Here is a 57,671-nt window from a genome sequence, read left to right as displayed (position 1 = left end):
TGTGACCACGGGGACTTGTTGCCGGCGCAGTTGAGTCACTACTGTCACAGGAGTCCCATTAGTCACACGGACCACATGCATGCTGTGGTTCTGCCCGAAGGGGTTCGCAGTGCCCAATGTTCGCCCGAGCCGTGCCAGGAAGCGGAGTCTGACCTTCGCAGCGCTGGGTCTGACGCCGGCGCTGCTGATCGGCGGTGTCGTCACCGCCACGACCGGTGTGTTCTCGTCCGACGGCGTCACGCTGGCGGCGGACTCACCGATCACCCTCGACGGCCACGGCCACGGCCACGGCCGCGGCCTCGGACAGTGGGGTGCGTACGGCTACGCGAAGCAGGGCTGGTCCGCCGACCGGATCCTGCGGCACTACTACGGCAACACCACCGCGGGGAAGGTGAGCACCCCCGACGTCACCGTCTCGCTCAGCGAGAAGAAGTCGGTCAGTGTTCATGCGGCTGCCGGAATGCGAGTCGGCACGGAGAAGGTCGCTCCCGGACAGGCGGTCAGCCTGTCCGGGAACACGGCCACCATCACCAACGGATGCGGCGGCGCCGTGGTCAAGACCGTGCAGGCGTCGCTCGTCGAACCGATCGCGCCCGGCACCAACCGACCGGACGGCGAACTGCTCACGTTCTGCAACGGCGGCGAGAAGTACCGCGGGGCGATCGGCATCGGACCCGGCGGCGTCATCAACAAGCTGCACGTCGACGACTACGTCAAGGGCGTCATCCCCAAGGAGTCCATGCCGTCGTGGGCCGACAGCGGCGGGTTCGAGGCACTCAAGGCACAGGCCGTCGCGGCCCGGTCGTACGTCGTCGCCGGCCTCGCGTCGGGCCGCAAGATGGACAACACCCAGCAGTCGCAGATGTACCACGGCGCCTCGGGTGAGGACCCGCGCACCAGCCGCGCCGCCGACGCGACCGCCGGCGCGATCCGACTGCTCAACGGCAAGCCCGCGCTCACCGAGTTCTCCGCGTCCACCGGCGGCTACACCGCGGGCGGACTGTTCCCCGCCGTCAAGGACGCCGGCGACGCCATCTCACCGACCCACAACTGGTCGGCCACCGTCAGTGCCGGCAGCATCGCCTCGGCCTTCGGCGTCGGCGCCCTCAAGAGCTTCGAGGTCATCGAGGCCAACGGTCTCGGCGAAGGCGGCGGCCGGGTCGTCAAGGTCCGTGTCAGCGGCACCGGCGGCACCGTCGAGGCGACCGGTGATCAGGCGCGCACCAAACTGCAGCTGAAGTCCGACTGGTTCTCGGTGAAGGGCCAGAAGACGATGCCGAAGATCGTCAAACCGCAGGTGGGCCCCGAAGCCCCGGGCGGCCCCGGCGACCTCCTCGACCTGAGCCCGCTCAACGCGATCCTCAACAAGATCGTCCCGGGCGCGGGCGTGGTCGGTCTGCCCGATGTGATCGGCCAGGTGACCCCCGTCATCGAGCAGATCATCGCCGAGGGCACCAAGGCGCTGACCGCCAAGCGCGTCTCGCGGGAGCGCAGTGACAACAGCAACGGCTCCACCGGCACCGTCAGCAGGGATCGCAGCGCCAACTCGCAGGGATCGACGGGCACCGTCGCGAAACCCGAGATGATCACCGACGGCAAGGGGATGCCCGGACTGGTCCAGGTGATCGAGAACGGGATGCTCTACTACAGCCCGCTCACCGGCGCGCACGCCCTGTTCGGCGAGGCACTCACCGACTTCCTCGCGGGCGGCGGAGTGGCCGAGCTCGGGTTCCCGACGCGCGACGCCGGTCGGTAGCGAGCGCCGCGCGGCGGGCGCACTGCGGAAATACTCAGGTTCTGTCCGATAGGCTGGGCAGCCGTGACGAACAACAGCACCTTCGACCTGATCGTGGTCGGTTCGGGCTTCTACGGCCTGACCGTCGCGGAGCGAGCGGCAACTGAGCTCGGCAAGCGAGTGCTCGTCGTCGAGCGCCGGAACCACATCGGCGGCAACGCGTACTCGGAGGCCGAGCCCGAGACGGGCATCGAGGTCCACAAGTACGGCGCCCACCTGTTCCACACCTCCAACGAGCGGGTGTGGGAGTACGTCAACCGGTTCACGTCGTTCACCGGGTACCAGCACCGGGTGTTCGCCATGCATGACGGTCAGGCCTACCAGTTCCCGATGGGCCTGGGGCTGGTGTCCCAGTTCTTCGGCCGCTACTTCACCCCCGACGAGGCGCGCGCGCTGATCGCCGAGCAGGCGTCCGAGGTCGAGACCAGCGAGGCCGCGAACTTCGAGGAGAAGGCGATCAGCCTCGTCGGACGCCCGCTGTACGAGGCGTTCATCAAGCACTACACCGCCAAGCAGTGGGAGACCGATCCCAAGAACCTCCCGGCGGGCAACATCACGCGGCTCCCGGTGCGGTACACGTTCGACAACCGCTACTTCAACGACACCCACGAGGGACTGCCGACGGACGGCTACACGGCCTGGCTGGAGAACATGGCGGCCGACGATCGGATCGAGGTCCGGCTCGACACCGACTGGTTCGACGTCCGCGACGAGATCCGCGCCGCCAATCCCGACGCACCGGTGGTCTACACCGGACCGCTCGACCGCTACTTCGGCTACTCGGCGGGGCGTCTCGGTTGGCGGACGCTCGACTTCGAGCTCGAGGTGCTGCCGACCGGCGACTTCCAGGGGACGTCGGTGATGAACTACAACGACGCCGACGTGCCGTACACCCGCATCCACGAGTTCCGGCACTTCCACCCCGAACGCAGACAGTATCCGGCCGACAAGACCGTGATCATGCGCGAGTACGGACGATTCGCCAAGGACGACGACGAACCGTACTACCCGATCAACACGCCCGAGGATCGCACGATGCTCGCCGCGTACCGCGATCTGGCGAAGGCGGAGACCGCGGACGCCAAGGTGCTCTTCGGCGGCCGCCTGGGCACCTACCAGTACCTGGACATGCACATGGCCATCGCCAGCGCGCTGACGATGTTCGACAACACGCTGGCGCCGCACCTGCGAGACGGTGCGCCGCTGGCCGGGGAGGGCGCCTGATGACGGCGGTGTCACACGCAGCGACGGACGTCGACGAGAGCCGGGCGGTGAGCCTGCTGCAGCGGGTGATCTTCCCGCGCGCCGGCGAGCCGCTCGACGTGCGCTCCCTCTACCTCGTCGAGTCGGCGAGCAACGCGCTGCGCGCGCATTCGGCGGACCGCACGAGCGTCGACCTCGCGGGCAACTCCGAGGTGAGCTTCGCCACCTACTTCAACGCCTTCCCCGCCGCCTACTGGCGACGGTGGTCGGTCCTGAACTCCGTGGTGCTGCGTGTGGAACTCCGCGGCAGCGCCCGGGTGGACCTGTACCGCTCGAAGATCGACGGCTCGCGGATCGCGATCGGCGGCGACCTGGTGACGCCCGACGCCGACGGCGTCGGCGTGTTCGAGTTCGTCACCGACCTGGGGCCGTTCGAGGACGGCGGCTGGATCTGGTTCGACGTCACGTCCGACACCGACACCCGGATCGTCTCGGCCGGCTGGTACGCCACCGAGCGGCCCGACGCATCGCGTGAGGGACGGGTGACGGTCGGCATCCCCACGTTCAACCGGCCCGACGACGCCGTCGCGGCGTTGGCCGCACTGACCTCCGATCCGCTGGTCGACGGTGTGATCGACGCCGTTCTGATGCCCGATCAGGGGACGCGGAAGGTGGTCGACCAGGACGGGTACACGGCGGCCGCGGACCGGCTCGGTGACCGCCTGCACATCTTCGACCAGGGCAATCTCGGCGGGTCGGGCGGATACGCGCGCATCATGTACGAGGCGCTGCGCCTCACCGACAGCCCGTATGTGCTCTACATGGACGACGACATCATGATCGAGCCCGACTCGATTCTGCGTGCTCTGGCGCTGTCACGGTTCGCGAAGTCGCCGATGCTCGTCGGCGGTCAGATGCTGAACCTGCAGGACCGCAGTCACCTGCACTGCATGGGCGAGGTGATCGACCGGCACAGGTTCATGTGGACCGCGGCACCGTTCGTCGAATACGACCACGACTTCTCGAAGCATCCCCTGAGCGACCGGGACAACTCCAAGAACCTCCACCGGCGCATCGACGTCGAAGGCAACGGCTGGTGGATGTGCATGATCCCGCGCGAGGTCGCCGAGACCATCGGTCTGCCGATGCCCCTGTTCATCAAGTGGGACGACTGGGAGTTCGCGCTGCGCGCCGACCGCGCCGGATACCCGACCGCGACCGTTCCGGGCATCGCGATCTGGCACATGGCGTGGAGCGACAAGGACGACGCCATCGACTGGCAGGCGTACTTCCACCTGCGCAACCGTCTCGTGGTCGCGTCCATCTACACCGACGGGTCCATCGACGGCATCCTCACGTCGATGGCCAAGGCCACGGCCAAGCACCTGCTGTGCCTGGAGTACTCGACGGTGGCGATTCAGAACGAGGCCATCCGCGACTTCCTCGCCGGACCCGAGCACATCCGCTCCATCCTGCCGACGGCCCTCGGCAAGGTCGCACAGCTGCGCAGGGAGTATCCGGATGCGGTGGTCCTGCCGTCGGCGACCGAGCTCCCCGGCACGACCGGTGAGGCGACGGCGCTCGGCGTCAACGAGCCGCGGGGCCCCCTCGCGAAGGTCAAGGCGCTGGCCGCCGCGGTCGTCAACAACGCCCGCCCCGCCGATCCGCGTCACCACAGCGTTCCGCAGGCCAATTACCCGCCGATCGAGGCGCGCTGGTTCTCGCTGGGACGGGTCGACGGCGTCACCGTGACCACAGCCGACGGCCGCGGCGTGGTGTACCGGAAGCGCGACCGCGACGTCATGACCGGGCTGGCGCGGGAGTCGGCGGCACTGCTCAAGGAATTGCGCGCTCGGTTCGCCGACAAGCGTGTCGAGTACCGGGATGCGCACGGTGAACTGGTGAGCACAGAGAGCTGGGCTGATGTCTTCGGAATCGACTGAACCGGTGGCCGCCGTCGGCGAGGACGCGATCCTCGTCGCGGTCCAGGACGCGTTGGCCGACCGGCCGGGCGTCCTGTCGACCGCGCGCGGTCTGTCGCACGTCGGGGAGCACTCCCTGGGCTGGCTCGTCCTGGCGGGTGCGGGGGCGCTCGCCGCGCACCGCCGAGGCGATCGGGTCGCCCGAACCCGGTATGTGGAGGCGGGTGCGGGGGCGTTCGTCGCCCACGCGGCGTCGGTGGTGATCAAACGGATCGTCCGCCGCCGGCGACCGAGCCATCCGGACATCCGGGTGTCGGTCGGGACCCCGAGCAGGCTCAGTTTCCCGTCGAGCCACGCGACGTCGACGACGGCCGCGGCGCTCCTGCTGGGCCGGGCCGCGGGGACGCCGTCGGCCCGGATCGGGCTGCCCGTCGCGCTCGTGCCGCCGATGCTGCTTTCGCGTCTGGTCCTCGGCGTCCATTACCCTTCCGATGTAGCCGCGGGCGCCCTGGTCGGAGCACTGACCGCCGGTGCCGTCGTCGCCGTCGACGCGCGAGCCGCCCGCAACTGATGACTTTTTCAAGTGAGTGAGGAACGCACCGATGAGCGAGGAGCCGATCGAGCACGACGTCGCCGGTCCGCCTAAGAGTCTGGCTGCGGGCCTGATCAAGGCGCTCCGTCCGCGGCAGTGGGTCAAGAACGTCCTGGTGCTGGCCGCACCGCTGGCCGCGGGCACCGACGTGCTCCGCGACGGCGACAAGATGGCCGGTGTCGGCATCGCGTTCATCGCGTTCTGCCTCGTCGCGTCGTCGATCTACCTGATCAACGACGCGCTCGACGTGGAGGCCGACCGCGCGCATCCGACGAAGCGCTTCCGGCCGATCGCCGCGGGGGTGGTGCCGCGGAATCTGGCGTTCGTGCTGGCGGCGGTGCTGGCCGTGGCGTCCCTGGGGATCGCGTATCTCGCGAACTGGCAGACCACCGTTGCGATCGGCGTGTACCTGGCGGTGCAGCTCGGTTACTGCTTCGGACTCAAGCACCAGGCGGTCGTCGACATCTGCATCGTGTCGTCCGGCTTCCTGCTGCGCGCGATCGCCGGCGGCGTGGCCGCCGAGATCACGCTCTCGAAGTGGTTCCTGCTGGTGATGGCGTTCGGTTCGCTGTTCATGGCGGCGGGCAAGCGGTACGCCGAACTGCAGCTCGCCGAACGGACCGGAGCGAAGATCCGCAAGTCGCTGCAGTACTACACCACCACGTACCTGCGGTTCGTGTGGACGCTGTCGGCGACGGCGGTCGTCCTCTGCTACGGACTGTGGGCGTTCGACGAGATCCACTCGCAGAACGTCTACTACGCGATCTCGATGGTGCCGTTCACGGTCGCGATCCTGCGATACGCGGTCGACGTCGACGGCGGCCAGGCGGGTGAGCCGGAGGACATCGCGCTCGGCGACCGGGTGCTGCAGTTCCTGGCATTGGCATGGGTGGTGCTCGTGGGTGTCGCGGTCTATGTCCCGCTCTCCTGACACCGAGACGGGTCGCGATCCCGCGGGCCCGGGTACGCCGACCGCGCCGGACCGCCGTCGGTTGATCGCTCCGGTCGCCAGCGGGGCGATCGGAGCGTTGGCCGTCACCGTGCTGTTCGCCATCGGGGCGTGGCAGCGGCGGTGGATCGCCGACGACGGCCTCATCGTGCTGCGGACGATCCGCAACCTGCTCGCCGGGAACGGGCCGGTGTTCAACGCGGGTGAACGGGTGGAGGCGAACACGTCCACCGCCTGGACCTACCTGCTGTGGTTCTGGAGCTGGGTGACCGGCGCCGACCAGACCGAGTACGTCGCGCTGTGGGTGGCGTTGATCCTGTCGGTGGCCTCGATCCCGTTGGCGATGTACGGCACGGCGCGCCTGTACGGCAGGCAGATCGTGGGCCCCGGCATCACGCTGCTGTTGCCGCTGGGCGCGATCGTCTACATCGCGATCCCGCCGGCCCGCGACTTCGCGACGTCGGGGCTCGAGAACGGGCTCGTCCTGTTCTGGATCGCCGGACTGTGGTGCATGTTCCTCGCCTGGGGACGCCGGCGGCCCCACAAGGATCCAACCCAGAAGGATCCAACCCAGAAGGATCCGGCCCACAAGGATCCAGCCCAGGACGATGCCGACGGCCGGGGCGGTGCCGGGGTCGGTTCCGGTCGCCGCGAGACGCTCGCGTTCTATGCGTTGGTCTTCGTCGCCGGTCTGGCGCCGTTGATCCGGCCGGAGATCACGATCCTCGGCGGCCTGGTGCTGCTGGTGCTGTTCTGCTCGCCCATCGGGTGGCGCCGTCGGGTCGCGATGGTGGCCGTGGCCGGCGCCCTGCCGGTCGGCTACCAGATCTTCCGAATGGGTTATTACGCGGTGCTGGTGCCCAATCCGGCCATCGCGAAGGACGCCAGCGGCTCCAAGTGGAGTCAGGGGGCCGCATATCTCGACAATCTCTACACGCCGTACACGCTGTTGCTGCCGACGATCGTCGTGATCGTCGCGGGGATCCTGCTCGCGGCGGTGACCGTCGTCGGTCGGCGGCGGGCCGCGGGGGAGCGCGCGGGCGCCGATCGGAAGGGGTCGGCCGGAGACGAGTGGCCCGAGATCCTCGATCCGGAGCCGGCCGCGGCCGGCGGTGCGGTGGCGGCGGTGACGTCGGGGTGGCGGCGTTTCTCGGCGCGCCTGCAGTCGACCGACACCGTGGTGGTGACCGTCGTGGTGGCCGGGCTCGTCCTGGGCCTCTACTGGCTGCGTCAGGGCGGCGACTTCATGCACGGCCGCGTCCTGCTGGCGCCGATCTTCATCCTCCTCCTGCCGGTGATGGCGATCCCGGTGCGGATCCCGTCGACGTTGCGCGACGCGCGCCGCCGCCGACAGCTCGCCGCGAGCATCGCCCTGGTGGGCGGCTGGGTGACCGTCGTGTGGTGGGGTGTGGCCGCGCACGACACCGTGCTGCCGAACGCCGGAATGGACATCGGCCGTGACGGGATCGTCGACGAGCGGCGGTTCTACGTGACCAACATGGGCAACGAGAACCCGGTGACCGCCGAGGACTACCGCGACTACCCGCGGATGCGGGCCATGGTGGAGGCGATCGCCGACCGCCAGGGCCAGGGCGGGATCCTGCTGCCGTCGGCCAACTACGACGAGTGGTACGTCTCGCCGTTGCCGAAGAAGATGCCGCCGGGCGCCCCGCGTGAGACCACCGTGTACTTCCTCAACCTGGGGATGACGAGTATGAACGCGCCGCTCGACGTGCGCGTGGTGGATCAGATGGGGTTGGCGTATCCGCTCGCGGCGCATACGGCGCGGCTCACCGACGGGCGGATCGGCCATGACAAGAACCTGCCGAGTTTCTGGGTGGTCGCCGAGAGCGGCGGTTCCAACGCCGTCCCGGGGTTCATCGACCGTGACGAGCTGACGATGGCACGGGTGGCGCTGACGTGCCCGGCCACGCAGGACCGGTTCGCGTCGTACAAGGGCACGTGGACGTTCGCGCGGTTCCGCCACAATCTGCGGCAGTCGTTCGGCTTCAACAGCTACCGCATCTCGCGGGTGCCGGAGTACGAGATCGCTCGCTGCGGTCTGCCGATGCCGGCGGGTCTCGGCGAGAAGTGATCGCTTCCTGAGCGCGTGACGGGTGGAACTGAGACCGGGCTGAGTGTCGCGTATCTCTCGTTCCCTTGTGGTGCGTTATATCGAAACGGTAACGTCCCTGATCGGTCGAACGATAGACAGGGCGTGCTCTGGAGTGGGAATCCGCGGAGACCTACCTCGGCAGCCCCGGAATGGCCGACACCGACACGTGTGACCATGGTCACATGTTTTGGAGGGGTCCGGCGAGTCGAATAGGCTCGCCGTATCCGGTTGCCGAAGTGGCGCGTGTGGCGTTGCTGAGAGCGGACGTGAAGAACGCAGAGGCGAGCGCACTACCCGGTGCGCACAGCCTGAACCTGACGAGGGAGTAAGCAGTCAATGCGCGTAGCTAAGAGCAAGCCGCATGCCGGTCACCGCCGGTTCACGGCGGTCCTCATCGCGGTGCTCACCGCGATGGGACTGGTTGGTACCGCTGTCGGCGCCGGAACGGCCGAGGCCGCCGCGTACAAGGATTACTGGATCGACGCCTGCGGCATGCCCACCAACGGGGCCTTCGGCAACAAGTCCATGGCGCCCGGCAAGGTGAAGGTGCAGACCTGGAAGCGCGCGGGCAACCGCCGCACCGTGATCCTGCTCGACGGCATGCGTGCACGCTATGACCGCAGCGGCTGGGACATCGAGACCAACGCTCGCCGCCTGGCCGATCAGGGCGTCAACGTCGTCATGCCGGTCGGCGGCCCCGCCAGCTGGTACACCGACTGGGACGCCCCCTCGAACTTCAACGGTCAGAAGAAGCGCTACAAGTGGGGCTGCGTCATCGACAAGCGCGTCGTCCCGATGCTGAAGCGCAACGGCTTCAAGTCGAAGGGCGGCAAGTACGCCATCATGGGTCTGTCGATGGGCGGCGGCGCCGCTCTGACCCACGCCGCTCAGCGTCGCGACCTGTACTACGCGGCGGGCTCGCTCTCGGGCTACCTGTTCCTGTCGGCTCCGGGCATGCGCACCGCGCTGCGGCTCTCGATGCTCGACGTCTCGCCGCAGCCGTGGAACATCGACGCCATGTGGGGTCCCCCGTGGAGCCCGCGTTGGACCCAGAACGATCCGTTCATGCTGATCAACCGGATGCGCGGACTCAAGGTGTACGTCGGTGCGGGCAACGGCCTGTTCGGTCGGTACAACTACCCGCAGAACGTGGTGGACGATCTGTTCAAGGGCACCCCGCTGGAGCTCCTGGCCTTCACGCAGGCCAAGGCCTTCGAGGCCGCCGCCTTCGTCCAGGGTCAGCCGCTCATGACCCACTACGCCAACGGCACCCACGCGTGGGGCTACTGGCAGGACATGCTGTGGAACGCCAAGCGTCGCGGATTCTTCAACTGATCCGTCCGACGGGCTGACGAGCTTCTCGAGTTCGAGAAACTTTAGTCACACAATTCACACGCGTCACAGCGTGGCGCGCACAAAACAGGGCGCTTCCCGTGTACAAAACACGGGAAGCGCCCTGTTTTCGCGTTGGACGGGGCCGGGCGAGGTTCGCGACGCGACCGTAGTGACTTGTGGAGGAGCACGCAGTGAAGATCTGGACCAAGACGGTGCGGGCAGGGGCCAGGACCACCTGCCGCGGCGCGGCGAGCATCGCCGTCGCCGCATCGCTGGTCGCCGCGGGAGCGGGACCCGCGCTGGCTGACCCGCCGAAGCCGCCGGCCACCGCGGGACCGAACAAGCCGGCGCCCCCCACGTCGAAGACCAAGCCGACACCCAAGAAGCCGTCGCCGACCACCAAGAAGGTGCCGACCAAGACGGCGCCGGGCGTCGTCACCAAGACCCAGTGGTTCACCGACCGCCGGGTGGCCGTGTGGGTGCATTCGCCGGCGATGAAGACCGACATCCAGGTGCAGATGCTGCTGGCGCGCGACTGGTACGCCAAACCCGACGCCAAGTTCCCGCAACTCACCATGCTCGACGGACTGCGCGCCCAGGACGATCAGAACGGCTGGCTGATCAACACCGACATCGAGAAGTTCTATCAGGACAAGAACGTCAACGTGATCCTGCCGGTCGGCGGCGAGTCGAGCTTCTACACCGACTGGCGCAAACCCGATCGCGGGAAGAACTACCAGTGGGAGACGTTCCTCATCCACGAGCTGCCGACCGTCCTGGAGAAGCAGTGGCGATCGACCGACGTCCGCGGCGTGGAAGGGCTCTCGATGGGCGGCTCGGCCGCCATGATGCTGGCCGCCCGCAACCCGGGCTTCTACAAGTTCGCCGCATCCTTCTCCGGCATCCTGCAGCTGTCCACCTACGGCATGCCGCAGGCGATCCAGTTCGCCCTCCGGGACGGCGGCGGATACGACTCGGCCAACATGTTCGGCCCGCCGACCGATCCGGCGTGGAAGGAGCACGATCCGTACGTCCTGGCCAAGAAACTGCGCGGCACGAGCCTCTACATCTCGTCGGGCAACGGCGTCGTCGGCCCCCACGACAAGCCGTCCGACATCCCGATGCTGGCGACCAACTACTCCGGTGTGGGCCTGGAGGTCCTCTCCCGCGTCACCAGCCAGCAGTTCGCCGCCAAACTGAACAAGCTGGGGATCAACGGCCAGGCCGTGTACCGGCCGTCGGGCACCCACACGTGGCCGTACTGGGAGTTCGAGATGCACCAGGCGTGGCCGCAGGCCGCGGGCGCACTCGGACTGGCGGGCGACAAGGTGGCCTGCAAGGTCGGGCCGGCCTTCGCCAAGGCGCCCCAGCTCAAGTCGCTCGGCGGCTGCCTCACCGGTGAGTACGCGGTCCCGGGCGGTCGTGCCCAGGACTTCCGGAACGGACGCATCATCACCGGCCCCAAGGGGCCGAAGGTGGTCGGCGGGGCCATCGGCGGGGCCTACGTGCCCGCCGCCGATCGCCTCGGCCTGCCCACGAGTGACGAGAAGACCGGCCGCGACGGCGTCAAGTACAACACCTTCGAGCGGGGCAAGATCGTCTTCACCCCGCGCGACGGAGCGCGCGTCGAGTAGTCGACGAATCCGTGCCCGAGGACCGCGTCGAACGCTGCGCCGGGTCACCGGACGGTGACCCGGCGCACCTCCGGGCGTCTGCAACGATCCGTTGTCTGAACATCGTCTGAGGAATTGCCATGTCTTCACTGGAGTCGACCTCTCGAGTGCGGGAAACTGCCGGTCGCGCCGGTACGCTCGACGACATGACTGCCAAACACCTCCGGGTCTCCCGCCTCCGGGTCGCGGCCGTGGCGGGCGCCTTCGCCGTGGCCGCCGGTGTGCTCACCGCGTGCAACGATTCGTCGACGGCCAGCGCGCCGATCGGCGGTGAGTCGATGACCACCACCACGGTGCCGGCCGGAGACACCAGCTCCTCGGAGGAGGCCGAGGCGTCGGCCGACGCCTCGGCCGGCGCGTCCCGCGCGTCGAAGTCGCGTCCGGCCACCGCACCCGACTCGTCGACGTCGGTGGTCAAGAAGTTCCCCGGCGGCGCGCCGCCGCCCGAGGGCGTCAAACTCTCGGCCAAGGAGAAGAAGTACCTCGCGGCGTTGAAGCGCCAGAAGGTCGAGTTCATGGGCGACAGCGACAACAACGTCGCCCTCACCATGGGCCGGTACGTCTGTCAGTCGGAGGCCAACAAGGTCGACCCGATGCTGATGAAGGCATACGTCCGCGCATCCATCGGACCGGTCGCCAAGAGTGAGGCCGACGCCAACAGCAAGTCCGACAAGATCATCTCGGCCGCCGAGAAGCACCTGTGCTGAAACGCCGCCGACTCAGGTGGCTGCTGCTCGCTGTCCTCGCGCTCTTCCTCGTCGCCTACCTGATCTACCAGTGGCTCTCGCCCCCGCCGCCCGTCAAGGGGCCGCCCGGGGGGCCGTCGACGAGTGCGCCGCCGCGCCCGAACGCCCAACCGGCAGACTGCCCCGACGTCCTCGCCCTGGTCATCCCGGGGACCTGGGAGTCGAAGGCGGGCGACGATCCGCACCATCCGACCGCCAACCCGAAGTCCCTGCTCCTGCGGGTGTCGTCGCAGCTCCAGAATCGGTTCGACGACTCGCGGGTCGACGTCTACACCGTCCCGTACAAGGCGGCATTCCGTAATCCGACCGACCTGCGCGACCGCCAGGCCGATTACAACGATTCGCGCGCGCAGGGGTTCAAACGCGCCGCAGACAAGGTGACCAAGACTCACGACCACTGCCCCCTGACCCGCTACGTGTTCATGGGCTTCTCGCAGGGTGCGGTCATCGCGGGTGACCTCGCGAGCGACATCGGCAACGGCCGCGGCCCCCTCGACGCCCGCGACCAGGACCTCGTGATCGGCGTCGGACTCATCGCCGACGGCCGCCGCCAGGTCGGCGACGGCGCGCACTATGTGGCGCCGAGCCCGCCCGGAGTCGGCGCCGAGGTCGCCCTCGGCGGCTTCGGAAGCCTCGTCCCGGGCATCACGATGACCGGTGCGCGTGACGGCGGCTTCGGAACGCTCGCCGACCGCACGTACTCGATCTGCGCGCCCGGCGACCTGATCTGCGACTCGCCGACCATCGCCGATCCGCTCAAGGCGATCGGCTCGCTGGCCAACGCCGCCAACAACCCCGTCCACGCCATGTACGCGACCAAGCGGTACTGGAAGTCGAAGAACTCGCAGACCGCCACCGCATGGCTGCTGGGGTGGTCGACCCGGCTGATCAAGAAGGTGGAACCGGTCCCGCACACCTGACGCGCCCGCGCCCGAACGGTCGGGCTTGGGGAACACCCCCGGCTGCGATAGCCTTCTCGGGTTGAGGCCTTGACCGCGAGGCCGTGAACCGAGTAGGAGAAACGCTTCGTGACGACTGGCCAAGATTCGTCGACACCGGGGGGACTTCGGAAGTTCCGCTTCGGTGCAGGCGGCGAAGGCAATAAGGACGAGGGCGGCGCGCGCAAGTTCGTCAAGCTCGCCCAAGCCGCCGAAGAGTACGGGTACGACACCTTCGCGATCCCGGATCACCTCGGAAACCAGGTGGGCCCGCTGGCCGCACTCGGTGCGCTGTCGCAGGCCACCAGCACGATCCGGCTCGCGACCTCGGTGCTGGCGAACGGATTCCGCCACCCGGCGATCCTCGCCAAGGAGGCCACCACCATCGACGTCCTGTCGAAGGGGCGCCTCGAACTCGGCATCGGCTCGGGGTGGATGAAGGACGAGTTCGACAAGGCGGGCATCGAGTTCGGCACGCCCGGGGAGCGCATCCGTCGGCTCGACGAGTCGTTGACGATCCTCGACCTGCTGATGCGCGGAGAGACGGTCGACTTCGACGGCGAGTTCTACCGGATCACGGGACTCGAGGGGTCGCCGCGACCGCGGCAGGGGCCCCGCCCGCCGATCGCCGTGGGCGGCGGCGGCCCGAAGATGCTCGCGTTGGCCGCGAAGCACGCCGACATCATCTCGGTGGCCACCGGGTCGACGCGCGACGGCCGGCTGCGGCTGTCGGACATGACGATCGAGAAGACCGCGGAGCGTGTCGACCGGATTCGCCAGGCGGCAGGCGAGCGTTTCGACCAGATCGAGCTGAACTGGACGATCGCGACGATCGTCATCACCGATGATCGCGTCGCGACGGCCGAGATGGCGCTCAAGGCGCTCGAGAGCGGTTACCCGCCCAACATCGCACGCGATGTGGAGTTGACGGTGGACGACATTCTGGCGTCTCCGTACCTGGCGTTCGGCACCTTCGAGGAGATCGCCGAACAGATCCGCGAGGTCCGTCGACGGACCACCATGAGTTACGTCGGGGTGTTCCCGACCCAGATGGACGCGTTCGCGCCCGTCATCCCGCTGTTGCGGGGAGAGTAAACTGATCGAGGCTTTCGTACGTTCCAGGGGGTAGGCACGCGTGTGTCGGGGTAAGGCGCGTACCGCGAAGTGACGCAGAACCGCGCAATGACGTGCGGAAACAGGAGTTAATGGATGCTGAACACGGAGTTAGAGCAGTTCCTCGACGAGAACGGGAACCTCCACTTCACCGAGGACGCGACCCTGGTCGACTACGTCGAGCGGAATGTGCGCGAGCAGGCGGACGAACTGGCCTACCGGTACCTCGACTTCAGCCGAGAGCGTGACGGTGAGGCGATCGACCTCACCTGGGCGCAGTTCGGCAAGCGGCTGCGCGCCGTCGCCGCGCGCCTCCAGCAGGTGACGCAGCCCGGTGACCGGGTGGCGATCCTGGCTCCGCAGTCGTTGGAGTACGTGATCGGCTTCTTCGCCTCGCTGTATGCGAGCAACATCGCGGTGCCGCTGTTCAGTCCGGACGAGCCGGGGCACACCGACCGGCTCGTCGCGGTCCTCGCGGACTGCCGGCCGTCGGCCATCCTCACCTCCACGAAGTCGGCCGAGGCGGTGCGCGACTTCTTCGCCGACCGCCCCGCCAAGGAACGGCCCCGCGTGATCGCGGTCGACGCGGTCCCCGACTCGGTGGGCAGCTCGTGGGTGCCGCCCGTCGCCAGCCGCAACAACCTCGAATCGGTGGCCTACCTCCAGTACACGTCGGGCTCCACCCGTGTGCCCGCGGGCGTCGAGATCACCTATCAGGCGGTGGCCGCCAACGTGCTGCAGATCTACGACTGCATCGAGATCGACCGCAACGCGCGCGGTGTCACCTGGCTGCCGATGTTCCACGACATGGGTCTGCTCACCGTGATCCTGCCGGCGCTGGGCGGCCGGTACGTCACGATCATGAGCCCGATGGCGTTCGTCCGCCGCCCGGGTCGCTGGATCCGGGAGCTCGCGGCCGACGCCGACCACTCGCCGACCTTCGCCGCCGCCCCGAACTTCGCCTATGAGCATGCGGCGCTCCGCGGGCTGCCCAAGGACGGGGAGCACCTCGACCTGTCGAACGTCATCGGACTCATCAACGGCTCCGAGCCGGTCACCGTGAGTTCGATGCGCAAGTTCAACGAGGCGTTCGCGCCCTACGGGCTCTCGGAGAAGGCCATCAAGCCGTGCTACGGCATGGCCGAGGCCACGCTGTTCGTCTCGGCGACCCAGCGCGACAACTCCGCCAAGATCAGCCACGTCGACCGTGACGAGCTGAACGCGGGCCGTTTCGTCGAGGTCCCCGAGGACGCCGAGGGTGCCGTCGCGCAGGTCTCGTGCGGGCAGGTCGCGCTCAGCGAGTGGGCGGTGATCGTCGACCAGGAGACCGGCGCCGAACTCCCCGACGGCCGCGTCGGCGAGATCTGGCTGCACGGCCTCAACATCGGCGACGGCTACTGGAACAAGGCGGAGGAGACGGCCGAGACCTTCCACAACCGGCTCACCTCGCGTCTGCCGGAGGGCAGCCACGCCGAGGGGGCGCCCGAGGACGGCCTGTGGATGCGTACCGGCGACTACGGCGTCTACTTCGACGGCGAGCTCTACATCACCGGCCGCGTCAAGGATCTGGTGATCGTCGACGGCCGCAACCACTATCCGCAGGATCTGGAGGCCAGCGCCCAGGAGGCGAGCGTCGCGATCCGTCCCGGTTTCGTCGCGGCCTTCGCCGTCCCGGCCAACCAGCTTCCCGACGAGGTCTTCGACGGCGGTTTCAGCGGTCTGACCCGCGACCCCGAGGACGCATCCGAGCAGCTGGTGATCGTCGCCGAGCGACCCGGCCGCAAGGCCGACCCGCACGAGGTGGCCGACGCCGTGCGCGCGACCATCGCCGGACGGCACGGCGTCATGGCGCGCGATGTGCTCCTGGTTCCGAACGGATCGATTCCACGCACGTCGAGCGGCAAGATCGCGCGGCGCGCGACCAAGGCCGCCTACATCGACGGCACACTCCGCGGGGGATACAAGCAGTCGGCGTTCCCGGACGCGGACGCATGACACGGCATCGAGCCCGGCACGCCCTTCGGGGGACGTGCCGGGCTCGATCGCTGCCCACCCGACGAGTCGAGCAGTAGGCTGAATCACGATGTCTGACACTGAACACACTTCTCCGGACAATCCCGAGGTCACCGGCGACGCCGGGGCGGCGTCGAACGGCGAGACCGTCGGCGATCTGACCGTCGAGGAGCTGCGCGACTGGCTGCGCGACTGGGTGGCGCGTGCCACGGCGCTGCCGGTGGAACAGATCTCCGACGACCGCCCGATGGAGGAGTTCGGTCTGGCGTCGCGCGACGCGGTCGCGTTGGCCGCCGACGTCGAGGACTTCACCGGCGTGATCCTCACCGCGACGGCCGCATACAACCATCCGACGATCGCGTCGCTCGCCAAGCGGATCATCGAGGGCGATCCCGACGAGGGAATCGACCCCGACGACGACCGTTTCTGGGAGCGGGACCGCGATGCGGACGACGACATCGCGATCGTCGGCGTCGCCACCCGCTTCCCGAAGGCCGGCCACACCCCGGAGTCGACGTGGGAGGCCCTGATGGCCGGCGTCGACGGGATCACCGATCTCCCCGAGGACCGGTGGACCGAGTTCAAGGCCGATCCGCGGATCGCCGAGGCCATCGAGAACGGCAACGTCCACGGCGGCTACCTCGACGACGTGTCGGGGTTCGACGCCGACTTCTTCCAGATGAGCCCGCGCGAGGTCGAGAACGTGGACCCGCAGCAGCGGCTCGCCCTGGAGCTCACGTGGGAGGCGCTCGAACACGCGCACATCCCGCCGAGCGATCTGCGCGGAGGCCAGGTCGGCGTCTTCGTCGGCACCTCGACGAACGACTACCAGATGCTCGCGACGCTCGGTCTCGCCGACGGTGCCGCCGAGACCGCGGCCTACGCCCTCACCGGCACGGCGACGTCGATCATCGCCAACCGCGTCTCCTACTTCTTCGACTTCCACGGCCCGTCCCTGGCGATCGACACCGCGTGCTCGTCGTCGCTGGTGGCCGTGCACGAGGCGGCCCGCAGCCTGCGGACCGGCGACTCCGACGTGGCACTGGCCGGCGGCGTCAACATGCTCATCACGCCCGCGGCGACCCTCGGTTTCGACCAGATCGGCGCGCAGGCGCCCGACGGCCGGATCAAGGCCTTCTCGTCGGACGCCGACGGGATGATCCGTGCCGAGGGCGGCGGCATGTTCGTCCTCAAACGGATGGCCGATGCGCGACGCGACGGGGACGCCGTCCTCGCGGTTCTGGCGGGCAGCGCCGTGAACTCCGACGGCCGATCGAACGGGATCTTCGCACCCAACCCCGAGGCGCAGGTCCAGGTGCTGCGGTCGGCGTACGCCGATGCGGCCGTCGATCCGCGGACCGTCGACTATGTGGAGGCCCACGGGACGGGCACGGTGCTCGGCGATCCCATCGAGGCCGACGCGCTCGGCCGGGTCGTCGGACGGGGGCGGGCCCCCTACGAGCCGATGCTGCTGGGGTCGGCGAAGACCAACTTCGGGCACATGGAGTCGGCGGCCGGCGCCGCCGCCCTGGCCAAGGTGGTGCTGGCGTTGCAGAACGACCGGCTGCCGGCCTCGCTGAACTACGCGGGCCCCAATCCGTACATCCAGTTCGACGCGAGCAATCTCCGGGTCGTCACCGAGCCGACCGTGTGGCCGCGGTATTCGGGTCACGCGATCGCCGGCGTCTCCGGATTCGGTTTCGGCGGCACCAACGCGCACCTGGTGGTGCGCGAGGTGCTGGCGAGCGATTACGCGGCGTCCGCCGGTGCACAGGACGCCGCGGTCGCGCCCGCCGAGAACGCCGTCGTCGACGCGGTCGGCGACGATGACGACGACGAGGACTTCCTCACCGAGGCCGAACGCGCCGTCCTGGCCGCGCAGGCCGCCCGCAGGCCCGAGCCGGCGGTGCAGACGCCCGACGATCCGGCCGACGGATTCGCCCCCGTGGCCGTCGAGGGCTCGGTGGTGCCGCTGGTGATCTCCGGCTTCCTGACCTCGCGCCGCCGGAAGGCCGCGGCCGACCTCCTCGAGTGGCTCGAATCCGACGAGGGGCGGGGGACGCCGCTGGTGGACGTCGGACGCGCCCTGGCGCACCGCAACCACGGCCGCACCCGATCGGTCGTCATGGCCCGCACCTACGAGGACGCCGTCAAGGGCGTCCGCGCCGTGGCCGACGGCAAGTCGCTGCCGTTCGTCTACACCTGCGACTCGCCGGATGCGGCGTCGGCGGTCTGGCTGCTGTCGGGTTTCGGCTCGCAGCACCGCAAGATGGCCAAACAGCTGTACACCGAGAATCCGGTGTTCGCGAAGTACGTCGACCGCGTCGACGAGTTGATCGAACGCGAGCTCGGCTATTCGATGGTCGAGATCTTCCTCGACGATGCGCAGACCTACGCCATCGAGACGTCGCAGATCGGCATCTACACCATCCAGGTGGCGCTCGCCGACACGATGCGGCACTACGGCGCCGAGCCGGGCGTGCTGATCCCGCACTCGATGGGCGAGGCGTCTGCCGCGTACATCAGCGGGGGCCTGTCGCTGGAGGACGCCACCCGGGTGATCTGCCAGCGCTCCCGTCTGATGGGTGAGGGCGAGTCGATGCTCTCCGGCGACGACATCCGGTTGATGGCGCTCGTCGAGTACAGTGCCGACGACATCGCCGACGTCCTCGTGGACTACCCCGACCTGGAGATCTGCGTGTACGCGGCGCCGACCCACACGGTCATCGGCGGTCCGGAACCGCAGGTCGACGCGATCGTCGAACGCGCGGAGGCCGAGGGGAAGCTGGGTCGCAAGCTGCAGACGAAGGGCGCGAGCCACACGTCGCAGATGGACCCGCTGCTCGGCGAGCTGGCCTACGAGCTCACCGGCATCGAGCCGCGGCGGCCGTCGACGGGCTTCTACAGTTCCGTCGACCGCGAGGTCTTCTACCGGCCGGGCAGCGAACCGGTCCACACGATCGACTACTTCCTCAAGGGGCTGCGCCACAGCGTGTGGTTCTCGCAGGCCATCGCGAAGTCGGTGGAGACGGGACATCGCACGTTCATCGAACTGTCGCCGAACCCCGCCGTGCTGATCTCGGTGGCCGCGACCACGTTCGGCGCGGGCGTCCACGACGCCGAGCTGATCGAGACCCTCCGCCGCAAGGAGGACGAGAGCTACGGCCTGGTGAACGCGCTGATGAAGCTGTACGTGCACGGGCATCCGGTGAATGTGGCCGCGCTCTTCGGCAGCGGCCCGGATCGCGCGTACGCCGCGATCCCGCGGACGCGGTTCGAACGGAAGCCGTACTGGCTCGACGCCGTCGTCGTCGGCGGCTCCGGTGCGGGCACCGTCCCGGGCTCGCATGTGGCCCTTCCCGACGGTCGTCACGCCTGGGAGGTCGCGGCCGCAGCCGTGACCGATCCCCGCGGGCTGGTGGTGGCCGCGGCCGCCCAGGTGCTGGGGTCGTCGGTGTCGGTGACCGCGGTGGAATCGGTGGCGCCATTCCCCGCGGAGGGCACGGTCACGACCACCCTCACCCGGCACCCGGGTGGTGCGGCGGTGAGCGTGCACGCCGGACCGCAGGGCGGATTCGCCCTGCTGTACGAGGCGGCGGTGACCGCGGCCCGGACAGCGCAGACCGGCCAGGGCACCACCGACCGGTCCGGCATCGACCAGGCGTCCGCGGACGCGGGCGCCGACGGCGCACCGGCACCCGGAGCGGCGTTCGGCGACGACCGCGTGGTGATCGAGGACGATGTGGTCGACGACATCGGCAATCGGTGGGACCCGGCCTCGGGTGAGACGGTCGGTGATCGCCTGGCGGTGATCGTCGGCGAGTCGATGGGATACGACCCGGAGGACCTGCCGCGGGAGATCCCGCTGATCGAGTTGGGTCTGGACTCGCTGATGGCCGTGCGGATCAAGAATCGCGTGGAGTACGAGTTCGAGATCCCGCAGCTGCAGCTGCAGGCCATGCGGCAGGCGAATCTCGCCGACGTCGAGAAGTTCGTGAGCTTCGCCGTCACACACCGCGACCAGCTCGACGACCTGGAGCAGGCCACCGGCGGCGGTGAACTCGACACGGCGGCGCTGAACGCGTACATCGACGAGGAGTTGGCCAAGGACGCGGCCCGAGGCGGCCCGACCCCCGACACCCCGACCCCCGACACCCCGACCCCCGACATCCCGGCCACCGAGCAGCCCGAGCCGGAGGCACCCGCTCCCGCGACGCCCGCGACGCCGGCTGCGGCCGCGCCCGATCTCACCGATCAGGCGTCCGTGGCCGAGGCCGCAGGCGCCGACGTGCCGCCGCGCGATGCCGCCGAACGCCTCACGTTCGGCGCCTACGCGGTGGTGACCGGTCGATCGGCCGGCGGCGTGTTCACCAAACTGCCGGTCCTCGACGAGGACACGGCGCAGCGGCTCACCGATCGGATCAACGACCGCACCGGCGGCGAGGTCGACATCGAGGACATCCTCGACTCGGAGACCATCGAGGAGATGTCCGAGTACGTCCGACAGCAGATGGACGACGCCGCCGACGTCGACGGTTTCGTCCGCTTCCTGCGGGTCGGCGTCGACGCCGACGGTTCGCCGAAGCATCGCTTCGACGTCGCCGCGGGTGATCCGACACCGATGCTCGTCTTCCATCCGGCAGGCGGCAACACCTCGGCGTACGAGGCGCTGCTCAAACGGCTCCCCGAGGACGTCCCGGTGATCGGCTTCGACCGGGTGGAGGGCTCCATCGAGGAGCGCGTCCGCCAGTACATGCCGAAGCTCCGCGAGGTGCAGCCGACCGGGCCGTACGTGCTGGTCGGCTGGTCGCTCGGCGGCGCCCTCGCCTACGGTGCCGCGCAGCTCCTGTCCGAACAGGGCGACGAGGTGGCCTTCGTCGGCCTCATCGACGTCGTACGCCCCAGCGAGGACGTCCCGGACACTCCGGAGAACAAGCGTGCCCGCCTGGAGCGGTGGAAGGCCTTCGCCGTCAAGACCTACGGGATCGACGCGGATGCGCCGATCCCGATGGACCGGCTCGTGGAGGCCGACGATGAGGGCCAGTTCGAGATCATCATGGAGATGATCGCGATGTCGGACACCAAGATCCCCGGCGGCATCATCGAGCACCAGCGCACCTCGTTCATCGACAACCGGGCGTTGACCAACATCGACCCGTCGCCGTACGACGGCAAGGTGGTCCTCTACCGTGCCGACAAGATGCACGACGGCGCGATCGAACTGGAACCCCAGTGGGCACAGATCGACGAGGACGGTCGCTGGGGCGAGGTGGTCGACGACCTGGAGATCATCCACATCGGCGGCGACCACCTCGGGATCGTCGACGAACCGCATGTGGCGAAGGTGGCGGCCGATCTCGCCCGCCGCATGGAAGAACTGAACACCGACAAGTGATGGAGAGGTCGCCGGCCTGATGGAAACGACTGCTGAGAAGCTCGCCGACCTGCGCGAGAAGCTGGAACTGGCCAGGGAGCCGGGCGGCGAGAAGGCGATCGCGAAGCGGGCGGCCAAGGGGATCCTGTCGCCGCGCGCGCGGCTGGAACTGCTCTTCGACCCGGGGACCTTCGTGGAGGTCGGGGCACTGGCGAAGATGCCGGGTGCCGGCGAGACCGGGTACGGCGACGGCGTGGTGACCGGGCACGGTCTGGTCCACGGCCGCCCGGTGGCCGCGTTCAGTCACGACCAGACCGTCATGGGCGGCACGGTCGGCGAGATGTTCGGCCGCAAGGTGTCCGCGCTGATGGAGTGGGCGGGCAAGCTCGGCTGCCCGATGGTCGGCATCAACGATTCGGCGGGCGCCCGCATCCAGGACGCCGTCACCTCGCTGGCCTGGTACGCAGAGATGGGTCGCCGCAACGATCTGCTCTCGGGCCTCGCACCGCAGATCTCGGTGATCCTCGGCAAATGCGCCGGCGGTGCGGTGTACACCCCCGCCAACACCGACATCCTGGTGGCGGTCGAGGACAAGAGCTACATGTTCGTCACCGGGCCCGACGTCATCAAGCAGACCACCGGCGAGGAGATCTCCGCCGAGGACCTCGGCAGCGCCCACAACCAGGCGCGATGGGGCAACATCCACCACATCGCACCCGATGAGGCGGCCGCATTCGAGTGGGTTCGCGAGTACCTGCAGTACATGCCGTCGAGCGCGCACGAACAGCCGCCGGTGATCAATCCGGGCCTCGAACCCGAGGTCACCGAGTCGGATCTGAGCCTCAACGAGTTCATGCCCGACAACGACAACGCCGGCTACGACATGCGCGACATCATCATCCGGCTGTTCGACGACGGCGCGTTCCACGAGATCGGCGAACTCTTCGCGCCGAACATCCTCACCGGATTCGCCCGCGTCGACGGTCGCAGCGTCGGCGTCGTCGCCAACCAGCCGAGCGTCATGGCCGGCACGATCGACACGGACTCGTCGGAGAAGGCCACCCGATTCGTCCGCATCTGCAACGCCTACAGCATCCCGTTGATCTTCCTGGTCGACACCCCCGGAATCCTGCCCGGCATCAGCGAGGAGCAGAAGGGCACCATCCGGCGCTCGGGCAAGTTCCTGTACGCCTACGTGGAGGCCGACGTCCCCAAGATCACCGTGGTGCTCCGCAAGGCCTACGGCGGCGCCTACGCGGTGATGGGCTCCAAGCAGCTCGGTGCCGACATCAACTTCGCGTGGCCGACGGCCAAGATCGCGGTGATGGGCGCCGAGTCGGCCGCCGCGATCCTCACCCGTCGACAGACCGAGGGACTCTCGGTCAACGAGGCCGACAAGGTGCGCCAGGACTTCATCGCGTTCTACAACGCGATGATGGCCACGCCGTACCTGGCCGCCGAACGCGGTTACATCGACGCCGTCATCGAGCCGGCCCACACGCGCCTCGAACTGCGGAAGGCGCTCGCACAGCTCCGCGACAAGGAGATCCTGCGCGCGCCGCGCAAGCACTACCTCATGCCGATCTGACCCACCGGTCCCGGCCAACGGATTCCGGCCCCGAACCGCGCGACTGCGGGTCGGGGCCGGAATCGTCGGCGGACTCCCCCGCGGTCGGGCGTCAGTAGCCGGCCGAGCGCATCGGCGCCGGGTTGTACAGACCGCTGACCGTGTGGCTGCCGATCGACAACTCGGCGGGCCTCGACGGCGTCACCGGGGTGAACCGTTCCAGACCGCCCCAGTCGCGGCCCCAGTCGTTTCGCAGGTACGTCGGCACCAGCGTGTTGTAGAGCAGACCGTCGGTGATGCCCAGCGGCCCGCCGTTGATGCCGTCCGACCACGTCTGACTGTTCCGCTTGGTGGCCGCGGCGTCGGGCATGATGCGCCACTTGGGCACCTCGAGGACGCCGTTGCGGACGGCCATCGGCCGCTGGCACGGGAACACCAGGCCCGGCATCCAGTCGATGAACACCGGATCGGTGCTCCCGACGACGTCCTGCAGGGTCCGCAGGGCCGGAACGCGCGGCGGCGTGAACGCGAGCCATTCGCTGGCGGCGGCCGCATCGTCGACCGCGGTGAGCCGCACCGTGTCGGCGCGCGGCGGCGCGTCGGCGAGCGGGAAGCGCAGGGTCCGCCAGTAGTTCTTCTCCAGCGCATCCGTCGGGACCAGCGCCCGGCCCAGCGGCGTCACCCGGCCGTCGGCGCCGCGACGACCGAACTCGGCGGTCAGGCTGCGGCCCCTGGTGAGCACGCCCAGACTGTTGTGGGCGGCGATCGAACCGGCCGCGGCGACGGTGAGCAGCGGTTTGTCGCCGGGGGCGCGGCCCGCCTCGAAACCGAGGTCGTACCACGCCGAGGTCACCCTGCCGACGCCCGTCGTGCCGTGGCTCCCCAGGACCGGGGTGGTGTCCGGGTGCAGCCCGAACGGCAGCCGGACCGACCGGTCGGAGCCGGTGCGACCGGACTCCTTCTGGGCCGACGTGGTCTCGGAGACGGTCTCCTGATCGTCGAGGGCGCCGGAGTCGTCCGCACCGCTGCCGGAGTCGTCCGTCCCGTTGTCGGGCGTGCCGGCGGCATCGGAGCCGCCGCCGGCGGTGGGAGCCGAGGTGGTCTCGTCCTCATCGGAGCCCTTCTTCTCCTCCAACGGGTCGATGAGAGTCCCCGCGGGGACGCCGGTGGCGGTGAAGCCCTCGTTGTGCAGGCCGAGTGCGGCCGTCGGCGAGGGTGCGGGCCGTCCGTCGACGGCCGCCGGCGCCAGGATCGAGCGATTCGGATCGGACTCCACCAGCACGTCGTCGGCCAGGGCGCAGGTGTCGCCGGTGAGCGCACGCGCATTCGACACCGCCCACGACCAACTGTGCCGCTGCACCCACGCACCCTTGACGAACGACGCGAGCATGAAGACGACGAGCAGTGCCGCGATGACCGGCAGCGGGGAGAACGTGAACCGCATGATCCCGCTGCGTCGGTCGCCGGTCGCGACGGCCTCCTCGACGTAGTCGTCGCGGAAGTGGAAGTACAGACCGGCTGCGCCCGTCACCACCGCGGCGGCCAGCACGAACCAGCTCAGGTTGATGCCGCCGAGGGAGATGGGACGGTCCCACCACGGAACACCGTAACTGCCCACGTACCACCACATGTTGGTCCCGGCGGCCGCGATGGCGGTCACCAGGAGGACGGCGGTGGCGAAGAACGTGCGATTGCGCCGCGACCGGAGCAGTGCGGGGGCCATCATCGCCGCCACACCGGCGACGAGGGCGGCGCCGATGCCCGCGTAGATCCCGAAGTGATGGGTCCACTTCGTCGGCGTGAACGACGTGAAGAACATGGTGCCGAGGATCACCGCGACCAGACGCCACATCGGTGCGCGGGACACCCCCGCGGGCGAGCGCCGCAGAGCCAACCGGAACACGGCGACCACCAGGCACATGATCATCATCAGGATCCCGAAGCGGCGCGGGAACGTGCCGTCGCCGGTCTGCAGCATCAGGAAGTAGTAGCGGATCGGCTCCTCGTACCACTTCTCGGTGGGCCCGACCTCCGTCGCGACCTTGTTGCCCTCCAGCAGCGGAGCCAACGCCTGCGCGTAGAAGATCATGTAGAGCACGGCGGTGCCCGACGCCAGCAGCGGAGCGAGCAGCGGCAGCAGACCGTCCCGCTTGCGACGCGCGACGATGCCCTTCACGACCGGCCGCAAGCCGGCGACCAGCGCGGCCGCCGCCATGAGACCACCGGGGGCCAGGGCGAGCGTGAACGCCGCGGTGACCGCGGCGATCGCATACGGCAGCAGACGGCGCGTGGCGATGGCGCGTTCCACGCAGCACCACGTCAGCAGGGCGCCGACGGCTTCGGCGGGCTCCGGACGGATGCCGTTGTTGTACGGCATCCAGATCGCGAGGAAGACCATCGCGCCGGTCCACACCGCCGCGGAGCTGTTCCGCACCGAACGGCCGAGTCGCGGCAGCACCTCGCGGCTGATGATCCACCAGCCCAGGAGGCCGAGCAGGAAGGCGGGCAGTCGCAGCCACGGAGTGGCGACCGAGATCTGGGTCATCCACGACAGCACGTGGAAGTGCCAGCCGAACGGATCCTGGGGCACACCGAAGTAGCGGAAGTAGTTGTCGGCGTACCCCGCGCCCTCGGTGATGCGGGCGACCGTGATGTTGTAGCCGTCGTCGGAGGTGTTGCCGCCGATGAGCCACCAGGCTGCCAGCACACCGAACACCGCGATGTCCGGGCCGCGGATGGTGAACCAGCCGCGGGGCAGGAAGCGTTTGTGGCCGCGTCCGTCGCGCGCGTCGAGGACGCCGAGCGCCAGCAGCGACAGCAGCGTGGCGAGGATGCCGACGATGATCGCCGCCAACTTGAGCGGGGTCGGGGAGTTGACGAACCGGGTGTCGATGGTCGCGTTGAGCGCCAGCCCGTCGCGGGAGGCGTCGGCAGGCAGATCGGAGTACACGCCGATGATCTGCGGACGCATGTCGGTGTCGTCGGTCCGGTAGTCGGTGTCGTCGCCGGGCGCCACGCCCTCGATGTCGGCGCGGACGCCGTCGCCGTCGCCGGCGATCGTGAACCGGCAGTCCGGGTTGTTCTCGGCGGCGGCGCGGTCCGTCGACAGCAGCACCACGTCCCGGACGACCATGCTGAGGGTCTTGGAGTCGGCGCGGACGAACAGGCCGCGGGCGGTCGCCTTCAGTCCCTCCTTGGGGACGGTCGAGAGCAGCACGCCGCCCTCGTCGGGAAGGTCGCGAGCCAGCGAGCAGGGGATCGACGCGTCCAGGTCGGTCGGGACGAAGGCGACCATCGGAGCGGTCACGTTGCCGACGGCGCCGTCCTGCGGCCAGTGCAGCTCGGACGTCTGCTGCTCGATCGGGAGGATCGGCATGAGGACGGCGAGGACGAAACCGAGAACGCCGGCACCCGCGGCGACGAGCTTCGCGACACGGTGGTCGCCGCCGCCGAGCAGCGCGGTCAGTCGGCCTCGAGGCGACCCGTCGGTCGCCGACGGGTCGGGGGTCGGGGTGTGCGTCACGGCCTCTTCACTCACGTCGGTCCCACTCCTGTCGACGCCGTTCCCGGCTCGGCTGCCGCTCTCGTCGTGCGCGGTCACTTACTCGGCTCCAGACGGATCGACGGGCTGCGCGAGAAGCCCCACGTGCGCTGCGGCTCGGTCGAGATCGCCGCCTTCCCGGCCGCCGGTGCGAGCGGCCGCAGCCGCTCCACCGATCCCCAGTCGCGATGCCAGTCGTCGGTCAGATAGGTGGGCACGGTGACCTGCTTGGTCATCGACTCGACCACCGCGAGCGGGCCGCCGCCCGACGCCGCCATCCACGTCTTGGACTGCGAGTTGGCGGTCACGTAGTCGGGCAGGATGCGCCACCGCGGCACCTCGAGAACACCGTGGGTGATCGCCATCGGCCGCTGACACGGGAACTGCGCCGCCACCGGGAAGTCGATGAGCGCCGGATCGTCGCGACCGATCATCTCCTGCAGCGTCACCAGCCGGGGCGCGCGCGGCGGGGTGATGACGATGAACTGGGTCGGCCCGAGGTTCGTGTCGGCGAGGACCAGCCGCATCGCGGTGGCGCCGTCGGGAACCTCGCTCATCGGGATCCGCAGGTTGCGCCACGGGCGCTGCGGGAACACCGGCCCCGGATCGATCGGCGTCACATCCCCGCCGATCTGCCGGAAGTCGCCGCCGTCGCGGGTGCCGAACTGGGCGACGAGCTTCTGCCCGTAGGTGTGCTCGCCGTTCTCGGCGATCGTCGAGACGGCGCCGGCCGTGGCGAACGCGATCAACGGGGAGGCGTCCCGATCGGGCAGGTCGTACCAGCCGGTCGTCAGATAGGCGTTCGCATTGTGTCCGAAGCTCCCGAGCACCGGGGTCACCGCCGGGTCGAGACCGAAGGGCAGCGCGGCGCGCGAACCGTTGACCGTCTCGGGTCCGCGGCCGCCGGTGGTTCCGGCGCCGAGTCCGCCGATGATCGCGAACGGCTTCGACGTGGAGCCGCCGACATGCATCTGACCGGCTTTGGCGGCCTTGTTGTCGGGGCTCAGGTCGTCGGGGACGCCGGCGGGCGTGAACCCGATCGGCGACTCTCCGGCGAGCGCGCGGCCGACCGGGCGGCCGTCGGCCGGTGTCAGGAAACCGGCGTTCGGGTCGGGCTCGGCGAGCACCTGATCGGCCATCCCGCACGTCTGGCCCGTCACCGTCGCGAGATTCGTGGACGCCACCGTCATCGCCGGTGTCCTGACCACGGCCGCACGGCCGAAGGCCACGAGCGTCGCGACGACCATGAGGGTGGCGATCACCAGCAGCGGGGTCGAGGCCATCGCGATGCGCCGGCGATCGGCGGCGGTGTCGGCGCCGCCCTCGCCGTGGTGGGCGAGACCGCGATTGGCGACGTAGTCGGACCGCAGATGGAGCCACAGCGTCACGGCCACCGAGACCACGGCCAGGGCCAACAGGATCGTCGAGACGTCCCGCCCCGCGACGGTCGGAGCCTCGTCGAACCACGGGATGCCGAAGTTGTAGGCGTACGGCCACGCGTTGGTGCCCGCCGCGGCGGCGGCCAGGGCGAACAGGAGTCCGGCGGTCAGGGCCGCGAGGTTGCGCAGCGACCGCGCACCGCTCTCGGCGATCGCGATGGTGGCGACGGCGGCGAGGGCCGCGCCGAGCCCGGCGAACACCCCGAGCTGGATCGTCCACTTGTTGGGGGTGACGAACATCAGCAGCAGGCCGATCCCGAAGGCGCCGACCATCCGCCACGTCGGGGAGGCGCTGACGCCCGGGATGCCGCCGCGTCGGACGAGGACCGCGGCCACCAGAACGGCTGCGACCACCATGAGCAGGACCGGGATCCGCCGGGCGAGCGCCCCGTCGGGGGTGTTGACCGCCAGGAAGTAGTAGCGCAGGAACTCCTGGTGCCACGAGAGGATCGGCCCGGTCTGGTAGCGGATCTTCATCGACTCGAGGACCGTCATCAGCGTCTGATCGCGGAAGACGACCACGGCGCCCACCGTGGCGGCCGCGGCGATCGGCGCCAGCAGCGGCACCAGTCCGGCCTCGCGGCGACGTTCGATGAGCACCGACAGCATGGGCCGCGCAGCCACGAGCAGAACCGCCGCGGCGACGACGCCCTGCGGCGCCAACGCGAGGGTCAGCGCGGCCACGGCGGCGGCCAGCGCCGCGGGCAGCACCCGGCGCCGGGTGATCGCCGACTCGGTGGCCCACCACGTGAGGAGGGTCCCCAGCACGATGACGCCCTCGGTGCGCAGACCCGAACAGAACGGCAGCCAGAACGAGAGGAACACGGCACCGGCGGTCCACCGCGCCCACGGATTGGCGGCCACGGACTCGCCGAGGTGCGGGAGGACGATCCGGGAGAGCACGAGCCACGACACGACGCCCGCGACCAGCTGCGGGATGTGCATCCAGAGGATCGTGTCGGAGACCGACGACCAGATCGACAGGAAGCTGTAGTACCAGTCGAACGGCGCCTCGGCGATGCCGAAGAACCGGTAGTAGTTCGGCATGTAGCCGGCGTCGGCCGCAGTCCGGCCCATGGTCAGGATGTAGCCGTCGTCGGGTGCCCCCGCCCCCAGGAAGGTCCAGACCAGCAGTACGCCGCCTACGACGGCGTCCGACGCCCGGGGCGCGAGCCGGGACAGCCACGAACCGCTGCGCCGCAGCAGCGAGCCCGTGTAGCCGCGGACCACATCGAGGCACCAGAGCGCCAGCAGTGCCAGCAGCGTGGCGAGGACCGCGATGACCATCGCGGCGATCTTGACGGCCGACGGGCTGCTCTCGTAACGGTTGTCGATCGTGACGTGGGCGCGGATGCCGTCGCCCATCGCCTCGACGCGCTCGGTCGACAGTGCCGTGAACAGGCCGTCGACCTGGGGTCGCTTATCCGGTTCGAGCGCCGTCCCCGGCGTCAGTCCGTCGAACGAGGCGCCCGTGGCGGTGGCGGAGGAGAAGACGTGGAGCCGCGTGCACTTGCCGGCGGCGATGTCGGCCCGCGATGCGGTGGCCGCCAGATTGCTGCGGAACATGACGGACACCGAGGTCTCCGACGCGGAGACGGTCAGCGCCTTGTTGGCGGCCCGCGACGCACCCGGCGGCATCGTCGAGAGCACGGTGCCGCCCTCGCGCGGCAGACTCGCCAGTGCACGGCAGCTCACGACGATGTCGAGATCCTTCGCCGTCTGGGCGACCAGCGGTGCGCTCACCGACGGGTCGTCGGCGCGAAGCTGCTGGCCCTGCGGCCACGAGAGGGACGCCGAAGTCGTCGACACGGGCAGCAGCGGGGTGACGACCGCCGCGAGCACGCCGACCAGTCCGGCGACGACCGCGACGATGCGCGCGGTACCCGCCGAGAGCGGGGCGGCTCGGTGCTCCCGGGGCGAATCGGGTGTGGGCGGTGTCGGGTCTGGCACGCTGTCTGACGTTAGTCGACCGGTCGCGCTCCCACCCAAACCGCGAGGTATCCACACCGCGGGCGCGTCGGCCCCGACAACGGGGTGTCAGCGCCGCCCCGCGGTGTCGGCGGGTCCGGTCAGTATCGGATCGGCGACGGACTCCACAGACCGCTCCGGGTGGCCTCGCCGTAGTCGATGCGGGCCGGGGTCACCGGATCGTAGGGGGTGTAGCGCTCCAGGGCGCCCCAGTCGCGCCCGATGTCGTCGCGCAGGTAGGTCGCGACGGTGTCGGCGCGTTGCGACACCTCCAGCCAGCCGAGCGGCCCGCCGCCGAGGGCGCTCTGCCACGCGCTCACCGCCGCCAGGTCGGCGCCGGGCCGCACCCGCCAGCGCGGCGTCTCGGCGACCCCGGCGTGGAAGTTGAACGGCCGCTGGCAGGGGACGAACAGGCCCGACGTCCAGTCGACGTGAGCCGGATCGGAGCCGACGGTCTCCTGGAGCGTGGTCAGGGTCGGCAGACGCGGCGGGGTGACCGCCATGAAATGGTCCTTGGCCAGGTCGTAGTCGGTCGCCGAGATCCGCACCGCGGTGAGACCGTCGGGGAGCGACGAGGTGTCGATCCGAGCATTCCGCCACGACGGGCGCGGACCCGGATCGATCAGTCCGATGGACCCGCTCGGGGCGATGGCGTCGTCGGCGATGCCGCGGGGCAGGGCCTGATCGGTGTAATCGAGCTTGAGGCGCGACGACGGGAAGATCCCGGCCACCGACGTCGTGATCAGCGGTCGGTCCTTGTAGTCGGCGGGCAGCCGGTACCAGCCGGACAGGAGGGTCGACGGCGTCTGCTCGTTCTCCTTGTAACTGCCCAGGACCGGGGTGCGAGTCGGATCGAGCTCGAACGGGAGCTGCGCGTGGCTGCCGTTGACGCCCGGCGTCGCGGTGACGCCGCCGCCGGTGCCGCCGCTGTTCGCGACCAGCAGGTCGGGGTCGATGGCCGCGTCACGGGCCAGGACGCCCAGGGAGCCGGACGAAGCCTTGGTCTCCACCTCGTCGGGAACGCCGTCGGGCGTGAAGCCCGCCGTCGGTCCGGTCTCGTCCGCGACGCGCTGGTGCGTGGGCGAGCCGGCCAGAGTCGACGCCAGCCGGTCGTCGACACCCGAGAGCTGGAAACGGCTCGGATCGCTCTCGACCCACACCTTGTCGGCCATGCCGCACGGATTCCCGGCCAGCGCGGCGAGGTTCGACCGGGCGACGGAGAACGAGGTGCTCTGGTGGACGCCGGCCATCGCGGCGGTCGCGACGAGGAAGACCACGAGGATTCCGGCGACGATCCCCAGCGGGGCGCCCGCCAGGAACCGGCCGGTGGCGCGGACCGCCCGGCGGGGCCGCGACGGCGTGCCCGCGGGCCGGGGCTGCGGATCGCGGCCGGCGAACGGGTCGCGGAAATGGAACCACAGCGCGGCCGACAGCAGGGCCAGTGAGGCGTACAGCAGCAGGTCGCTGACCGCGTACGAGCCGATGGTCACCTGGCTCGTGCCCCACGGCATGCCCCACGCGGAGGCGTAGTAGTACGAGTTCGGTGCGGCCATCGCCAACGCGGCGACGAACAGGACCAGCGAACCGAAGATGGTGCGGTTGCGGCGGGAGTGGGTCGACCCCGCGCTCATCGCGATGGCCGCGAGCGCGGCGAGTGCGGCGGCGAGCCCCGCGAAGACACCGAAATGGTGCGTCCACTTCGTCGGCGTGAACATCAGGAACAGCAGCGAGCCGAAGGTGATCCCGACGATCCGTCGCGACGGGCCCAACGCGGTGCCCGGGATGCGCGATTTGCGGATCAGAACGGCGCCGGCGACCGTCATCCCCAAGACCATCGCGAGGACGGCGAAACGCCGCGCGATGGACCCGTCTGCGGAGAACGCGAACAGCGACGAGTACCGGTCGATCTCGTTGTACCAGCTCAGCGACGGCCCGAGCGCCGTCTTCATCGTCGACGCCTCGGTGAACGACCGGAGCGTCAACGTCGAGAACACGACGAAGACGACGAACGTGCCCGCGGCGACGATGGGGGCGAGCAACGCCAGATACGAGCGCGGTCGACCGGTCCCGGTGCGGGCGTCGACCTCCAGGGCACGCCGTCGCAGGGCGAGGAACATCGGACGCGCACCGGCGACCAGCGCGGCGACGGCCAGCACCCCGGTGGGACCGGCCGCGATGCTGAACGCGCCGGCGGTGCACGCGACCGCCGCGGGCAGCAGCCTGCCGGTCGCGATCGCGCGTTCCACCGAGCACCAGGTCAGCAGGGCGCCCAGGCAGATGATGGGTTCGGGCCGCAGTCCGTTGTTGAACGGGAACCACGCCACCAGGAAGACGGCGGCCGCCGTCCACGGCACGGCGCGCGAGAACCGTGCGGCGCGACCGATCCGCGGGATCACCTCGTGGCTGATGATCAGCCAGCTCACCACCCCGCACAGCAGCGCGGGAATCCGGACCAGCGGACTGGCCACACTGATGTGGCTCAGCAGCCCGAAGACCTCGTAATACCAGCCGAACGGGGCCTCCGGTGCACCGAACCAGCGGAAGTAGTTGGCCGTGTAGTCACTGTCCTGCGCCACCCGCGCCATCGTCATCAGATAGCCGTCGTCGGACGTGTTCGGGCCGATGAAATGCCACACCAGCAGCAGGCCGATCACAGTCCAGTCGCGCGGGTTGAGCCGCCACCAGCGCGCCGGGAAGATTCTGCGGTGACCGCGACGGTCGGTCGCATCGAGCCGGGCCAGCGCCACCAGGGAGATCAGGGTGGCGAGGACGCCGACGACGATCGCGAGCCACTTCAGCAGGGTCGGCGACGTGGAGTACCGCGAGTCGACGACCATGTGGGCGCCCAACCCCGGGTATGCGGAGGCCGGACCGGTGAGCTCGGTGAACAACCCGGTGACCTGCGGACGCTGGTCACCGCCCGGAACCATGCTCGACCCCGTCTCGGCCGCCAACGGCTCGCCGTCGTCGCCGGTCAGGCCGGTGAATGCGGCGCTGACGCGGTCGGCGTCCGCACGCACCCGGATCTCACCGCAATCGGCCCCCGCGACCTGCCGGTAGGGAACCGACAGGATGGGGACGTTGCGGCTCACCACCTCCACGGCGCGATCGTCGGGGCCGGATCCGGTGACGCGGACGAACAGGCCGCGGTCGGTGGCCTTGGGCGCCGACGGCGACGTCGTCGAGAGCAGGACCGACCGGCCGGACGGCAGGTCGGCGACCGCCGAGCACGGGATGTCGGCCCGGAAGCTGATCGGCTGATACGAGATCAGCGGAGCCGAGACCGACCCGACGGTTCCGTTCTGCGGCCAGCTGACCTCCGCCACGGTCTGTTTGACCGGCAGCAGGGGGGTGGCCAGCGCCAGCAGCAGACCCAGCAGACCGGTGATGATGGCGGTCGTCTGGGCCCTGCGAACGGTGAATCCTGGCACAGCACGTCATCCTAGCCGTGGCCGCGGATGCCGCTGGGGAACCGTCGGGTCGGTGGTGACGGTCGGGTCGGTCGTCACCCGCACGCGGGCTACGCGAACGGTGAGTCCGGCAACGGCGTCAGCGGCTCCACCTCGCGCTCGGCGAGGTGCACCGGGCGCGGCGAAGTGCCGCTGTACGGCCGGACGGGAGCGTTCTCGACGCTGTTGAACACCAGGAACACGTTGGCCCGCGGGAACGGCGAGATGTTGTTGCCCGATGCGTGCATGGAGTTCGAGTCGAAGAAGAGTCCCGACCCCGCGGCACCGGTGAACTGCTCGATGCCGTGCTCATATCCGAGTTCGGTGATCACGTCCTCCGAGGGGACACCGATCCGCTGCTCCTGCAGCGACTCCCGGTAGTTGTCGTCCGGTGTCGCCCCGACGCACGAGACGAAGGTGCGGTGCGCGCCCGGCATCAGCATGAGCCCGCCGTTGAACGGGTAGTTGTCGGTGAGAGCGATCGACAGGCTGACGGTGCGCGGCGTCGGCAGGCCGTCCTCGGCGTGCCACGTCTCGAAATCCGAGTGCCAGTAGAACCCCGTGCCCGCCATGCCGGGCATCGCGTTGATCCGCGACTGGTGGATGTAGACCTCGGAGCCGAGGATCTGGCGGGCGCGGTCGAGGATGCGCGGGGTGCGCGCGAGGGCCTCGAACAGCGGGCTCACCCGGTGGACGCGGAAGATCGACCGGATGGCGCCGGACTCGCGTTCGCGCACCAGCAGGTCGCTCGAGGAGAGTTCGGGGTCGGCGGACAGTCGCTCGAACTCGGACCAGCAGTTCTGCACCTGGCTCGGGGTGAGCAGGCCCTCCTCGATGTGGAACCCCTTCGCGTCGTACGCGGCGGTCTCCCGGGGACCGAAGGGACCGGGATGCTCGCCCCACACCGTGGGGTCGGGGCGCGCGATCATAGTGCTCGCAGTCGGAGCGGGGGCGGCGAGACGCGATGGGTAGCGGTCGTCGACGACCTCGTTCGTCATGTTCGCGGTGGTCAAGGAATCCTCCCTCCAATCAAGGCGGGCCGGATGGCCCGCGTGGTGGACCACCTACCACCACTACCAGAACGCGCGAGGCCGTGCGCTGCGCCGATCGGCCGACCGGCCCCCGCCGCGGGGTAGAGTCCGAGGCATGTCTGCCCCGACCGACGCCCTGCCGATCCTGCTGCTCAACGGGCCCAACCTCAACATGCTGGGGACCCGGCAGCCCGAGGTGTACGGCGCCGACTCCCTCGCCGACGCCGTGGCCCGTGCGCGGGCGGCGGCTCGCGACGTGGGCCTCGAACTGCGCGATCTGCAGACCAACCACGAGGGCGAGATGATCGACGCGATTCACGCAGCACGCGGTGCGGTCTGCGGAATCGTCATCAACCCGGGCGGGTGGACGCACACGTCGGTCGCGTTGGCCGACGCCCTCGTCGTCCCGGAGGTCCCGGTGCTCGAGGTGCACATCAGCAATGTGCACGCCCGCGAACCCTTTCGGCACCACTCGTACGTGTCGCCGATCGCAGCGGGCGTGATCGCGGGCTGCGGGATCGCCGGGTACGACTATGCGGTCCGCCGGGTCGCGGAGCTGGTCGGCGCTCCGCAGGGCTGATCGTCCCCCAGTGGTTCTCGTCCCCAGTGGTTCTCGTCCCCAGTGGTTCTCGTCACTGGTGGGCGTCGGCGATTCCGGATGCGGTCGCCCACGTGTAGGGTGAGGTCATTCGGCGCGCCGCGCCGTGCGTCGTAGAACGACTTCACGCGAGACCCGTCACACGGGTGCGTCGACTTCCCCTTCATACGGCGAACCGAACCGCCGACCGCGCGTGTTCGCCCATTCGATCGTCACAGACGGTGGTTCCGCCGTGCACTGTTCTCGGTGCGCGCGACCGCCCGACGGTCCCAAGCTCGTAAGGTTCGTGAGAATCCATGACTGCATTCGCCGATCTCGGCGTGCCCGCGCCCGTCGCCGACGTCCTCGTCGGTCAGGGCAAGGCCGAGGCCTTCCCCATCCAGGAGCGCACCCTCCCCGACTCGCTGGCCGGCCGTGACGTGCTCGGTCGCGGTAAGACCGGTTCCGGTAAGACCGTCGCCTTCTCGGTGCCGCTGGTGGTCCGACTGGCCGCCGCCGGCGTCCGGCGCCGCCCGGGCCGTCCGACGGGTCTGGTCCTGTCGCCGACCCGTGAGCTGGCCACCCAGATCGCGACCCAGATCGAGCCGCTCGCCGCGGCCGTCGGGCTCCGTGTGACCACCGTCTTCGGCGGCGTCAAACAGGCACGTCAGGAGCGTGCGCTGGGTGCGGGCGCGGACATCGTCGTCGCCTGCCCGGGCCGCCTCGAGGACCTCATGCGCCAGGGCGTCGTCTCACTCGAGGACGTGCAGATCACCGTTCTCGACGAGGCCGACCACATGGCCGACCTGGGGTTCCTTCCCGTCGTCACCCGGATTCTGGCCGCGACGCCTGCCGACGGTCAGCGGCTCCTGTTCTCGGCGACCCTCGACAACGGGGTCGACAAGCTCGTGCGGCGTTTCCTGCACAAGCCGGTCACGCACTCCCTCGAGGAGGCGACGTCGCCGGTGGCGCAGATGACGCACCACGTGTTCCGCGTCGCGTCCACGACCGAGAAGACCGCGCTGGTGCGTGAACTGGCGTCGGGCACCGGGCGTCGCATCCTGTTCACGCGGACCAAGCATCAGGCCAAGAAGCTCGCCAAGAAGCTCACCGCCGACGGCATCCCGGCCGTCGACCTGCACGGCAACCTGTCGCAGTCGCAGCGCGACCGCAACCTGGCGTCGTTCGCCGCACCGGACGGCGCCAAGGTGCTCGTCGCGACGGATGTTGCGGCGCGCGGCGTGCACGTCGACCACGTCGAGCTCGTCGTCCACGTCGATCCGCCCGCGGAGCACAAGGCGTACCTGCACCGTTCCGGTCGGACGGCGCGTGCCGGCGAGAGCGGCGACGTCGTGACGATCTGTCTGCCCGAGCAGTGGCAGGATCTGCGCAAGCTGCTGAACAAGGCGGCCATCAAGGCGCCGGGGCAGCAGGTCACCGCGACGTCGGAGGCTGTCGACACCCTGGTCGGCGAGCGGGCGCCCCTGCGTCACACCCCGGTCGTGGCCGCACCGCCCCAGCAGCAGCGTCAGCGTCAGCGTCAACCGCAGCAGCATCAGCGGCCGGCGGGCACCGGATCGCGTCGCCGGCGCGGCGGTGCGTCGCGGAATCGTCGTCGCGCCCAGGTCTAGCCTCGTCGGGACGGGAGTCGACGACACCGACGGAACGGGGGGAAGACATGTCGAACGCCGCCGACAGTCCGCTGGTGCCGCTGTGGGTGGACGCCGCATGGCTCGTCGCAGTCGTCCTGCTCGTCGTGGCACTGGTGATGCTGGTGCGGACGCGACGGCTGTCGCTCGGCGAACGGCTCGGATGGGCCGCCGTCATCGTGGTGTTCCCCGTCCTGGGGCCCGCGACCTTCATCGGTTACCGTCTCGTCGAACGCCGCCGACGAGACGCTCAGGAACGGCCGAGCGCCTGCTCGACGAACGTCGAGACATGACCGGACAGCAGCGGCCCGTGCCCCGGCATCACGACGACCGCGTCGAGACCGGCGAGAGCGGCCACCGACTCCTCGTTCGCCGGGACGTCGTGCGTGAACACCTCGTCGAGGCACTGGGGTCCGCGGCACGCTGAGATCGGGTGCCCGCTGATGAGGCTGTCGCCCGACACCAGGACCTCGCCGTCACCCGCGAGAAACGCGGTGTGGCCACGGGTGTGACCGGGCGCCGGCACCGCGACGGGAGCGCCCGGCAGGGCGGAGAGGTCGCCGAACGGCTGCGCGTCACCGATACCGCCGCCGTCGAGAGCGCCGAGCCGCACCACGCCCGCCAGCCAGCGCGCCACACGCGGCCGGTAAAGCAGCGGCCCGATCGTACGGGCGTCCGCCTGCTCCAGGTACTCGCGTCGCGCATGCGCCACCTCGTCGTCGCCGGCGTACACGGGAAACGAGGTGGTGCGGCCGATCCGAGCGAGACCGCCCAGATGATCGACGTGCGCATGCGTCAACAGCGCCGCCTGGACCTCGTGCAGGTCCGAACCCACCCGACGCAACCCCTCGACCACCGCATCGGCGTGCCCGGGATAACCGCCGTCGATGAGCGTCACGCCGTCGGCGTCCTGCAGCATCACCCAGTTCACGTAGGCCGTCGACACCAGATGGGTCTTCGCCGAACCGTGATCGATGGTCGTGATGTCGAGGTCTGCCATGCGTGCCACTCCTGTCGGCGTCAGTTACGGACGGTGACGACCACGAACGGACCCACCTCGCGGACGTCGAACGCCGGGTCGTCGAAGGCGCTCGGGTGGAACGTCACCGTGTACCGCTTCACGTTCGGATCGTTCGGGTACACGTCCTCGGCCAGGCGAAGCGTGTAACCGTCGGGGCTGTAGCGGAACAGCATCACGTTCGGCGCCCGCCACGGGCTGGTGCGCAGATTCTCGAGCATCTCGGCGGGCGTCGTGGCCTCGGCCCAGCGTTCGATCGTGGCCGCCCGCCGGTCGAACTCGGCGATCGGATTCGCATAATGCGAGGTCAACCCCTGAAAACCCCAATAGGGGTACAGGGAGAGGAAGCCGAAGTCAGCCGTCAACACCACAGTGTCGGTGGCCGGCTTACCGGTCTGCTCCCGGATCACCCGGTCGATTTCCGGATAGTAGGCCTCCGCGCCGGGCGCATGCTGATCGGCGCGGACACCTGCTCCGTCGGTGTCCGTGTACGCGGTGGTGATCTCCGTCGCGAGCGCCGCCGGAATGTGCTGGGCGACAGCCAGCGCGGCCGCCGCGGCGACCACGCCGACGACAGTCCGCACATCACCGAACCGGCGGACCGCCAGACGTGCGAGCTCCACCACGCCGAAGACGCCGGCCGCCGCCAGGACAGCCGTGCTCACCGGCTCGAGCCGGAACGACAGCAGTGTGCTGCCGACCGCCGTACGGGCCAGCGATGCGGCCGTCACCACGACGACGGCCACCAGCGCGCAGCCCATCGCCAGAGCGAGGGTGCGCCGCAACCGCAGCAGCGTCCAGCAGAAGCCGACCAGACAGAGCAGCCCGATCAGACTCAGCTGGAACATCGGCATCGCGAGCACCGACCCGCTCTCGGGCAGATAGTGCTCGGCGCTGCCGCTCACCGCCGCATCGGTGGTCAACCGCGCCTTCAGATACGGTCCCCAGACGATGAGCGCGACAGCGCCCGCGATCACCCCCATCACCGCCAGACGGACGGCGACGGCCACCATGCGGGGCCGCCGATCGGCCCGGACGTCCGCGGCGGGGACCGCGGCATTGCGCGTCATCACCCACGCCTGAACCGCATACACCAGCGCGATGATCACGGCCGACCCGGCGAACACCGCCGTGTACAGCGTGTACACGGACGCCGAGACGCCGAGGAACAGACCGCCGACGATGACGGCCGGCCACCCGGTCGCGGCCAATGGCGCCGGACCGTCGGACAGTCGCGTCCGGCCGCGCAGCGCCGACGCGATCACCACCAGCATCGGCACGCCGACGAGGATCAGCGTCGCCGAATACGGCTCGGGGGAGGCGTACTGCAGGGTCACGCACGTGACGGCGATGGAGACGGCGGTGCCGACCATCACGCCGACCATCCGCGTCCACAGAATCGTTCCGACCGCGGCGGCGACGGCGAGCGACAGAATCGCCCACGGCTTATAGGCCTCCCACCCGGGCAGCCCCAGGAAGTTCGCGTACCGGCCGCCGAACCAGAACCACGCCGCCGGATAGTACGGCGGAAGATCCGGATACGTCATGTCCACCAGGTGGGGCGTCGACGTGAGTCGGGTCAGGTACTCCGTGCGGAACTGCTGGTCGACCGAGAGCCCGAACAGGTAGAGCTTCGAGGCGCCCAACGGCATCCCCAGCGTGACGGTCACCAGTCCGGCCGAGACGATCGCCGACAGCAGCGACGGCAGGGTGCGGGCCCCCCGGTACCGGGACCACAGCACGGCGGCCACCGCGACGAGCAGGAACAGCGCCTGGCCGAGGGTGGTGAGGGACCGCGTGACGTTGGAGGTGTTGAACGCCGGCCAGCCGACGGCGTCGATCACCCGGAGACCGACGACCGCGACGACGGCGGCCGCGACGACGGCGCCGCCGATCTCGGCGAGATCGCGGAGTCTGCCGGTCGGACGGTGCTGGACGGTGGGCGCGGAGCTCACGGGCGCTAGACGGGGAGCTTGCGGAACACCGGGCGCGGGATGTGGCGCAACACCATCATGATGTAGCGGAACGGTCCGGGAACCCAGATGATGTCCTTGCCCTTGTCGACGGCGGCGACGGCCATGCGCGCGACGTCCTCCTTGTTCACCGTCAAGGGGGCCTCGGCGACGTGCGCCGACAGGCGGGTGCGGACCTGACCCGGGCGGATCACGAGCACGCGGATGCCCTCGGCGCGCAGCGCGTCGCCGAGGCCGAGGTAGAAACCGTCCAGGCCCGCCTTGGTGGAGCCGTAGACGAAGTTCGAGCGGCGGACGCGTTCACCGGCGACAGAGCTCATCGCGATGATCTGACCGTGCCCCTGCTCGCGCATCTTCTCACCGAGCAGCACCCCCACCGAGACGGCGGCGGTGTAGTTGATGTTGGCTTCGAGGACCGCGAGCTTCTGGTCCTGCCAAGCCTGCTCGTCGTCACCCTGGATGCCGAATGCGACGACCGCGACGTCGATGTCACCGCCGGCGAACGCGGAGTCGAGCACGTCGCGGTGACTGTCGGTGGCGAGGGCGTCGAAGTCGATCTGCTCCACCGACGACGCGCCCGCAGCCTTCATCTGCTCGACGGCGGCCGCGGCCGCCGGATCGTTCGGGACGGTCGCGAGCACCACGCGCATCGGGCCCTTGGTGAGGAACTCCGATGCGATGGCGAGGCCGATCTCCGAGCTGCCGCCCAAGATCAGGATGGACTGTGGAACGCCGACGGCGTTGAACATGACGGTGTCTCTTTCGTGTCTGCTGGTCGGTGGGCGAGCGGGTCGTGCGGCAGGGCCGTCAGACCAACTCGAGGCGGCGTCCCATGTCGGACATGAACACCTGGTGCGGGTCGATGCGGCGGCGAGTGGCGATCCACTCGTCCACCCGCGGGTACATCGCGTGGAAGGTCTCGGCGGTGGTGCGCGAATCCTTGGCCGTGTAGAGGCGTCCGCCGATCGACATGACGCGGTGGTCGAGTTCGGTGACGAATTCGTGCAGGCCCCGTTTGATCGGGAAGTCGACGCAGATGTTCCAGCCGGGCATCGGGAAGCTCAGCGGGGCCTGGTTGCCCTCGCCGAACAGTTTGAAGACGTTGAGGAAGCTGACGTGCCCCGACGCCTGAATGTCGTGGATGATGCCCTTGAACTCGTCGACCGCCTCGGGCGGGACGATGAACTGGTACTGCAGGAAGCCCTTCGAGCCGTAGGCGCGGTTCCAGTTCCCGAACAGGTCGAGCGGGTGGTAGAACTGCGTCAGATTCTGGATCTTCCCGGTGTAGTTCCCGCCCATCCGGTAGTAGGCCTCGCCGATCATCGAGAAGTTGAACTTGTTCGCCAGCCCGTTCGGGAAGACGTCCGGGAAGTTCAGCAGCGTCGGCGCGTCGAACTTCAGCGGGTCGCGCGCCAGTTCGGGCGGCAACTGGTCGAGGGTGGCCAACGATCCGCGCGAGAAGGTGCCGCGACCGAGACGCGGCGGCTTGCTGATCGCGTCGAACCAGCCGGAACTGTACGTGTAGTTGTCCTCGGACCCGTCCTGGTGCAGGGCGATCGTCTCGTCGAGGCTGCGGGTGACGGAGCCGTCGGCGATGAAGTACGCGGTCTCGGTTCGGGTCATCTGGATCTTGGCGCGCAGGATGACGCCGGTGAGGCCGATGCCGCCGACGGTCGCCCAGAAGATGCTCGCGTCGGGATCGTCGGCGCTGCCGCTCGGCGTCAGCGTGAGGATGTCGCCCGTCGCCGTCAGCAGCTGCATCTCGACGACGTGGTTGCCGAAGCTGCCGGCACTGTGGTGGTTCTTGCCGTGGATGTCGCAGCCGATGGCGCCGCCGACCGTCACCTGGCGGGTGCCGGGAAGCACCGGGACCCACAACCCGTGGGGGAGGGCGATCCGCATCAGGGTGTCGAGGTCGACGCCGGCGTCGAGGTCGATGATCCCGGTCTCGTCGTCGATCTCGTGGATGCGCGTGAGCGGCGTCATATCGATGGTGAGCCCGCCGGAGTTCTGGGCGTTCTCGCCGTAGGAGCGGCCGAGTCCGCGTGCGATCACGCCGCGACGCAGGTAGCTGGGCTTGTCGGCGTTGTCGTCGGCGACGCGAGCGACTGCTTCGGCGATCACCTCGGGGTACGGCGTCGACAGGACGTGACCGCGGGTGGGCATGGTCCGCGCCCAGCCCATCAGCGTGCGGGTCTGGATCGGGAGTACGGCTGTGTTCGTCATCGGTGTAGAGACTACTCGCCGGTCAGCTCGCCTGCGGGTGCTTGTGGGGGTGCTGTGGTTCGCGGCACGCGCGGACCGAGGCCGTGGGACGCGTCGCAGCACGGGGGTCGGCGGGGGCGTCGACTACATTCGGTGATGGCCGCGTCTGTCCGGGCGGGCCTGCGGGAAGGAACCGGGATGATCGTCGTCGGATACTCGGCGGGTGCGAATGGGCGCGCGTGCCTGGAGCACGGGATCCGTGAGGCGCGCATCCGTGAGACGGATCTGCTGGTGATCAACGCGGTCTCCGACTCCCGGGGCCAGCGGTACGCGGAGGCCGACGAGATCGTCGACGTCGAGAACCGGCTCACCCTCTCGGGCGTCAAGTTCCGGCTGAGTCAGCCGATCGGCGCGACCCCGGCCGAAGAGCTGCTCACCGCGATGGACGACCCCGACGCCGAGATGCTCGTGATCGGGATGCGCCGTCGGACGCAGGTGGGCAAACTTCTTCTCGGCAGCACCTCTCAGTTTCTGCTGCTGGAATGCCGGAAGCCGGTCATGGTGGTCAAGCCGGGGGAGTCCACGCCCGCCTGACCCGCCGTCGGACCGCGCCCCGGCGTCACCGCATGATCCGCGCGAGGAACGGGGTGGAGTCGCGCATCGAGGCGAGAACCGTTCCCGAATGGTCCTGCGTGGGGTACACGTGCAGGTCGACGGGCGTTCCCGCCGCGCGCATCTGCGCATACAGGGACAGTGCCGACGGGGCCGGCACATCGGTGTCGGTCAGTCCCTGCCCGAGGAAGATCGGCCGGTCGTAACCGGAGTACGGGGTGCTCATGTAATCGACGAGCGCCGCGCGGACACCGGGGATCGAGGTGACGGGCGCGGAGAACCAGTCCGAGATCTTCTTGCCGTCGACGGCCGTGTGCAGTTCCGGATAGCAGAGGGTGCGGGCCTTGCCGACGATGCGGCGCCCCTCGGCGCTCAGCACCCGATTCGGCTTGAGGTCGGGGCGGGCGTCGGAGAATCCGGCCCAGATGTAGGCGGCGTAGGCGTTGAGCCCGGCGGGCAGCGCGACGGGCGGGAAGCCGGGGCCGGCCTGCCAGACGATGTGCTCGATGTTCGCGGGGGTGCCGGTGGCGACGACGCCGCGGTAGTCCAGACCCGATCCGCGGGAGTACTCGGTGGCCCGCCGTGCACCGGCGAGTGCGGCACCCGCGCCCTGCGACTGGCCGACGATGGCCCACTTCTTCGACAGCGGCAGTCCGGTGCGGGCGGCGGCCTTCACGGAGTCGACGATGGAGTGCGCTTCGGCCTTCCCGGACAGGTAGCTCATGAGTCCGGGGGTGCCGAGTCCGGCGTAGTCGGTGGCGACGACCGCGTATCCCTGTCGGAGCCAGTGGCCGAGGTACTTCTTGTCGCGGTCCGAACGGGGCTGAGCCGACGGGGTGCAACCGTCGGCGAGTCCGACGGTGCCGTGGGCCCAGGCGATCACCTTGTATCCGCCCGCGGGCGCGGGACGCTTCGGCAGGAAGACGGCGCCGGTGCTGACGGCCGGCTTCTCGTGGACGTCGGTGGTGGCGTAGAGGATCCGGTAGGCGCGTCCGGCGTCGGCGAGACTCACCGAGGGGTCGAGGTCCGTCGACCGGATGAGGGTGCCGGGTTTGCCGATGGGGCCGGAGTAGTCGCGTGCGTCGAGGCCCGACCACACCGGTGTGCCGGTGGCGGGTTCGTCGGCGGCGGCGACGGGAGCAGCCACGGTCGAGAGGGCGAGAAGGGCGGTGGCCGAGATCGCGGTGAGTGCGGGGCGGGCCCGTCGGAGAACGCGGGCGAGGGAGGGTCGCAGCATGTGAGACACATTACTGCCGGTGGTGCGCGACGTCGTTCGCGGCCTCGGGGCTGAGCGGACCGGAAATGTCAGAGGGTCTTGTTAGTGTTGTGTCACAGCTTCAATAGCAGCGGTGAGCTGCAGGAACACGCTAGGGGGTGGGGGTCGTGACGACGATCATCGCTGCGCCGGCCTCACCCGATCTGGATGCCCTGCTGCCTGATGATCCGGTCGCGCTGGCGGCTGTTGCGAATGCGGTCGCGGTGAAGTTGGCCGCACTACCGTTGGCCGCGTCCACCGAGGGTGAGTTGTTGGCGGCGGCGGAGTCGTTGGAGCAGGCGCGGCGCCGGTTCGATGCCGCTGATGCGGCGGTGCTGGTGGAGATCTCCGATCGGGGTGCCTACCGCACGGCCGGCTACCTGTCGTTGCATGCGTATCTCTCGGGTGGTCTGCGGGTCGGTGACGGCGCGGCGAGGCGTCGCCGGGTCGCCGCCGCGGCGATCGGACGGTTCACCAGCATGCAAGGTCAGACTCTCGAACCGCGGTGTCCGGCCACTGCCGTGGCGGTTGCCGACGGGGCGATCGGGGTCGATCACGTCTTGGAGATCGATGCCGTCTTGACCCGCATCCCCGCCGCCGTCACCACCGACGTCCGCGAGGGTGCCGAAGCCCAGCTCGCGGCCGTGGCACGCACGTTGACTCCCGCCGGCGTCCGCACCGCCGGTGTGCGTCTGCTGGCGCATCTGGATCCCGATGGGCAGCTCACCGACGATCGCGACCGCCGCCGCCTGCGCGGTCTGGCGTTGATGCCGCAAGACCGACAGTTGATGAGCAGACTCCGCACCCGGCTCACCCCGGGGTTGCGGGCCGACCTCGAGGTCATGCTGCAGTCCTGGGCCGCCCCGGGTATGAACAATCCCGATGATCCCGCCTCCCCGACCGGGGCGGTGGAATCGGCCGACCCGGCCGTGGTGGCTGCGGCGGCCGAGCGTGATGACCGCACCCCGATGCAACGCAACCACGACGCCCTGCACGCCCTCCTGATCCTCGCCCGCCAACAATCCCCGGCGTCGGGGTCGTTGCGTTCCGAACTCGTGGTCACCATCACCGATGCCGAACTGGCCGCCCACGCCGGCATCGCCCTGACCGCCACCGGAACACGGATACCGATCAGCGAACTGGTGCGCCTGGCCGCCGACGCGACCCCGCACCTGGCGGTGTTCGCCCACACCACCGGCGAGCCCCTCTATCTCGGACGCGGGCGCCGCCTGGCCTCCCGCGCGCAACGGTTGATGCTCTTCGCGCGGGACCGCGGCTGCACCGCCCCCGGCTGCGCAGCACCCTTCGCCCGCACCGAAGCGCACCACTTCCCGGACTGGCAGGACGGCGGCCCCACCGACATCGACCACCTCGGCGCGGCCTGCGGCAGCCACAACCGCACCGTCGGTACCGGTCCTGGTCAATGGGAAACCCGCATCGCGGCCACCGGCCCTCACACCGGACGCGTCCACTGGCGACCGGTCACACCGACCACCGCAACACCAACGACACCACCAGGCACCGGGAGCCCTCATCGGTGGCAGATCAACACCATCCACCACGCAGAACTGCTCCCGGCGCCGAGGCCCGATCCGGAGTCGGGGCCGCCTGCATCGTCGTCGGATCCGCCGGGCTGATCCGTGGCCGTGCACGGGCGGCCGTGCATCCGATATCCGGTGGCCGGTAACCGTTAGGCTTGCGGGGTGGCAGCTGAAGAGTCCGTGAACCCCGACCCGTCGCACGAGGACTTCTCCACTCGGCATGCTCCGATGCCGATGGAATTGCCCCTGGACGACGAGGAGGCGTCGACCGACGTCGACCTGCGCACGCAGATCATGCGTTTCATCGCGACGGGTGTCCTGTCTGCGGTCTTCGACTTCGGGCTCACGTACCTGCTGCAGTACGGCGTCGGGTGGGCGCCCGCGTGGGCCAAGGCGTGCGGCTTCATTCTCGGCACCACCATCGCGTACCTGATCAACCGTCGCTGGACGTTCCGTGCCGAGCCGAGTACGGCGCGCTTCATCGCCGTCGTCGTGCTGTATGCGGTCACCTTCGGCGTCAATGTCGGTGTCTACCAGTGGCTGTCTCATCTGTGGGAGGAGACGGCTCTCTACAGTGCGATCGCCTTCGTGATCGCCCAGGGAATCGCGACCGTCATCAACTTCGTGGTGCAGCGCGCGGTGATCTTCCGGATTCGCTGAGCCCGGCGCTGTGGCAGCCGGCAGCTAAACTGGGCTGCATGCTCCGCGACGATCATGGCGCCCCGCGCTCTCTGCCCGCGTACTTCGCGCTGGCCATGATCGCTGCTTTGGCGGCCCGGTGGTCGGATCTGATCGACGGCACACCGGCCCTGATTCCGGCACTCATCGCGGTCGTCTTCATGGCTGCGGTTGTCGCGAGCGGCAAGGTCGACCGCCGCCTCGTGACGGTGCTTGCCGTCCTGGCCCGAGTGCGTCAGGTTGCAGCGAGGCGTCAACCCGGCATGCCTCGCCCACGGAGCCTGGAACCGCTCGATTCAGCATCCCAACAGCGAGTGATCAATCTCAGTGAGCCGAGAGCGCCGGTGATCGCGGGCTGACCCGTGCCCGTCTGACGATCTCCGGCCGTATGGCCGCTCCTGTGAGGACCACTCATGCTCACCATCCGTGGTGCATGCCGTCGAATCGGCATGCAGACCCTGTTTCATGATCTCGATATCGATCTTCCGCGCGGCCGATGCGTCGCCGTCGTCGGCCCGAACGGCGTCGGCAAGAGTACTCTGCTGCGATGCGTTCTCGATGAGGACGTTCTCGACGAGGGCAGCATCAGCGTCGACGGCTCGGCGCCTGACGATCGCTCCGTCGGCTTCCGACGAGCGGTCGCGGCAGAACTCGGTGACAGGGCCGTGTTCTTCGACGCGACCCTCGCCGAACACCTTCGGTTGCGTGCGGCGTCGTACGGACTGTCGGTCGATGCTCACGCCGTACTCTCCGACGCCGGTATCGGAGATCTGGCAGACCGCTATCCGCACACGTTGTCCACCGGACAGCGGCAGCGTTTCGCGCTGTCGTCCGTGTTCATGCTGCGGACCGGCCTACTGGTGCTGGACGAACCCGAACGAGGCTTGGACGCTGATGGTCAGGATTGGCTGGCGAACAAGGTGCTCGATGCCGCAGCTGCTGACCGGGCGATCCTCATCGCTACACACAGTGAGACGCTGACGGCTCGATGTGCGGACCAGACTCTGGAGTTGACGCGATGATCGCGGCTCTGCGACGGGTGCTGTCGGTGGTCTACGACGTCGTGTTGTACGGGGGCATCATGCTCGGTTTGGTGCTGTCGTTCCTCACGCCCGACACCGTGGCCGAGATCGTGACGGTGCGCGACTCCGGGGGAGAGGTGCAGTGGGTTGTCGTGGCGATGCTCGCCGTACTCCTCTTCACGCTGGTATTTCGGTTCGCCGTCACATGGGGGCCCGTCCGGGTGTCACCGGAGAAAGCTCGGTGGCGATTGTCGGGACCGCGGGGTCGCGACGAGGCGCTCGCGGTCACCTTGATCCGTCCGTCCGTCTGGTTAGTTGTGATCGGCGCCCTCGCAGGAGGCCTGACAGCGCTCGTCATGCCGGATATCGCGGCGGCCCCGATCATTGCGGGGCCTAGCGCCGCTGCGGGCGGGATGCTGGCCGCGTTCATGGCCCAGACCCTTCACGACCGTAAGGTCGGAACCGTTCGTCGGCCGTGGAGCCCGCACCCGAGTCGTCTCCATCGGAGGACGTTCGCGCCCGGCGACGGCTACGCGTCTGCACTCGAGCTGGCTACAAAGCTGATGGACCTCTCGTGGATCGACCATGCGCGAATCACTCGATGGCAGGCTCGGCGGACGCATGCTCGATCGGTGACAGCCGGGATGTCTCCGTTCGTTGTAGCGTTCCGGTTAGATCTCGCTCGCGCGGCTCGACATCCGGAATGGTGGGGGAGATTCGCGGCAGCGGTTGCCGTGGGGGTGGCGGTTCCACTCCTGTTCACGGTGCATGCCGCTGCTGGAGCGGTACCGGTGGTCGCTGTGTATCTGGCGGGCGTGACGTTCTGTGGCGGATTACGTCTCCTCTCGGAGAGTCCGGTGCTGCGTCGGTCGTTCGGCATCTCGGACCGGAGCCTCATCCTCAGTCACTGCGCGGTGCCGGCTGCCGCCACGGTGGCGGCAGCCGTCGCGGTCGGTGCTGCTTGGCAGCTCGGTTCTACGGAAATGGCCGTGCTCGTCGTCGGATCGGTGGCTGCAGTGTTGCGGCGTGGAACCCGCGGCCCACTGCCGTATGACTCGGTTTCGGTGATCGAACCGGCCCTCGGTGCGGCTGTGCAACCCGGTGTTCTGGCCACGATGGCGCGCGGTCCACTTGCTGCAGTGGTGACGGCGACTGTCCTCTCCGTCGCCGTGTGATGGCTGTCGTTCAGGAGAACTGGACGACGGCGGTGCAGCGTCCGAAGACGCGCTTACCGTTGAGCGAGGCGCCGAAGACGATGGTGGCCCGCCGGGTGGCGGGGTCGAGCGACTTCACCTTGGCCGTGTACTCGACGACGGCGGGCGACTCCGCCGGGACGTAGACGGGACTGGTGAATCGGGCGGTGAGTTCGCGGAATGCGGCGGGGTCCCCGACGAATGAGGTCAGGTATCCGGCGGCGGTCCCGAGGGTCAGCATCGCCTGCGCGACCACGGTGTCGAGGCCGGCGGCCCGCGCCACCTCGTCGCTGTGGTGGATCGGGTTCGGGTCTCCCGAGACGCCGATGTAGTTGATGACGTCGCCGCGCGTGAAGTGCTGACGGCGTGTGGGCAGGGACATGCCCTCGGCGAGGTCCTCGAACGGGATCGTCGGCCAGATGATGCCGGACTCCTCGGGGGCCGTCTCGGCCTCGGTCGGCACCAACGGCTGCACGTGCTGGTCACCGCCGGTGAACAGGACCCCCGCGACGATGTCCTCGAAGTCGTCGGGCAGCCGGTCGGCGTCCTCCCCGGGGCCGGCCAGCGACGTCCACGACTCCTGCATGACGCCCTTCTCGGCGTCGCGGACGAGCGTCTTCACGGTGAACAGATCGGCGCCGGCGATGGTGCGATACGACTCCAGTGAGACGTCGCAGTACAGCTTGTCGCCGGCTTCGATCGGGCGGTGGAAGGCGAACCGCTGATCGATCTGCAGAACCCCGGACTTCAGCAGATCGCCGGGAACCGACTTCTCGAGCAGTTGGGTCTGGGCCTTCGCTCCCATGATCGCGACGATCGTCAGCGGGGCGAGCAACGCCGAGTGCCCGGCGTCTCGGGCGCTGTCGGTGTTCCAGTGAACTGGATTGTCGTCGTGGAGGGCTCGCGCGAACTCGCGGACCTTCTCCCGTCCCACCTCGTAATAGTCAGCAGTCGTGTAGACCCGACCGATCGCCCGATCGATGGCCTCCGCACGTGTCATCTCCCCGCTGGTCATTCGATTAACGTACCTGACGTGCAATGGAGCCGAGTCACGACGGGGCCCGGCCATCCGATCGGATCACGGGTTCACCTTCGAGATCACCTTCTCGCCGAACCGTTCCAGGTGGGAGATCTTGGTTTCGAGGGGTTCGGTGTCGGCGCCGACGACGTAGGGGAGACGGAAACCGACGATCACGTCGGTGATGCCCTTGTCCTCCAGTCGGCGGCAGCCGTCGACGGTGTAGGCGTCCATCGAGATCACGTGGATCTCGAACGGGTCGTCCTGCTTGCCTTCGGCCTTGCGGATCGCGGCGATCTTGTCGAGAAGGGCGTCGAGTTCGGCGGGGTCGCCGCCGCCGTGCATCCAGCCGTCGCCGCGGAGCACAGCCCGTTTGAGCGCGGCATCCGCATGCCCGCCGACCAACAGGGGGATCGGTTCGGTCGGGACCGGCGACATCTTGATGCGCGGAATGTCGTAGAACTCGCCGTGGAACTCGAAGTATCCGCCGGAGGTGAGGCCGCGGATGATGTCCATGCACTCGTTCATCCGTCGACCGCGCCGCGCGAAGTCGACGCCCATCATCTCGTAGTCCTCGGGCCACGGACTCGAGCCGACGCCGAGAGCCAGGCGATTCCCGGTGAGGTAGGCGACGGACGACGCCTGTTTCGCGACGAGCACCGGCGGTCGGATCGGGAGTTTGAGGACGAACGGCAGAAACCGCAGCGTGCTGGTGACGGCGCCCAGGGACGCCGCCTGGATGAACGTCTCGATGAACTCCTTGTCCTCGAGGAATTCGCGATTGCCGTCGGGTGTGTACGGGTACTTGGCGTCCGACTCCTCGGGGTAGGCGATGGAGTCGGGCACGGTCATTCCCGCGAACCCGGCTGCCTCGGCCGCCTGCGCGAGCGGCGCGTAGTAGGTGCAGTCGGTCATGGCTTCGGCATACGTGAATCGCACGCCACCCACACTAGAACAAGTTCTAGAAGTGGGGTGTGGATCGGCCGTTACGGCCGAGTGAAACGCTCACCGCGCCCCAGCCGGTGCAGACGCAGCCACTCGCGGAAACCGGCGACGTCCCGCTGCTGAACGAGGAAGTACCACGCGAAACGCGCGTACTCCTGGGGAAGGAGCCGACGCATCCCGGGCTGGCTCATCAGGTAGCCGCGGTTGCGGTAGGTGAAGAACCGCTTCACCTCGTTGTCCGGGTACTGGGTGTGCATGCGTCCGCCGAGGATCGGCCGGAACTCGTCACTGCCGTCCGGATGCAGATACGCCGTCGTCAAACAGGTGCCGAAGGCGATGCCCGATCGCACCAGACGCCGGTGCATCTCCACCTCGTCGCCGCGGAAGAACAGGCGCAGATCGGGGACCCCGATCACCTCCAGGGTCTCCGCCGAGAACAGCGCGCCGTTCATCAGCGACGCGATCCCCGGAAGCAGGTCGTCGGACTCCCCGGGCGCGAACAGCTCCGAACGCTTCCGCCGCCACACCAGACCGCGACGCAGCGGAAAGGCCAGATCGTCGGGTGCGGCGATGTTCACCACCACCGGCGAGACCTGCCCCAGACCATGACGGGCGGCGCACTCGCGGAGGGTGCCGAGAACCGCGGGCCCCTCCGGCCGGCCGTCATCGTCGGCGCACCACACCCAGTCGGCGCCGAGCGACAGGGCGTGCAGCATGCCGAGGGCGAAACCGCCGGCCCCGCCGAGATTGTGCTGGGACGGCAGATAGGTCGTCGGGATCGGCTGCGCCGCGACGAGTTCGCCGACCTCCGCTTCGGCGCCGTTGTCGACGACGACCAGATGATCCACCTGGCGTTCCTGCGACGACAACACCGCCAGGGACTCGGCGAGCAGGTCACGTCGACGGTGGGTGACGACGACGCCGACGATCCGCTCGCCGCCGGGCCCGACGCCGCTCACGCCTTGTCCAGCTCGACGCCGGCGAGGACCTTGCGGACGCTCTTGGCGGCCTCCGGGCCGTCGTACGCGCCCACGACCTCCTCGATGCCGCCGTCCATCCGGATGCGCCCGTGGTCGATCCACAGGGCACGGTCGCACAGCTGGGCGAGGAACTCGTTGGAGTGGCTGGCGAAGACGAGGATGCCCGACCGCTCCACCAACGCCTGCAGCCGGACGCGCGCCTTCTTCATGAATTCGGCGTCCACCGCGCCGATGCCCTCGTCGAGGATGAGGATCTCCGGATCGATGGACGTCACGACCCCCAGCGCCAACCGCACCCGCATACCCGTCGAATAGGTGCGCAACGGCATGTTGAGGTAGTCGCCGAGCTCCGAGAACTCGGCGATCTCGTCGGTCTTCTTCAACATCTCGCGACGGCTCATGCCGAGGAACATGCCGCGGATCAGGATGTTCTCGTAACCGGAGATCTCCGGGTCCATGCCGACACCGAGGTCGAAGACCGGTGCGACGCGACCCTGAACGCGGCAGGACCCGTGCGTCGGCTCGTAGATGCCCGACAGCAGCCGCAGGAGGGTCGACTTGCCCGCACCGTTGTGGCCGACGAGGCCGACGCGCGCACCGTGCTCCAGATGGAGGTTGATGTCGCGCAGCGCCTCCACGACGACGGTCTTGGAGTTGTTGGCGCCGATCACGCCGCCCGCCGCCCCGAGGACGGCCTTCTTCAGCGATCGGGTCTTGGCGTCGAAGATCGGGAAGTCGATGCCCGCGTCCCAGGTGTCGACTCGGATGTCGGTTGATTTAGCCATGATGTCCCTTACACGTCGCTTAAACCCAGTACGGCACGCGCGAACGGAAGTTGCGCATCACCAGCAGTGCGGCGGCCCAGCCGACGAGCGTGCAACCGACGACGACGACCCAGTGGTGCCAGGCGACGGACTGCCCCATCAGCGGTGCTCGGGCGATCTCGAGGTAGTGGTACATGGGGTTGAGTTCGGCCAACCGTGCCCGACCCGACAGGCCGGCCGACGCGTTCTCCAACGATTTCGCCGACCAGATGATCGGCGTCATGAAGAAGACCAGCCGGATCATCGTCGACAGCAGCTGGCCGATGTCGCGGAAGCGGGTCGACATGATGCCGAAGACGATGGTCACCCAGACGGCGTTGAGGATGAACAGGCACATCGCGGGGATCACCAGCAGGACCGACCAGTCCAGCGGCTGCGGGAAGACGGCCAGGATGATCAGGTAGATCACCACGTTGTGGGCGAAGATGATGAGGCTGCGCCACACGATCCGATACACGTGGATGCTCACCGGGGCCGGCAGCTGTTTGATGAGGCCCTCGTTGGTGGAGAACACCACCGAACCGTCGAGGATCGTCGTCTCGATGAACCCCCAGAAGATGAAGCCGAGGGTCACGTACGGCAGGAAGTATTCGATCTCCATGCCGAACAGGGCGCCGTAGAGGATGCCCATCGCGACGGCGGTGACGCCGGTGGCGATGGTGATCCACAGCGGGCCGAGGACGGAGCGCTTGTACCGCTGTTTGATGTCGGTCCAGCCCAGATGCAGCCACAGTTCGCGGTTGCGGAATCCGTCACGGAGGTCCTTGACGCCGCGGGTGAGCGTCTTCGAGTCCGAGACTGTGGGGGCGGGCGGGATTCCGCTGTCGTCGACTACGGCTGACACAACGCCTCAGCATACAAGCGAGTCAGAGGTACTGGCCCGTGCCGTGCCCCGAATGATCGCCGTCGGGCAGTGCGGCGCCGGGCGGAAGCACGCCCTGCCGCATCTGCTCCAACTGCGCCCGGGCCGCCATCTGCTGGGCGAACAACGCCGTCTGGATCCCGTGGAACAGTCCCTCGAGCCACCCGACGAGCTGTGCGTGCGCGATCCGCAGTTCCGCGTCGGACGGGGTGGCGTCGTCGGAGAACGGCAACGCGAGGCGGTCGAGCTCGTCGCGGAGTTCGGGCGCCAGCCCGTCGGCCAGCTCGGCGATCGAGCTGCGGTGGATCTCCGCGAGCCGGTTGCGGCTGGCGTCGTCGAGGGGTGCGGCCCGAACTTCTTCGAGGAGCTGTTTGATCATCGTGCCGATCCGCATGACCTTCGCCGGCTGTTCCACCATCGACGCCAACGGCTGGCCCTGCTCGTCATCGGACTCGGTCTGCGCCGCGTCGCCGGCGGTGCCGAGCACCACGATGGACTCGTCGTCGGGGCCGGTCGGGCCGACGCGCGGGTCGGACTGATCGCCGGGGCCGCCCGGAGTGGGCGCGCCGAACATGGTCGGATGCATGGACCCATTGTGCCTCGTTCGCGTCGGATCGTCGGGCCGACCGCTGTTCGCGGGCCGGGTGTGCCCGTTTCCGTGCGCGGCGAGGGGGCGCCAGTATCGTGGTCCGCATGCCGTTCGACGTCGCCTCCGTGCGAGGACTGTTCCCCACCCTGGGTGACGGCTGGATCTATCTCGACCCGCAGGCGGGCATGCAGATCCCGGACTCCGTCGCCTCGGCGGTGTCATCCGGTTTCCGTGCGCTGCCCTCGCTGCCCGGGACGCGGAGTCCGCAGGCCCGCGCCGCGGCCGAGGCGTTGGCGAATGCGCGGTCGGCGGTGGCCGACCTGTTGGGCGCCGACCCGGCCGGTGTCGTCCTGGGCCCGTCGAGGTCGGCGCTGGTGTCGGCGTTCGTCGACGCGCTACCGCTCGGTGCGTGGCTCGACCGCAACCTGGTGGTGTCGCGGTCGGATGACGACGAGGTGCTCGCTCCGCTGCTCGCGGGTGCGGGTCGCCACGGCACGCATGTGCGGTGGGCGGAGGTCGACATCGAGGACGGTACGCTGCCGACCTGGCAGTTCGCCGATCTCGTCGACGATGACACGTCGGTGGTGGCGGTGACGCTCGCGTCGTCGGTGACCGGTGCCGTCACCGATATCGGTCCCATCGCCGGTCATGCGCGCGCCACGCGGGCCAGACTGCTGGTCGATGCGACGACGGCCGCGGCGTACGTGCCGCTGTCGATCGACGAATTGGGGGCCGACGCCGTCCTGGTCAGTGCCGAACGGTGGGGCGGACCGCGCGTCGCGGCGTTGGCGTTCGCCGATCCGGGCCAGCTCAGCCTGCTGACCCGGGTGTCGGCGTGGCCGTCGGCGCACGGTCCCGAACGGTTGGAGCCGGAGCCGCTGCCGGGTGCTCTGCTGTCGGGTCTCGTCTCGTCGGTGGATCATCTCGCCCGGCTCGACACCGAGGCGTCGGGTGTCCGGCGCGACCGGATCCTGGCGTCGATGAGTGGGACGTACGAGTACCTGCACCGGCTGTTGGTGTATCTCGTGCATTCGCTCGATCACATGCCGAACCTCCGGGTGATCGGGGCGGCGGCGCACCGCGTTCCCGTCGTGAGTTTCGTGGTCGACGGAATCGCGGCGTCCGATGTCTGCGCCCGCCTCACCGACAACGGGATCGCCGCGCTGCACGACTATCCGAGCCGAGCGTTGCAGACGATCGGCGTCGACGACGCGGGCGGCGCCGTGACGGTCGGGTTGGCGCCGTACTCGACGCCGTACGAGGTGGATCAGCTCGTCCGCGTCCTCGGGTCGTTCGGCTGACGGTCGTCGGATCGAGGTACATCGAGTTTCCATATCGGCTACTGCTCGGTAAGGTTCGGTGCCGACAGATCCCCGCGGGGACCGATGGTGATGTGTGGGAGTGTGCGATCGTGCCTGACGCTGAGCGAGGCACCGCCGAGGACGGCTCGGCCGGGCCGTCGCTGACTCCCGAGCAGCGAGAGATGTGGTCGCAGTTCGTCGGCGGCGGCTGGATCCTGTATCGAGCACTGTTCCGCGAGATCGACCGGGGGTCGACGTTGTCGACCGCTGATTGGCGGCTGCTCGAGGTGCTCGTGTCGGCGCCGAAGCTGCGGATCAGTGACCTCGCCGACGCCACCCAGATCGGTCTCAGCACCGTTTCGCGGCAGGTCAGTCGTTTTCTCGAGCGGGGTTACGCCGTCCGGGTGGAGAGCCAGGAGGATGGGCGCCAGAAGTGGGTGGCGATCACCGATGCGGGCCGCGAGGCGGTCGCGCCGACGCTCGCGGCGCGTGATCGCGCTGTCCGTCGCCTCATCGTCGACGCCCTCGAGCCCGAGCATTTCCGTCAACTGTGTGCGGCGTTCGCCACGATCGGCGATCAGATCCTGCAGAGCGACGAGTTCTGACGGTCTGACGGTCTGACGTCAGAGGGTCAGCAGCACTTTGCCGACGGCGTCGCCGGAGTTCAATCGTCGGTGCGCGGCGTCGGCGTCGGCCAGCGGGAATGTGGAGTCGATGACGGGTTTGACGGTGCCGGCCTCGATGAGCGGCCAGGTCCGTGCGACTGTCTCGGTGATCACGGCCGCTTTCGAGTCGGCGGTGCCCGAGGTCGGGCGTGACCGGAGGGTGGTGCCGATGACCGACCCGCGTTTGGCCATGAGCGCCCCGATGTTGAGTTCGGCCTTGACGCCGCCCTGCATCCCGATGATCACCAGTCGCCCGTTGAGGGCGAGTGCGGCGACGTTCTTCTCCAGGTATTTGGCGCCGATGATGTCGAGGATCACGTCGGCTCCGCCCTCGGCCTGGACGCGGTCGGCGAAGTCGTCGGCGGTGTAGTCGATGAGGATCTGTGCGCCGAGTTCCTCGGCGGCCGCGAGTTTCGTCGCGTTGCGTGCCGTCGTCGCGACGCGGGCGCCCATCGCGCGCGCCAGTTGGATGGCGTGGGTGCCGATACCGCTCGTGCCGCCGTGGGTGAGGAACAGTTCGCCGGGGGACAGGCGGCCGGTCATCACGACATTCGACATGACCGTGCACGCGACCTCGGGGAGGCCCGCGGCGTCGACCGGGTCGATGCCACGCGGGATCGGGAGCAGCTGCTCGGCGGGCACCGCGACTTTCTCCGCGTAGCCGCCGCCCGCCAGCAGTGCGCACACGGGGTCGCCGACGGACCAGGCGCTCACACCGTCTCCGGTGGCGCTCACCGTGCCCGACACCTCGAGGCCCAGGATGGACGACGCTCCCGGCGGCGGCGGGTAGAGGCCGGCGCGCTGCATCACGTCGGCCCGGTTCACGCCGGCGGCGACGACGTCGATCACCACCTCTCCGGCGGCGGGCTCGGGTTCGGGGACGTCGGTGACGACCAGAGAGTCGGAGGTGTCGATGGCACGCATGCCTCCAGTGTGGCAGGAACACACCGCCCGGGCACGGGTCGGCGCCGGCCGGCGATGCGCTAATCTGGGCGGCCAGGGAAGCGTGGCAGAGCGGCCGAATGCACTCGCCTTGAAAGCGAGCGAGGGTAAAACCTCCGGGGGTTCAAATCCCTCCGCTTCCGCCATGTGATGAGTCGCGACATCGTTCACCTACGATGTCGCGATTCCAGTTCAGGGTAAGAATGTGCCAGATTGATTCAGTCGGGTAGCTGCGCGGCGGCATGGATGGCTGCTGATAGCAGAGTGATGTGCTTGGTCTGAACTCGCCACGACTGCCAGAACAGAGGTACTCGAACTGCGTTACCGGGGATCTCCACGAGGCTTCCCGGGTGGCTCTCGACGTGTGATTTCGGAAGTAGTGACCAGCCGAGGCCGGCGACTACCGACTCGGTGAGGTCGCTCGCAGACGGCATGTAGTGGACCGGCGGGTGATGAGGATCCACGCCTCGCTGCTCGAGAAATGTAGCGGTGAGGTTGTCGGCCTGATCGAACTGCACGACGGGGAGCTTGTCCCAGGGAGGGTCCGTCGAGACCTGAAACTCCTCGAGGAGCCCGGGCGACGCACACGCCCGGTACTCCATGTCCCGAAGCCATCGTGAGGCACATCCTTGGACAGGAGTTTGAACTTCGGTGACGGCACCGACGACCGCACCGGATCGGAGCAGGGACGCCGTGTCGCGCTGGTCTCGGAGGAATGATCAAGACCTGTGGATCTGGGAGGGCGTGCCTTCCCGCAGAATGATCCCGGTAGTCACTTGATCAAGTCAGCGTTGCAGCGCTGGCGGAAAGGCACGCCTCGTGCTCACGGTAGTCAACGCCCCTGATGGTTCCAACCAGTCCAACGACGATCACCGGTCGATCCTCGATGAGATCGTGCGCGACGGGGCCCGGCAGATGCTCGCCGCAGCCCTGCAGGCCGAGGTCGCTGCCTATGTCGATCAGTTCACCGATCAGGTCGATGAGCACGGTCGCCGGCTGGTGGTGCGTAACGGCTACCACAACGAGCGGGAGGTGATGACCGCTGCTGGTGCGGTGCC

42 protein-coding genes, 1 tRNA gene and 1 pseudogene are annotated in these 57,671 nt (G+C 69.0%); 27 read left to right on the top strand and 17 right to left on the bottom strand.

The genetic code is table 11. The features are described 5' to 3' along the window. The first annotated feature begins 109 nt into the window (after positions 1 to 109). The 14 genes from G528_RS0107905 to G528_RS0107840 all read left to right on the top strand — a co-directional run bounded on the left by G528_RS0107905 (position 110) and on the right by G528_RS0107840 (position 23,357). Positions 110 to 1,756, top strand: a complete 1,647-nt coding sequence (locus G528_RS0107905) for a SpoIID/LytB domain-containing protein (protein ID WP_026918503.1) — start codon at positions 110 to 112, stop codon at positions 1,754 to 1,756. Positions 1,757 to 1,819: 63 nt separating this feature from the next. Beyond that, positions 1,820 to 3,019 (top strand): UDP-galactopyranose mutase, encoded by a 1,200-nt coding sequence (glf, locus tag G528_RS0107900; RefSeq protein ID WP_026918502.1) that lies wholly within the window; start codon positions 1,820 to 1,822, stop codon positions 3,017 to 3,019. Next, positions 3,019 to 4,941 carry a glycosyltransferase gene (locus G528_RS0107895; RefSeq protein ID WP_035719370.1) on the top strand — a complete coding sequence of 641 codons (1,923 nt, stop codon included), beginning with the start codon at positions 3,019 to 3,021 and terminating at the stop codon, positions 4,939 to 4,941. The genes glf and G528_RS0107895 overlap by 1 nt, the downstream gene beginning before the upstream one ends. Beyond that, positions 4,922 to 5,491: a phosphatase PAP2 family protein gene (locus G528_RS0107890; protein ID WP_026918500.1), complete on the top strand. Its 570-nt coding sequence runs from the start codon at positions 4,922 to 4,924 to the stop codon at positions 5,489 to 5,491. Before G528_RS0107895 ends, G528_RS0107890 begins: the two co-directional genes overlap by 20 nt. Positions 5,492 to 5,522: 31 nt before the next feature. Continuing rightward, positions 5,523 to 6,443: a decaprenyl-phosphate phosphoribosyltransferase gene (locus G528_RS0107885; protein ID WP_026918499.1), complete on the top strand. Its 921-nt coding sequence runs from the start codon at positions 5,523 to 5,525 to the stop codon at positions 6,441 to 6,443. After that, on the top strand, positions 6,427 to 8,556 hold the full coding sequence (locus tag G528_RS16820) for an arabinofuranosyltransferase AftB family protein (RefSeq protein ID WP_035719369.1): 2,130 nt from the start codon (positions 6,427 to 6,429) through the stop codon (positions 8,554 to 8,556). Before G528_RS0107885 ends, G528_RS16820 begins: the two co-directional genes overlap by 17 nt. A 357-nt stretch (positions 8,557 to 8,913) precedes the next feature. Further along, positions 8,914 to 9,912, top strand: a complete 999-nt coding sequence (locus G528_RS0107875; RefSeq protein ID WP_026918498.1) for an alpha/beta hydrolase — start codon at positions 8,914 to 8,916, stop codon at positions 9,910 to 9,912. A gap of 191 nt (positions 9,913 to 10,103) precedes the next feature. Continuing rightward, positions 10,104 to 11,546 carry an alpha/beta hydrolase-fold protein gene (locus G528_RS0107870; protein ID WP_026918497.1) on the top strand — a complete coding sequence of 481 codons (1,443 nt, stop codon included), beginning with the start codon at positions 10,104 to 10,106 and terminating at the stop codon, positions 11,544 to 11,546. 185 nt (positions 11,547 to 11,731) lie between these two features. After that, on the top strand, positions 11,732 to 12,292 hold the full coding sequence (locus tag G528_RS0107865) for a hypothetical protein (RefSeq protein WP_026918496.1): 561 nt from the start codon (positions 11,732 to 11,734) through the stop codon (positions 12,290 to 12,292). Further along, positions 12,286 to 13,251, top strand: a complete 966-nt coding sequence (locus G528_RS16815) for a cutinase family protein (protein WP_035719368.1) — start codon at positions 12,286 to 12,288, stop codon at positions 13,249 to 13,251. Before G528_RS0107865 ends, G528_RS16815 begins: the two co-directional genes overlap by 7 nt. Positions 13,252 to 13,359: 108 nt before the next feature. Further along, the gene (locus tag G528_RS0107855; RefSeq protein WP_026918495.1) at positions 13,360 to 14,364 is read left to right on the top strand and encodes an LLM class F420-dependent oxidoreductase; all 1,005 of its coding nucleotides are present in this window, start codon (positions 13,360 to 13,362) and stop codon (positions 14,362 to 14,364) included. A 114-nt stretch (positions 14,365 to 14,478) separates the two neighbouring features. Then, positions 14,479 to 16,377, top strand: a complete 1,899-nt coding sequence (gene fadD32 / locus G528_RS0107850) for a long-chain-fatty-acid--AMP ligase FadD32 (RefSeq protein ID WP_026918494.1) — start codon at positions 14,479 to 14,481, stop codon at positions 16,375 to 16,377. Positions 16,378 to 16,465: 88 nt separating this feature from the next. Further along, positions 16,466 to 21,790: a polyketide synthase Pks13 gene (pks13, locus tag G528_RS0107845; RefSeq protein ID WP_026918493.1), complete on the top strand. Its 5,325-nt coding sequence runs from the start codon at positions 16,466 to 16,468 to the stop codon at positions 21,788 to 21,790. Between the two features lie 16 nt (positions 21,791 to 21,806). After that, positions 21,807 to 23,357, top strand: coding sequence for an acyl-CoA carboxylase subunit beta (locus G528_RS0107840; protein WP_026918492.1), 1,551 nt, complete (start codon positions 21,807 to 21,809; stop codon positions 23,355 to 23,357). A 91-nt stretch (positions 23,358 to 23,448) separates the two neighbouring features. On the opposite strand, the gene G528_RS0107835 is transcribed toward G528_RS0107840, so the two are convergent. The 4 genes from G528_RS0107835 to thpD form a co-directional block, all read right to left on the bottom strand. Next, positions 23,449 to 26,802: an arabinosyltransferase domain-containing protein gene (locus G528_RS0107835; protein ID WP_051198534.1), complete on the bottom strand. Its 3,354-nt coding sequence runs from the start codon at positions 26,800 to 26,802 to the stop codon at positions 23,449 to 23,451. A 131-nt stretch (positions 26,803 to 26,933) separates the two neighbouring features. Further along, the gene (locus tag G528_RS0107830) at positions 26,934 to 30,266 is read right to left on the bottom strand and encodes an arabinosyltransferase domain-containing protein (protein WP_026918490.1); all 3,333 of its coding nucleotides are present in this window, start codon (positions 30,264 to 30,266) and stop codon (positions 26,934 to 26,936) included. Between the two features lie 119 nt (positions 30,267 to 30,385). After that, positions 30,386 to 33,715, bottom strand: a complete 3,330-nt coding sequence (locus tag G528_RS0107825) for an arabinosyltransferase domain-containing protein (RefSeq protein ID WP_026918489.1) — start codon at positions 33,713 to 33,715, stop codon at positions 30,386 to 30,388. Positions 33,716 to 33,804: 89 nt separating this feature from the next. Beyond that, the gene (thpD, locus tag G528_RS0107820) at positions 33,805 to 34,731 is read right to left on the bottom strand and encodes an ectoine hydroxylase (RefSeq protein ID WP_026918488.1); all 927 of its coding nucleotides are present in this window, start codon (positions 34,729 to 34,731) and stop codon (positions 33,805 to 33,807) included. Positions 34,732 to 34,879: 148 nt separating this feature from the next. On the opposite strand from thpD, the gene aroQ reads away from it, so the two are divergent. The 3 genes from aroQ to G528_RS0107805 all read left to right on the top strand — a co-directional run bounded on the left by aroQ (position 34,880) and on the right by G528_RS0107805 (position 37,283). Then, the gene (aroQ, locus tag G528_RS0107815; RefSeq protein ID WP_026918487.1) at positions 34,880 to 35,344 is read left to right on the top strand and encodes a type II 3-dehydroquinate dehydratase; all 465 of its coding nucleotides are present in this window, start codon (positions 34,880 to 34,882) and stop codon (positions 35,342 to 35,344) included. A 314-nt stretch (positions 35,345 to 35,658) separates the two neighbouring features. Beyond that, positions 35,659 to 36,972 (top strand): DEAD/DEAH box helicase, encoded by a 1,314-nt coding sequence (locus G528_RS16810; protein WP_035719367.1) that lies wholly within the window; start codon positions 35,659 to 35,661, stop codon positions 36,970 to 36,972. A 47-nt stretch (positions 36,973 to 37,019) separates the two neighbouring features. Then, the gene (locus G528_RS0107805) at positions 37,020 to 37,283 is read left to right on the top strand and encodes a PLDc N-terminal domain-containing protein (protein WP_026918486.1); all 264 of its coding nucleotides are present in this window, start codon (positions 37,020 to 37,022) and stop codon (positions 37,281 to 37,283) included. Here G528_RS0107805 and G528_RS0107800 read toward each other — a convergent pair. From G528_RS0107800 to dprE1, 4 genes are read right to left on the bottom strand one after another with little or no spacing between them, the layout of a single operon-like run. Next, positions 37,241 to 37,990 carry an MBL fold metallo-hydrolase gene (locus tag G528_RS0107800; RefSeq protein ID WP_026918485.1) on the bottom strand — a complete coding sequence of 250 codons (750 nt, stop codon included), beginning with the start codon at positions 37,988 to 37,990 and terminating at the stop codon, positions 37,241 to 37,243. The two genes, G528_RS0107805 and G528_RS0107800, sit on opposite strands and share 43 nt — an antisense overlap. Positions 37,991 to 38,010: 20 nt before the next feature. Next, positions 38,011 to 39,963: an arabinofuranosyltransferase gene (locus tag G528_RS0107795; protein WP_026918484.1), complete on the bottom strand. Its 1,953-nt coding sequence runs from the start codon at positions 39,961 to 39,963 to the stop codon at positions 38,011 to 38,013. A 5-nt stretch (positions 39,964 to 39,968) separates the two neighbouring features. Next, a complete protein-coding gene (gene dprE2, locus G528_RS0107790) occupies positions 39,969 to 40,730 on the bottom strand; it encodes a decaprenylphospho-beta-D-erythro-pentofuranosid-2-ulose 2-reductase (protein ID WP_026918483.1) in 762 nt (253 codons plus the stop codon). 58 nt (positions 40,731 to 40,788) lie between these two features. Continuing rightward, positions 40,789 to 42,207 (bottom strand): decaprenylphosphoryl-beta-D-ribose oxidase, encoded by a 1,419-nt coding sequence (gene dprE1, locus G528_RS0107785; RefSeq protein WP_026918482.1) that lies wholly within the window; start codon positions 42,205 to 42,207, stop codon positions 40,789 to 40,791. A 177-nt stretch (positions 42,208 to 42,384) separates the two neighbouring features. On the opposite strand from dprE1, the gene G528_RS0107780 reads away from it, so the two are divergent. Further along, positions 42,385 to 42,780 carry a universal stress protein gene (locus G528_RS0107780; protein WP_026918481.1) on the top strand — a complete coding sequence of 132 codons (396 nt, stop codon included), beginning with the start codon at positions 42,385 to 42,387 and terminating at the stop codon, positions 42,778 to 42,780. A gap of 25 nt (positions 42,781 to 42,805) precedes the next feature. Here the strand turns inward: G528_RS0107780 and G528_RS0107775 are convergent, their stop codons facing one another. Further along, positions 42,806 to 44,035, bottom strand: coding sequence for a lipase family protein (locus tag G528_RS0107775; protein WP_026918480.1), 1,230 nt, complete (start codon positions 44,033 to 44,035; stop codon positions 42,806 to 42,808). Positions 44,036 to 44,181: 146 nt separating this feature from the next. On the opposite strand from G528_RS0107775, the gene G528_RS16805 reads away from it, so the two are divergent. From G528_RS16805 to G528_RS0107750, 5 genes are all read left to right on the top strand, one after another. After that, positions 44,182 to 45,690: an HNH endonuclease signature motif containing protein gene (locus G528_RS16805; protein WP_051198532.1), complete on the top strand. Its 1,509-nt coding sequence runs from the start codon at positions 44,182 to 44,184 to the stop codon at positions 45,688 to 45,690. Between the two features lie 132 nt (positions 45,691 to 45,822). Then, positions 45,823 to 46,254 (top strand): GtrA family protein, encoded by a 432-nt coding sequence (locus tag G528_RS0107765; protein WP_084638116.1) that lies wholly within the window; start codon positions 45,823 to 45,825, stop codon positions 46,252 to 46,254. 38 nt (positions 46,255 to 46,292) lie between these two features. After that, positions 46,293 to 46,631 carry a hypothetical protein gene (locus G528_RS0107760; protein ID WP_026918478.1) on the top strand — a complete coding sequence of 113 codons (339 nt, stop codon included), beginning with the start codon at positions 46,293 to 46,295 and terminating at the stop codon, positions 46,629 to 46,631. 54 nt (positions 46,632 to 46,685) lie between these two features. Further along, positions 46,686 to 47,294: an ABC transporter ATP-binding protein gene (locus G528_RS0107755; protein ID WP_026918477.1), complete on the top strand. Its 609-nt coding sequence runs from the start codon at positions 46,686 to 46,688 to the stop codon at positions 47,292 to 47,294. Beyond that, on the top strand, positions 47,291 to 48,469 hold the full coding sequence (locus G528_RS0107750) for a DUF6297 family protein (RefSeq protein WP_026918476.1): 1,179 nt from the start codon (positions 47,291 to 47,293) through the stop codon (positions 48,467 to 48,469). The genes G528_RS0107755 and G528_RS0107750 overlap by 4 nt, the downstream gene beginning before the upstream one ends. A 10-nt stretch (positions 48,470 to 48,479) precedes the next feature. Here the strand turns inward: G528_RS0107750 and G528_RS0107745 are convergent, their stop codons facing one another. The 6 genes from G528_RS0107745 to G528_RS0107720 form a co-directional block, all read right to left on the bottom strand. Then, positions 48,480 to 49,502: a fused (3R)-hydroxyacyl-ACP dehydratase subunits HadA/HadB gene (locus G528_RS0107745; RefSeq protein WP_026918475.1), complete on the bottom strand. Its 1,023-nt coding sequence runs from the start codon at positions 49,500 to 49,502 to the stop codon at positions 48,480 to 48,482. Positions 49,503 to 49,565: 63 nt separating this feature from the next. Beyond that, positions 49,566 to 50,444: a TIGR03619 family F420-dependent LLM class oxidoreductase gene (locus G528_RS0107740; protein ID WP_026918474.1), complete on the bottom strand. Its 879-nt coding sequence runs from the start codon at positions 50,442 to 50,444 to the stop codon at positions 49,566 to 49,568. A gap of 47 nt (positions 50,445 to 50,491) precedes the next feature. Further along, positions 50,492 to 51,409: a galactofuranosyltransferase GlfT1 gene (gene glfT1 / locus G528_RS0107735; RefSeq protein WP_026918473.1), complete on the bottom strand. Its 918-nt coding sequence runs from the start codon at positions 51,407 to 51,409 to the stop codon at positions 50,492 to 50,494. After that, positions 51,406 to 52,215 carry a galactan export ABC transporter ATP-binding subunit Wzt/RfbE gene (wzt, locus tag G528_RS0107730; protein WP_026918472.1) on the bottom strand — a complete coding sequence of 270 codons (810 nt, stop codon included), beginning with the start codon at positions 52,213 to 52,215 and terminating at the stop codon, positions 51,406 to 51,408. Before wzt ends, glfT1 begins: the two co-directional genes overlap by 4 nt. A 19-nt stretch (positions 52,216 to 52,234) precedes the next feature. Next, complete coding sequence (wzm, locus tag G528_RS0107725; protein WP_026918471.1) at positions 52,235 to 53,098, bottom strand: galactan export ABC transporter permease subunit Wzm/RfbD; 864 nt, start codon at positions 53,096 to 53,098, stop codon at positions 52,235 to 52,237. A gap of 22 nt (positions 53,099 to 53,120) precedes the next feature. Then, entirely contained in the window at positions 53,121 to 53,702 is a 582-nt protein-coding gene (locus G528_RS0107720) for a bacterial proteasome activator family protein (protein WP_026918470.1), read from the bottom strand. 107 nt (positions 53,703 to 53,809) lie between these two features. Between G528_RS0107720 and G528_RS0107715 the strand changes: the two genes are divergently transcribed. Beyond that, positions 53,810 to 55,006 (top strand): aminotransferase class V-fold PLP-dependent enzyme, encoded by a 1,197-nt coding sequence (locus G528_RS0107715; RefSeq protein ID WP_026918469.1) that lies wholly within the window; start codon positions 53,810 to 53,812, stop codon positions 55,004 to 55,006. A 110-nt stretch (positions 55,007 to 55,116) separates the two neighbouring features. Then, positions 55,117 to 55,611: a MarR family winged helix-turn-helix transcriptional regulator gene (locus G528_RS0107710; RefSeq protein ID WP_035719392.1), complete on the top strand. Its 495-nt coding sequence runs from the start codon at positions 55,117 to 55,119 to the stop codon at positions 55,609 to 55,611. An 18-nt stretch (positions 55,612 to 55,629) separates the two neighbouring features. On the opposite strand, the gene G528_RS0107705 is transcribed toward G528_RS0107710, so the two are convergent. After that, positions 55,630 to 56,595 carry an NAD(P)H-quinone oxidoreductase gene (locus tag G528_RS0107705; RefSeq protein ID WP_026918467.1) on the bottom strand — a complete coding sequence of 322 codons (966 nt, stop codon included), beginning with the start codon at positions 56,593 to 56,595 and terminating at the stop codon, positions 55,630 to 55,632. A gap of 76 nt (positions 56,596 to 56,671) precedes the next feature. Between G528_RS0107705 and G528_RS0107700 the strand changes: the two genes are divergently transcribed. Next, positions 56,672 to 56,759 (top strand) — tRNA-Ser (locus G528_RS0107700). A 72-nt stretch (positions 56,760 to 56,831) separates the two neighbouring features. On the opposite strand, the gene G528_RS18950 is transcribed toward G528_RS0107700, so the two are convergent. Further along, positions 56,832 to 57,299, bottom strand: a complete 468-nt coding sequence (locus G528_RS18950) for an ArgP/LysG family DNA-binding transcriptional regulator (protein WP_084638107.1) — start codon at positions 57,297 to 57,299, stop codon at positions 56,832 to 56,834. Between the two features lie 133 nt (positions 57,300 to 57,432). Between G528_RS18950 and G528_RS16795 the strand changes: the two are divergent. Next, a pseudogene (locus G528_RS16795) lies at positions 57,433 to 57,671 on the top strand (IS256 family transposase); the annotation flags it as partial.

The sequence above is a fragment of the Gordonia shandongensis DSM 45094 genome (assembly GCF_000423025.1).
Lineage (GTDB): Bacteria > Actinomycetota > Actinomycetes > Mycobacteriales > Mycobacteriaceae > Gordonia > Gordonia shandongensis.
This window is presented reverse-complemented; position numbering and strand designations above follow the sequence as displayed.

Coding starts and splice junctions, on each gene's coding strand:
- G528_RS0107705 (WP_026918467.1), bottom strand. CDS start 56,595: ATGCGTGCCATCGACACCTCCGACTCTCTGGTCGTCACCGACGTCCCC.
- G528_RS0107760 (WP_026918478.1), top strand. CDS start 46,293: ATGCTCCGCGACGATCATGGCGCCCCGCGCTCTCTGCCCGCGTACTTC.
- pks13 (WP_026918493.1), top strand. CDS start 16,466: ATGTCTGACACTGAACACACTTCTCCGGACAATCCCGAGGTCACCGGC.
- dprE1 (WP_026918482.1), bottom strand. CDS start 42,207: ATGACGAACACAGCCGTACTCCCGATCCAGACCCGCACGCTGATGGGC.
- G528_RS0107800 (WP_026918485.1), bottom strand. CDS start 37,990: ATGGCAGACCTCGACATCACGACCATCGATCACGGTTCGGCGAAGACC.
- G528_RS0107780 (WP_026918481.1), top strand. CDS start 42,385: ATGATCGTCGTCGGATACTCGGCGGGTGCGAATGGGCGCGCGTGCCTG.
- G528_RS16810 (WP_035719367.1), top strand. CDS start 35,659: ATGACTGCATTCGCCGATCTCGGCGTGCCCGCGCCCGTCGCCGACGTC.
- G528_RS0107805 (WP_026918486.1), top strand. CDS start 37,020: ATGTCGAACGCCGCCGACAGTCCGCTGGTGCCGCTGTGGGTGGACGCC.
- fadD32 (WP_026918494.1), top strand. CDS start 14,479: ATGCTGAACACGGAGTTAGAGCAGTTCCTCGACGAGAACGGGAACCTC.
- thpD (WP_026918488.1), bottom strand. CDS start 34,731: ATGACGAACGAGGTCGTCGACGACCGCTACCCATCGCGTCTCGCCGCC.
- G528_RS0107890 (WP_026918500.1), top strand. CDS start 4,922: ATGTCTTCGGAATCGACTGAACCGGTGGCCGCCGTCGGCGAGGACGCG.
- G528_RS0107765 (WP_084638116.1), top strand. CDS start 45,823: ATGCCGATGGAATTGCCCCTGGACGACGAGGAGGCGTCGACCGACGTC.
- G528_RS0107895 (WP_035719370.1), top strand. CDS start 3,019: ATGACGGCGGTGTCACACGCAGCGACGGACGTCGACGAGAGCCGGGCG.
- G528_RS16820 (WP_035719369.1), top strand. CDS start 6,427: ATGTCCCGCTCTCCTGACACCGAGACGGGTCGCGATCCCGCGGGCCCG.
- wzt (WP_026918472.1), bottom strand. CDS start 52,215: ATGGCTAAATCAACCGACATCCGAGTCGACACCTGGGACGCGGGCATC.
- G528_RS0107865 (WP_026918496.1), top strand. CDS start 11,732: ATGACTGCCAAACACCTCCGGGTCTCCCGCCTCCGGGTCGCGGCCGTG.
- G528_RS0107745 (WP_026918475.1), bottom strand. CDS start 49,502: ATGACCAGCGGGGAGATGACACGTGCGGAGGCCATCGATCGGGCGATC.
- G528_RS0107720 (WP_026918470.1), bottom strand. CDS start 53,702: ATGCATCCGACCATGTTCGGCGCGCCCACTCCGGGCGGCCCCGGCGAT.
- G528_RS0107875 (WP_026918498.1), top strand. CDS start 8,914: ATGCGCGTAGCTAAGAGCAAGCCGCATGCCGGTCACCGCCGGTTCACG.
- dprE2 (WP_026918483.1), bottom strand. CDS start 40,730: ATGTTCAACGCCGTCGGCGTTCCACAGTCCATCCTGATCTTGGGCGGC.
- G528_RS0107775 (WP_026918480.1), bottom strand. CDS start 44,035: ATGCTGCGACCCTCCCTCGCCCGCGTTCTCCGACGGGCCCGCCCCGCA.
- G528_RS0107755 (WP_026918477.1), top strand. CDS start 46,686: ATGCTCACCATCCGTGGTGCATGCCGTCGAATCGGCATGCAGACCCTG.
- G528_RS0107750 (WP_026918476.1), top strand. CDS start 47,291: ATGATCGCGGCTCTGCGACGGGTGCTGTCGGTGGTCTACGACGTCGTG.
- G528_RS0107715 (WP_026918469.1), top strand. CDS start 53,810: ATGCCGTTCGACGTCGCCTCCGTGCGAGGACTGTTCCCCACCCTGGGT.
- G528_RS0107885 (WP_026918499.1), top strand. CDS start 5,523: ATGAGCGAGGAGCCGATCGAGCACGACGTCGCCGGTCCGCCTAAGAGT.
- aroQ (WP_026918487.1), top strand. CDS start 34,880: ATGTCTGCCCCGACCGACGCCCTGCCGATCCTGCTGCTCAACGGGCCC.